This is a genomic window from Streptomyces panacea (assembly GCF_040560175.1).
Taxonomy (GTDB): Bacteria; Actinomycetota; Actinomycetes; order Streptomycetales; family Streptomycetaceae; genus Streptomyces; species Streptomyces panacea.
In genome coordinates, this window is the sequence record NZ_JARJHW010000010.1 from 1 (window position 1) to 57671 (window position 57671).

Annotated in this window: 48 protein-coding genes, 1 tRNA gene, 1 other RNA gene and 2 pseudogenes (1 of these 52 running past the window's edge); 18 read left to right on the forward strand and 34 right to left on the reverse strand. The window is 70.6% G+C overall.

The genetic code is table 11. From position 1 onward, the window contains the following. The 4 genes from P3L51_RS04435 to P3L51_RS04450 all read left to right on the forward strand — a co-directional run. The coding region (locus P3L51_RS04435) for a hypothetical protein (RefSeq protein ID WP_354603708.1) at positions 1 to 545 on the forward strand (545 nt) is incomplete at its 5' end. Between the two features lie 327 nt (positions 546 to 872). Then, positions 873 to 1667: an ABC transporter substrate-binding protein gene (locus P3L51_RS04440; RefSeq protein ID WP_354603709.1), complete on the forward strand. Its 795-nt coding sequence runs from the start codon at positions 873 to 875 to the stop codon at positions 1665 to 1667. A gap of 13 nt (positions 1668 to 1680) precedes the next feature. Continuing rightward, positions 1681 to 2466 carry an amino acid ABC transporter permease gene (locus P3L51_RS04445; protein ID WP_354603710.1) on the forward strand — a complete coding sequence of 262 codons (786 nt, stop codon included), beginning with the start codon at positions 1681 to 1683 and terminating at the stop codon, positions 2464 to 2466. A 92-nt stretch (positions 2467 to 2558) separates the two neighbouring features. Then, entirely contained in the window at positions 2559 to 3344 is a 786-nt protein-coding gene (locus P3L51_RS04450; RefSeq protein ID WP_354603758.1) for an amino acid ABC transporter ATP-binding protein, read from the forward strand. Between the two features lie 117 nt (positions 3345 to 3461). On the opposite strand, the gene hppD is transcribed toward P3L51_RS04450, so the two are convergent. Beyond that, a complete protein-coding gene (hppD, locus tag P3L51_RS04455) occupies positions 3462 to 4616 on the reverse strand; it encodes a 4-hydroxyphenylpyruvate dioxygenase (protein ID WP_354603711.1) in 1155 nt (384 codons plus the stop codon). A 134-nt stretch (positions 4617 to 4750) separates the two neighbouring features. Here hppD and P3L51_RS04460 point away from each other — a divergent pair, with 134 nt between their 5' ends. From P3L51_RS04460 to P3L51_RS04495, 8 genes and pseudogenes are all read left to right on the forward strand, one after another. Next, entirely contained in the window at positions 4751 to 5257 is a 507-nt protein-coding gene (locus tag P3L51_RS04460; protein ID WP_354603712.1) for an Lrp/AsnC family transcriptional regulator, read from the forward strand. 24 nt (positions 5258 to 5281) lie between these two features. Continuing rightward, positions 5282 to 5929, forward strand: coding sequence for an ABC transporter permease (locus P3L51_RS04465; protein WP_354603713.1), 648 nt, complete (start codon positions 5282 to 5284; stop codon positions 5927 to 5929). After that, a pseudogene (locus P3L51_RS04470) lies at positions 5883 to 7232 on the forward strand (betaine/proline/choline family ABC transporter ATP-binding protein); the annotation flags it as partial. The gene P3L51_RS04465 and the pseudogene P3L51_RS04470, both read left to right, overlap by 47 nt. A gap of 80 nt (positions 7233 to 7312) precedes the next feature. Then, positions 7313 to 8155 (forward strand): ABC transporter permease, encoded by an 843-nt coding sequence (locus P3L51_RS04475; protein ID WP_354603714.1) that lies wholly within the window; start codon positions 7313 to 7315, stop codon positions 8153 to 8155. Further along, positions 8155 to 9141 carry a glycine betaine ABC transporter substrate-binding protein gene (locus P3L51_RS04480; RefSeq protein WP_354603715.1) on the forward strand — a complete coding sequence of 329 codons (987 nt, stop codon included), beginning with the start codon at positions 8155 to 8157 and terminating at the stop codon, positions 9139 to 9141. The genes P3L51_RS04475 and P3L51_RS04480 overlap by 1 nt, the downstream gene beginning before the upstream one ends. Before the next feature lie 89 nt (positions 9142 to 9230). Beyond that, positions 9231 to 9854, forward strand: coding sequence for an ArsR/SmtB family transcription factor (locus tag P3L51_RS04485; RefSeq protein ID WP_354603716.1), 624 nt, complete (start codon positions 9231 to 9233; stop codon positions 9852 to 9854). Positions 9855 to 9920: 66 nt separating this feature from the next. Continuing rightward, positions 9921 to 10112 (forward strand): hypothetical protein, encoded by a 192-nt coding sequence (locus P3L51_RS04490; protein ID WP_354603717.1) that lies wholly within the window; start codon positions 9921 to 9923, stop codon positions 10110 to 10112. 19 nt (positions 10113 to 10131) lie between these two features. Further along, a complete protein-coding gene (locus tag P3L51_RS04495) occupies positions 10132 to 10512 on the forward strand; it encodes a hypothetical protein (protein WP_435594370.1) in 381 nt (126 codons plus the stop codon). Here P3L51_RS04495 and P3L51_RS04500 read toward each other — a convergent pair. The 6 genes from P3L51_RS04500 to P3L51_RS04525 all read right to left on the reverse strand — a co-directional run bounded on the left by P3L51_RS04500 (position 10442) and on the right by P3L51_RS04525 (position 16341). Further along, complete coding sequence (locus P3L51_RS04500) at positions 10442 to 11179, reverse strand: S16 family serine protease (RefSeq protein ID WP_354603760.1); 738 nt, start codon at positions 11177 to 11179, stop codon at positions 10442 to 10444. The genes P3L51_RS04495 and P3L51_RS04500 overlap by 71 nt on opposite strands. Positions 11180 to 11294: 115 nt before the next feature. After that, a complete protein-coding gene (locus P3L51_RS04505) occupies positions 11295 to 11936 on the reverse strand; it encodes an IclR family transcriptional regulator (RefSeq protein ID WP_023541417.1) in 642 nt (213 codons plus the stop codon). Between the two features lie 380 nt (positions 11937 to 12316). Then, positions 12317 to 14101, reverse strand: coding sequence for a DEAD/DEAH box helicase (locus tag P3L51_RS04510; RefSeq protein ID WP_354603718.1), 1785 nt, complete (start codon positions 14099 to 14101; stop codon positions 12317 to 12319). A 140-nt stretch (positions 14102 to 14241) separates the two neighbouring features. Continuing rightward, on the reverse strand, positions 14242 to 14631 hold the full coding sequence (locus P3L51_RS04515) for a type II toxin-antitoxin system death-on-curing family toxin (protein ID WP_354603719.1): 390 nt from the start codon (positions 14629 to 14631) through the stop codon (positions 14242 to 14244). Then, entirely contained in the window at positions 14628 to 14828 is a 201-nt protein-coding gene (locus P3L51_RS04520) for a ribbon-helix-helix protein, CopG family (protein WP_354603720.1), read from the reverse strand. The genes P3L51_RS04515 and P3L51_RS04520 overlap by 4 nt, the downstream gene beginning before the upstream one ends. A 40-nt stretch (positions 14829 to 14868) precedes the next feature. Beyond that, on the reverse strand, positions 14869 to 16341 hold the full coding sequence (locus P3L51_RS04525; protein ID WP_354603721.1) for an MFS transporter: 1473 nt from the start codon (positions 16339 to 16341) through the stop codon (positions 14869 to 14871). Between the two features lie 169 nt (positions 16342 to 16510). Between P3L51_RS04525 and P3L51_RS04530 the strand changes: the two genes are divergently transcribed. Next, positions 16511 to 16582: transfer RNA gene (locus P3L51_RS04530), tRNA-Cys, on the forward strand. A gap of 104 nt (positions 16583 to 16686) precedes the next feature. Here P3L51_RS04530 and P3L51_RS04535 read toward each other — a convergent pair. The 6 genes from P3L51_RS04535 to P3L51_RS04560 all read right to left on the reverse strand — a co-directional run bounded on the left by P3L51_RS04535 (position 16687) and on the right by P3L51_RS04560 (position 24602). After that, positions 16687 to 18996 carry a xanthine dehydrogenase family protein molybdopterin-binding subunit gene (locus P3L51_RS04535; RefSeq protein WP_354603722.1) on the reverse strand — a complete coding sequence of 770 codons (2310 nt, stop codon included), beginning with the start codon at positions 18994 to 18996 and terminating at the stop codon, positions 16687 to 16689. Continuing rightward, entirely contained in the window at positions 18993 to 20402 is a 1410-nt protein-coding gene (locus P3L51_RS04540; protein WP_435594371.1) for a (2Fe-2S)-binding protein, read from the reverse strand. Before P3L51_RS04540 ends, P3L51_RS04535 begins: the two co-directional genes overlap by 4 nt. Next, entirely contained in the window at positions 20399 to 21295 is an 897-nt protein-coding gene (locus P3L51_RS04545; RefSeq protein WP_354603723.1) for an FAD binding domain-containing protein, read from the reverse strand. The genes P3L51_RS04540 and P3L51_RS04545 overlap by 4 nt, the downstream gene beginning before the upstream one ends. Positions 21296 to 21540: 245 nt before the next feature. Next, complete coding sequence (locus tag P3L51_RS04550; protein WP_354603724.1) at positions 21541 to 23187, reverse strand: beta-N-acetylhexosaminidase; 1647 nt, start codon at positions 23185 to 23187, stop codon at positions 21541 to 21543. Between the two features lie 266 nt (positions 23188 to 23453). Continuing rightward, positions 23454 to 23756, reverse strand: a complete 303-nt coding sequence (locus P3L51_RS04555) for a DUF3039 domain-containing protein (protein WP_031231446.1) — start codon at positions 23754 to 23756, stop codon at positions 23454 to 23456. 285 nt (positions 23757 to 24041) lie between these two features. Continuing rightward, on the reverse strand, positions 24042 to 24602 hold the full coding sequence (locus P3L51_RS04560; RefSeq protein ID WP_354603725.1) for a YqgE/AlgH family protein: 561 nt from the start codon (positions 24600 to 24602) through the stop codon (positions 24042 to 24044). A gap of 285 nt (positions 24603 to 24887) precedes the next feature. Here P3L51_RS04560 and murA point away from each other — a divergent pair, with 285 nt between their 5' ends. Further along, complete coding sequence (gene murA, locus P3L51_RS04565; protein WP_354603726.1) at positions 24888 to 26228, forward strand: UDP-N-acetylglucosamine 1-carboxyvinyltransferase; 1341 nt, start codon at positions 24888 to 24890, stop codon at positions 26226 to 26228. Between the two features lie 93 nt (positions 26229 to 26321). Here murA and P3L51_RS04570 read toward each other — a convergent pair whose 3' ends face one another. The 9 genes from P3L51_RS04570 to P3L51_RS04610 form a co-directional block, all read right to left on the reverse strand. Further along, on the reverse strand, positions 26322 to 26603 hold the full coding sequence (locus P3L51_RS04570; protein WP_003954777.1) for an HU family DNA-binding protein: 282 nt from the start codon (positions 26601 to 26603) through the stop codon (positions 26322 to 26324). A gap of 270 nt (positions 26604 to 26873) precedes the next feature. Beyond that, positions 26874 to 28307, reverse strand: a complete 1434-nt coding sequence (locus tag P3L51_RS04575; protein WP_354603727.1) for an NAD-dependent malic enzyme — start codon at positions 28305 to 28307, stop codon at positions 26874 to 26876. 363 nt (positions 28308 to 28670) lie between these two features. Continuing rightward, entirely contained in the window at positions 28671 to 31262 is a 2592-nt protein-coding gene (locus P3L51_RS04580) for a HelD family protein (RefSeq protein WP_354603728.1), read from the reverse strand. A gap of 61 nt (positions 31263 to 31323) precedes the next feature. Beyond that, positions 31324 to 32214, reverse strand: coding sequence for a zf-HC2 domain-containing protein (locus tag P3L51_RS04585; protein ID WP_354603729.1), 891 nt, complete (start codon positions 32212 to 32214; stop codon positions 31324 to 31326). After that, the gene (locus P3L51_RS04590) at positions 32211 to 32843 is read right to left on the reverse strand and encodes a sigma-70 family RNA polymerase sigma factor (RefSeq protein ID WP_354603730.1); all 633 of its coding nucleotides are present in this window, start codon (positions 32841 to 32843) and stop codon (positions 32211 to 32213) included. Before P3L51_RS04590 ends, P3L51_RS04585 begins: the two co-directional genes overlap by 4 nt. A gap of 136 nt (positions 32844 to 32979) precedes the next feature. Continuing rightward, positions 32980 to 33582, reverse strand: a complete 603-nt coding sequence (locus tag P3L51_RS04595) for a CGNR zinc finger domain-containing protein (protein WP_354603731.1) — start codon at positions 33580 to 33582, stop codon at positions 32980 to 32982. Positions 33583 to 33761: 179 nt separating this feature from the next. Then, entirely contained in the window at positions 33762 to 34289 is a 528-nt protein-coding gene (locus P3L51_RS04600) for a GNAT family N-acetyltransferase (RefSeq protein WP_354603732.1), read from the reverse strand. Positions 34290 to 34454: 165 nt separating this feature from the next. Beyond that, complete coding sequence (locus tag P3L51_RS04605) at positions 34455 to 35597, reverse strand: uroporphyrinogen-III synthase (protein WP_354603733.1); 1143 nt, start codon at positions 35595 to 35597, stop codon at positions 34455 to 34457. A gap of 88 nt (positions 35598 to 35685) precedes the next feature. Continuing rightward, positions 35686 to 37092, reverse strand: coding sequence for a nitrate/nitrite transporter (locus P3L51_RS04610; RefSeq protein WP_354603734.1), 1407 nt, complete (start codon positions 37090 to 37092; stop codon positions 35686 to 35688). A gap of 176 nt (positions 37093 to 37268) precedes the next feature. Between P3L51_RS04610 and P3L51_RS04615 the strand changes: the two genes are divergently transcribed. Next, positions 37269 to 37490 carry a type II toxin-antitoxin system VapB family antitoxin gene (locus P3L51_RS04615; RefSeq protein WP_354603735.1) on the forward strand — a complete coding sequence of 74 codons (222 nt, stop codon included), beginning with the start codon at positions 37269 to 37271 and terminating at the stop codon, positions 37488 to 37490. Positions 37491 to 37568: 78 nt separating this feature from the next. Here the strand turns inward: P3L51_RS04615 and P3L51_RS04620 are convergent, their stop codons facing one another. From P3L51_RS04620 to ftsE, 8 genes are all read right to left on the reverse strand, one after another. Next, positions 37569 to 38855, reverse strand: a complete 1287-nt coding sequence (locus P3L51_RS04620; protein WP_354603736.1) for an acyltransferase family protein — start codon at positions 38853 to 38855, stop codon at positions 37569 to 37571. Next, the gene (locus tag P3L51_RS04625) at positions 38852 to 40972 is read right to left on the reverse strand and encodes a bifunctional polysaccharide deacetylase/glycosyltransferase family 2 protein (protein ID WP_354603762.1); all 2121 of its coding nucleotides are present in this window, start codon (positions 40970 to 40972) and stop codon (positions 38852 to 38854) included. Before P3L51_RS04625 ends, P3L51_RS04620 begins: the two co-directional genes overlap by 4 nt. Before the next feature lie 90 nt (positions 40973 to 41062). Further along, positions 41063 to 41740 (reverse strand): hypothetical protein, encoded by a 678-nt coding sequence (locus P3L51_RS04630; protein WP_354603737.1) that lies wholly within the window; start codon positions 41738 to 41740, stop codon positions 41063 to 41065. Between the two features lie 565 nt (positions 41741 to 42305). After that, positions 42306 to 42693, reverse strand: a transfer-messenger RNA (tmRNA) gene (ssrA, locus tag P3L51_RS04635). 104 nt (positions 42694 to 42797) lie between these two features. Continuing rightward, positions 42798 to 43283 carry an SsrA-binding protein SmpB gene (gene smpB / locus P3L51_RS04640; protein WP_354603738.1) on the reverse strand — a complete coding sequence of 162 codons (486 nt, stop codon included), beginning with the start codon at positions 43281 to 43283 and terminating at the stop codon, positions 42798 to 42800. Between the two features lie 18 nt (positions 43284 to 43301). Continuing rightward, complete coding sequence (locus tag P3L51_RS04645; protein ID WP_354603739.1) at positions 43302 to 44495, reverse strand: S41 family peptidase; 1194 nt, start codon at positions 44493 to 44495, stop codon at positions 43302 to 43304. A gap of 67 nt (positions 44496 to 44562) precedes the next feature. Next, positions 44563 to 45480: a permease-like cell division protein FtsX gene (gene ftsX / locus P3L51_RS04650; protein ID WP_354603740.1), complete on the reverse strand. Its 918-nt coding sequence runs from the start codon at positions 45478 to 45480 to the stop codon at positions 44563 to 44565. A gap of 35 nt (positions 45481 to 45515) precedes the next feature. Further along, the gene (gene ftsE, locus P3L51_RS04655; RefSeq protein ID WP_354603741.1) at positions 45516 to 46205 is read right to left on the reverse strand and encodes a cell division ATP-binding protein FtsE; all 690 of its coding nucleotides are present in this window, start codon (positions 46203 to 46205) and stop codon (positions 45516 to 45518) included. Positions 46206 to 46474: 269 nt separating this feature from the next. On the opposite strand from ftsE, the gene P3L51_RS04660 reads away from it, so the two are divergent. Further along, entirely contained in the window at positions 46475 to 46672 is a 198-nt protein-coding gene (locus P3L51_RS04660) for a hypothetical protein (RefSeq protein WP_354603742.1), read from the forward strand. 72 nt (positions 46673 to 46744) lie between these two features. Here P3L51_RS04660 and P3L51_RS04665 read toward each other — a convergent pair whose 3' ends face one another. The 4 genes and pseudogenes from P3L51_RS04665 to P3L51_RS04680 all read right to left on the reverse strand — a co-directional run bounded on the left by P3L51_RS04665 (position 46745) and on the right by P3L51_RS04680 (position 52187). Continuing rightward, on the reverse strand, positions 46745 to 47590 hold the full coding sequence (locus P3L51_RS04665; RefSeq protein WP_354603743.1) for a hypothetical protein: 846 nt from the start codon (positions 47588 to 47590) through the stop codon (positions 46745 to 46747). A gap of 324 nt (positions 47591 to 47914) precedes the next feature. Beyond that, positions 47915 to 49021: a peptide chain release factor 2 gene (gene prfB, locus P3L51_RS04670; protein ID WP_354603744.1), complete on the reverse strand. Its 1107-nt coding sequence runs from the start codon at positions 49019 to 49021 to the stop codon at positions 47915 to 47917. Between the two features lie 52 nt (positions 49022 to 49073). Beyond that, positions 49074 to 50324 (reverse strand): serine/threonine-protein kinase, encoded by a 1251-nt coding sequence (locus P3L51_RS04675; RefSeq protein ID WP_354603745.1) that lies wholly within the window; start codon positions 50322 to 50324, stop codon positions 49074 to 49076. 187 nt (positions 50325 to 50511) lie between these two features. Then, positions 50512 to 52187, reverse strand: a pseudogene (locus tag P3L51_RS04680) (protein kinase domain-containing protein). A gap of 415 nt (positions 52188 to 52602) precedes the next feature. Here P3L51_RS04680 and P3L51_RS04685 point away from each other — a divergent pair. After that, positions 52603 to 55962, forward strand: a complete 3360-nt coding sequence (locus P3L51_RS04685) for an FHA domain-containing protein (RefSeq protein ID WP_354603763.1) — start codon at positions 52603 to 52605, stop codon at positions 55960 to 55962. Positions 55963 to 56295: 333 nt separating this feature from the next. Next, on the forward strand, positions 56296 to 57671 hold the 5' portion of the coding sequence (locus tag P3L51_RS04690; protein ID WP_435594372.1) for an ABC transporter substrate-binding protein. 25 nt of this gene lie beyond the right edge of the window; only the first 1376 of its 1401 coding nucleotides appear in the window; its start codon is at positions 56296 to 56298; its stop codon lies beyond the right edge, outside the window.

Sequence of the window (57671 nt, forward strand, 5' to 3'; positions counted from 1 at the left end):
TGATCACCACCAGCCAGGAGAACGGCGCGGGCGGCGGCGTGCAGGTCGGCGCCGGCGCCAACGTCCCCGGTACGCCGGTGACCATCGACGTCGGCGGTGGCGGCGGCAACATCAAGTCCCAGATCCACACCGAGTCCGCCGAGGTCGTGCTCGACAACGACGGCGACAGCAAACTGGTCGAGGACTGGCTGCGCGGCCGAGGCGACTTCCCCGCGAGCGACGCCCTGCCCAGCCCCTCGGACGCGGCGGAGGCTCTGGGCAGCGACGCGGGACCGCTGGAACGCCTCATGCACGACAAGGGCAAGCTCTCCCGCCTGGACTACAACGCCAACACCGACTGGTGGAACGCCTCACTCGGCATCGGCTTCGGCATCTCCGCCGGGCAGCTGACGCTCGGCTTCAAACTCTTCGGCATCGACGTCACGCACGAAGAGAAGAACCAGACCATCACCGGCGACCCCACCTACGCCGCCGGGCCCAAGAACGGTGGCGCGCGGCCCTGGGTCAACTGGAAGAACTGCACCCAGACGAAGCCGATCGCCTAGGGTCTGTCCGGGCGCCGGGGTACGGGGATCTCGGGGAATCGAGGTATCGGGGCATCGGCCGGGCCGCGGGCACCCGACGGGGCGAAGCCTGTCCTCCGGTCGGGTGAACGGAGCGCCTCCGAAAACCGGATCCGGGGCAGCGTCGACCTCATCGGCCACGCCCCGGAGGCCGTACGGAAGGGGCCCCGGACGCGGCGCCGGCACGCTGCCCGTGACGACCTGGTTAACCCCGCCCCTGGCGAGGAGACATCCGGCACCTCCGATGGCAAGATCGGCGCAACTCACACACCATGTGGGCTGTTGTCCGTCCCCCGCCCTGGAGGCGTCTTGTCCCCGCGCACCGTGTTGCCCGTCATAGCCACCGCAGCCGCACTCGTCGTCATGACGGGTTGCACGAGCACCAAGTCCTCCGGGTCCGACGGCTCAACGGTGGATCTGGTGAACTCCGGCAAGCTCACGACCTGCACCCATCTGCCGTACGAGCCCTTCCAGTCCCGCCAGGACAACAAGATCGTCGGCTTCGACGTGGACCTGGTGGACCTGGTCGCCAAGGAGCTCAAGGTCACCCAGGAGATCGTCGACACGCCTTTCGAGGGTATCCAGACGGGTGAGGACCTCAACGCCCGTAAGTGTGACGTGGCCGCCGCCGGCATGACGATCACCGATGTGCGTGAGGAGAACCTGGACTTCTCCGCCCCGTACTTCGAGGCCACGCAGGCGCTGGTCACCAAGAAGGGCGCCTCCTTCGACTCCCTGGCCGCGCTCAAGGGCAAGAAGCTGGGCGTCCAGCAGGGCACGACGGGTGAGGAGTACGCGAAGAAGAACGGCAAGGACGTCGAGACCGTCCAGTTCGAGGATGTCGCGCTGCTGCTCACGGCCGTGAAGACCGGCCAGGTCGACGCCGCCGTCAACGACAACGGTGTCCTCTTCGAGTACGTGCGGAAGAACCCGGACACCGAGGTCACGGCCGAGTTCGAGACGGGCGAGCAGTACGGCGTCGGGGTGCGTACCGGCAACGACGCCCTGCGCGAGGAGATCGACAAGGTGATCAAGGCGGCCCAGTCGGACGGCCGTTACGACGCCATATACAAGAAGTGGTTCCCCGCCGCTCCGAAGAGTTAAGGAACCACCACCGATGTCCATGTCCCGCCGACAACGGACCCGCGTCATCCGGGGCGTTCAGTACGCCGTCCTGGTCGTGGTGCTGGTCGTCATAGCCCTGGCCGCCGACTGGGGCGAGATCCAGAGGGCGTTCTTCGATGTCGAGGTCGCCAAGGCGCAGTTCCCCGACATCATCACGACGGCGCTGGTCAACACCGTCATCTACACCCTGCTCGGCTTCGGGTTCGGGCTGGCTCTGGGGCTGCTGCTCGCGCTGATGCGGCTGTCGCAGGTGCCGCCGTACCGCTGGCTGGCCGTCGTCTACATCGAGTTCTTCCGCGGCATTCCGGCGCTGCTCGTCTTCATCGCGCTCGGGTTCGGTGTGCCGCTCGCCTTCCAGGTGGCGCTCAACCAGTACGTGACCGTGATGCTGGCACTGGGCCTGGTCGGCGCCGCCTACATGGCGGAGACGATACGGGCGGGCATCCTGGCCGTGCCCAAGGGGCAGACGGAGGCGGCGCGTTCGCTCGGTATGTCGCAGGGCCGGGCGATGGTCTCGATCGTCATCCCGCAGGCCCTGCGGATCGTACTGCCGCCGCTGACCAACGAGTTGATCCTGCTGACGAAGGACTCGTCGCTGGTCTACCTGCTGGGTCTGTCCCTGTCGCAGTACGAGCTGGCCAAGTTCGGCCGGGACGCCCTGAACCAGAACCGCAGCCTGACGCCGATCCTGATCGCCGGTCTCTGCTATCTGGTCATCACCCTGCCGCTCGGCCATCTGGTCCGGCGGCTCGAAGCGCGTACGGCAAGGGCGAGGTGAGCGCGGTGGAGGAACCGGAGAAGTCCCCGACGACGGGCTCGGACGCGGACGCGGTCCCCGAGACGGAAGCGGCCCCGGAGACGGAAGCGCCCGTGGAAGCGCCCGCGATCGAAGTACGCGGTCTGCACAAGTCGTTCGGGACGCTGGAGGTCCTCGCCGGCATCGACTTCACGGTCGCGCGCGGCGAGGTGGTCTGCGTCATCGGCCCGTCGGGTTCGGGCAAGTCGACGCTGCTGCGCTGCGTGAACCGGCTGGAGGAGCCGACGTCGGGCACGGTCCTGGTGGCCGGCGCCGAGGTCACCGACCCGGACGTGGACATCGACCAGGTGCGCCGTGGCATCGGGATGGTCTTCCAGTCGTTCAACCTCTTCCCCCACTTGACGGTGCTTCAGAATCTGACGCTTCCTCAGCGTCGGGTGCTGGGACGTGACAAGACGGAGGCGGCACGGGTCGCCCGGGAGCGGCTGGCCCGCGTCGGTCTGACCGACAAGGAGTCGTCCTATCCCGCCCAGCTGTCCGGCGGACAGCAGCAACGGGTCGCCATCGCACGGGCGTTGGCGATGGACCCGCAGCTCATGCTCTTCGACGAGCCGACGTCCGCGCTCGACCCGGAGCTGGTGGGCGACGTCCTCGCGGTGATGCGTTCGCTCGCCGACGAGGGGATGACGATGCTCGTCGTCACGCACGAGATGAGCTTCGCCAGGGAGGTGGCGGACCGGGTCGTCTTCATGGACGGCGGGGTCATCGTCGAACAGGGCAGCCCGGAGCATGTGATCGGCGCGCCGAGCCACACCCGTACGCGCTCGTTCCTGTCCCGCCTGCTGGACCCGGCGGCAGCGCACATCAGCCCGTCCGGCGACCGAGGACAGGGTACGTAGCCCGTCCGGTGACCGAGGACACGGCACCTGACCCGTCCGGCGGTTGAGGACGGACACGCGGCCCCACGGTGAACTCCCGTGGGGCCGCGCCTCGTTCCGCCGTAGGGCGACCACGACTCAGAGGTTGCCGCGCTTCTCCTGCTCCCGCTCGATCGCCTGGAACAGGGCCTTGAAGTTGCCCTTGCCGAAGCCCATCGAGCCGTGCCGCTCGATCATCTCGAAGAACACGGTCGGCCGGTCCTGGACCGGCTTGGTGAAGATCTGGAGCAGATAGCCGTCCTCGTCGCGGTCCACCAGGATCTTCAGCTCGCGCAGGGTCTCGACGGGCACCCGGGTCTCGCCCGCCCACTCGCCGAGCGTGTCGTAGTACGAGTCGGGGGTGTCGAGGAACTGGACACCGGCGGCCCGCATCGTGCGTACGGAGCTGACGATGTCGTTCGTCGCGAGCGCGATGTGCTGGACGCCCGCGCCGCCGTAGAACTCCAGGTACTCGTCGATCTGCGACTTCTTCTTCGCGATCGCCGGCTCGTTGATCGGGAACTTCACCTTGAGGGTGCCGTCCGCCACGACCTTCGACATGAGGGCGGAGTACTCGGTGGCGATGTCGTCGCCCACGAACTCCTTCATGTTCGTGAAGCCCATGACCTTGTTGTAGAACGCCACCCACTCGTTCATCTTGCCGAGTTCGACGTTGCCCACGCAGTGGTCGATCGCCTGGAAGGTGCGCTTCTGCGGGGCGGCGACCATCGGGGCGGCGGCGCCGTAACCCGGCAGGTACGGGCCGTCGTAGCCGGTCCGCTCGACCAGGGTGTGGCGGGTCTTGCCGTACGTGGCGATGGCGGCGAGTACGACCGTGCCGTTCTCGTCCTTGAGCTCGTACGGCTCCTGGAGGCCGGTGGCGCCGTTCGCGGTGGCGTAGGCGTACGCGGCGCGGGCGTCCGGCACCTCGATGGCGAGATCGATCACACCGTCGCCGTGCTCGGCGACGTGGTCGACGAGGAAGCGGCCCCGCTCCGAGGACGCCTTGATGACCGAGGTGAGGACGAAGCGGGCCGCGCCGTTGGTGAGCACGTAGCTCGCGGTCTCGCGGGTGCCGTTCTCCGGGCCCGCGTAGGCGACCAGCTTCATACCGAACGCCGTCGAGTAGTAGTGGGCCGCCTGCTTCGCGTTGCCGACGGCGAAGACGACGGCGTCCATTCCCTTGACCGGGAAGGGGTCGGCGTCGCGCGCGGTGGACGGGGCGGAATCGAGGTTCACCGAGGTATCTGCCATGACGGCAGCGTCTCCCCGTTCCGCAAGGTGCGCAACAGTTCGCGCTTTCGCTGGGCAGTCTGTACAGCGGGGGATGAGGATGACCGGACCATCTGCACAGGATGACCACCACGAACCGCCTCAGGAGGCGCCCCATGGGAATCGACGGGCTCGACGGCAGGCTCATCGTCCTGCTGGCACGGGAGCCGCGCATCGGCGTGCTGGAGGCGTCACGCCGGCTGGGGGTGGCGCGCGGCACCGTACAGGCGCGGCTGGACCGTCTCCAGGCGAACGGAGTCATCCGGGGCTTCGGTCCGAACGTCGATCCAGCCGCTCTCGGCTACCCCGTATCGGCGTTCGCAACCCTGGAGATCAAGCAGGGACAAGGATCCGATGTTCGAGCACATTTGAGCAACGTTCCAGAGGTTCTTGAGCTGCATACCACGACTGGAACGGGGGATATGCTCTGCCGACTCGTCGCCCGTTCGAACGCCGATCTTCAACGGGTGATCGACCGGGTTGTCGGTTTCGAAGGCATCCAGCGGGCCTCCACGGCGATCGTCATGGAGAACCCCGTTCCACTGCGGATCATCCCGCTGGTGGAACAGGCCGCGCAGGACACCGACGGCGATCGACCGGACCGACCCGATCGACCTGACTGACCGGACCCATCTGAGAGGAGCGCCGTGGACTTCTGGGACTACCTGGCCAATCGCCACCAGCAGCTGCTCACCGACTCGTTCCAGCACGCCAGCGCCGTCTTCCAGTGCATGGTGATCGCCACCGTCCTGGGTGTCGTCATCGGTGTACTGACCTACCGCAGCCCCTGGGGCGGCAACCTGGCGATCCTGTCCACCGCCTCCATCCTGACCATCCCCTCGCTGGCCGCCATCGGCCTGCTCATCCCATTGGTCGGCCTCGGTGTCGCGCCCACGGTGATCGTCCTGACGCTGTACGGGCTGCTGCCCATCGTCCGTAACGCCGTGGTCGGACTGCGCGGTGTGGACCCCGATCTGGTGGACGCCGCCAAGGGCATCGGCATGTCACGTACGGCCCGGCTGCTCAAGGTCGAGCTGCCGCTCGCCTGGCCGCCGATCCTCACCGGGATCCGGGTCTCCACCCAGATGCTGATGGGCATCGCCGCCATCGCCGCGTACGCGTCGGGCCCCGGCCTCGGCAACGAGATCTTCCGTGGCATCGCCTCGCTGGGCAGCGCCAACGCCATCAACCAGGTGCTCGCCGGCACGATCGGCATCGTCATCCTCGCCCTGCTCTTCGACGCCGCGTATGTCCTGCTCGGCCGACTCACCATCCCGAGGGGGACCCGTGTCTGAGACCGCCGAACCGAAGACGGCCGAGGCCGCCGGCCAGAGCGCCGGCCAGGCCGCCAGTGAGCCCGCGATCATCGTGACGAACGGATCCAACGGATCCAACGGATCCGCCAGTGGCGCCACCATCCAGCTCGACGGCCTCACCAAGCGGTACCCGGGCAGTGCGAACCCGGCCGTGGACAACGTCTCCATGGAGATCAAGGCGGGCGAGACCGTCATCCTCGTCGGCCCGTCCGGCTGCGGTAAGTCGACCACCCTCAAGATGATCAACCGGCTGATCGAGCCCTCGTCCGGGCGGATCAGGATCAACGACGAGGACGTCACCGACATGGACCCGGTGAAGCTGCGCCGGCAGATCGGCTACGCGATCCAGTCCTCCGGTCTCTTCCCGCACATGACGGTCGCCGAGAACATCGCGCTCGTACCGAAGATGGTCGGCTGGTCCAAGTCGAAGGTGAAGGACCGCGTCGAGGAGATGCTCGACCTGGTCGGGCTCGACCCGCGCGAGTTCCACGGCCGCTATCCGCGTCAGCTCTCCGGCGGCCAGCAGCAGCGCGTGGGCGTGGCGCGGGCGCTCGCCGCCGACCCGCCGGTGCTGCTGATGGACGAGCCGTTCGGCGCCGTCGACCCGATCACGCGTGACCACCTCCAGGACGAACTGATCCGTCTCCAGCACGAGTTGCACAAGACGATCGTGTTCGTGACGCACGACTTCGACGAGGCGATCAAGCTCGGCGACCGGATCGCGATCCTGCGGGAGCGCTCGCACATCGCGCAGTTCGACACCCCCGAGGCGATCCTCACCAACCCCGCCGACGACTTCGTGTCGGGCTTCGTGGGCGCGGGCGCGGCGCTGAAGCGGCTGAACCTCACGCGGGTACGGGAGGTGGAGATCGCCGAGTTCCCGACCGTGACGGTCGAGGACCCGCTCCAGTCGATCTTCAACAAGCTGAGCAGCGGCCCGCACAACGAGCTGCTGATGCTGGACCGGAAGAACCGCCCGTACAAGTGGCTGCGCCGCGGCGACCTCTCGCGCGCCAAGGGCTCGCTCGCCAACGCCGGCCAGCTGGTGCACGACACGGTGACCAGGGACGCCACGCTGCACGACGCGCTGGAGGCGGTCCTGACCGACAGCGGCGGCCGGGTCGCGGTGACCGGCAGGCGCGGCGAGTACATCGGTGTCGTCGACATGGCGACGCTGATGACGTCCGTCCAGGAGATGCTGGAGGCGGACCGGCTCACCGCCTTCGAGCACCAGCACGAGCTGGCGGAGCAGCGGCGGGAGCGGGCCGGGCAGAAGCCGGAAGACACACCCGAGCAGCAGCCCGAGCAGGAGCCTGAGCAGGGGCAGAGGCCGGAGCAGGACCCGGAGAGCGGTGCGGACGCATGACAGCTCCCGCGCAGAAGATGCGCCCACCGGGCGAGTACGACGTCAAGGGACACGCCTTCCGGGACGAGGAGTCGCAGTCGCCCACGCCGTCCCCCGCCTCGCGGCGCCGGATCACCTGGGCCAAGCTGGTGACGGTGCCCGCCGTGATCACGGCCGTCCTGCTGCTGACCTTCGCGTGGATCACGAATGTCTCGATGGACTCGATCGCGAAGAACTCCCTCGCCGGCGGCAATGTGCAGCTGCGCCTGTGGCAGCACATCGAACTGACCGCGATCTCCACCTTCTGGGTCCTGATCATCGCGATCCCGCTGGGTATCGCGCTGACCCGGCGCGGCCTGTCCAGGGCGGCGCCGGCAGTGACCGCCGTGGCCAACATCGGCCAGGCGACCCCGGCCATCGGACTGCTGGCGCTGCTGGTGATCTGGCTGGGCATCGGCCCGTCGACGGCGATCGTCGGCATGGTCATCTACGCGGTGCTGCCGGTGCTCGCCAACACCGTGGCGGGTCTCAAGGCCATCGACCCGCAGCTGGTGGAGGCGTCGCGCGGCATAGGGATGTCGGCGCTCGGGACCCTGAGCAGGGTCGAGCTCCCGCTGGCCGTGCCGCTGATCCTGGCGGGCGTACGGACGGCGCTGGTACTCAACGTGGGTACGGCGACACTGGCCACCTTCGGCGGCGGCGGCGGGCTCGGTGACCTGATCACCTCGGGCATCCAGACGCAGCGCATGCCGGTCCTGATCCTCGGCTCGGTGCTCACGGTGACGCTGGCCCTGCTGATCGACTGGCTGGCCTCGCTGGTCGAAGTGGTCCTCACCCCGCGCGGACTGGAGGAGCGCTGATGCGCCGTATCAATCGAAGGTTCCTGACGGGCGGGGTGGCGCTGCTGCTGAGCGCCGCCACTCTCAGCGGGTGCGGCCTCAAGAGCGGCTCCCCGATGGTGGACGACGTGGTCCCCGGCTCGGTGGGCCAGGGCGAACCCCTCAAGGGCGCCTCCCTGACGGTCACGTCGAAGAACTTCAGCGAGAACATCATCCTCGGCCAGATGATCGGCCTGATCTTCAAGGCGGCGGGCGCCGAGGTCCTGGACCGGACGAACCTGCCGGGCTCGATCAGCGCGCGCGAGGCGATCGTCAAGGGCGACGCGGACGCGATGTACGAGTACACGGGCACGGCCTGGATCACGTACCTCGGCAACGCGAAGCCGATCGTCGACTCACAGAAGCAGTGGACGGCCGTACGGGACGCGGACCGCTCGCACGACGTCAGCTGGCTCCTGCCGTCCACGCTCAACAACACGTACTCGCTGGGCATCAGCAAGAAGAACAACGCGAAGTACAAGCTCAAGACGATGTCGGACGTCGCCGCGCTGTCGAAGAAGGAGCCGGGCGCGGTCACGATCTGCGTGGAGAACGAGTTCGCGTCGCGGGACGACGGGCTGCCGGGGATGGTGAAGGCGTACGGGATGAACATCCCCGCCTCCAGCGTGAAGAAGATGGACGCCGGCATCATCTACACCCAGGTGTCGAAGTCCGACTCCTGCCTGGTGGGTGAGGTGTTCACGACGGACGGCCGGATCAAGTCCCTGGACCTGGACACGGTCTCCGACGACAAGCGCTTCTTCCCGAACTACAACGCGGCGCCGGTGATCCACAGCTCGACGTACAAGAAGTACCCGGAGATCGCCGGTCTGCTCGACCCGCTGAGCAAGCGTCTGAACACCGGGATCGCGCAGGAGCTGAACGCGAAGGTGGACGTGGACGGCCAGGATCCGCACGAGGTGGCGAAGGACTGGCTGATCGAGGAGGGCTTCATCAAGGAGGGCTGAGTCCCTGCTCCGACCATTGGCCGGACTTACAAAGAAGTAGTTGCAAAGAAGTCCTTGCAACTACTTCTTTGCATGTCTACGCTCACCCCATGCCCGAGAACCCCGACGTCCCCGCGCCCGACGTCCCCGCGCCGGACGTCCGCACCCTGGACCCGCGCTCGCTGCGCGGCCTCGCCCATCCCCTGCGGATGCGGCTGCTGAGCGCCCTGCGGCACCACGGTCCGGCCACCGCGTCCCAACTCGCCGAGCGCCTGGGCGAGTCGAGCGGCGCCACCAGCTACCACCTGCGGCAGCTCGCCGGCCACGGGTTCGTCGCGGACGACCCCGAGCGCGGCAAGGGCCGAGAGCGCTGGTGGAAGGCCGCGGTCCAGGGGATCATGCTCGACGACACGCTGCTCCACGACGCCAATCCCGAGGTGCGCGGGGCACTGAACACCTATATGCACGAGGTGGCCTCCATCCACGGCCAGGAGGTGAGCACCTGGCTGGGCACCGCGCGGGACTGGCCGGAGGTCTGGACGAGAGAGGCCGACCTCAGCGACTTCACACTACGGCTCACCCCCGAACTGCTGGCCGAACTCGACGGCCGGGTGCACGACTTGATCGCCAGTTACCAGAATCGCGCGGTGTCCGAGGACGACGAGTCCGTGGCGCAGGTACGGATCCATCTGCACGCCTTCCCGCAGAAGAAGCTCAACACCCCGGACGCCTGACCTCACCCCCGCACGGACCACCGCTCCCACGCCTCGACACCCAGCGCCGTGAAGGGTCGATTTGTCATGCCATTTTCCGATGTGCACCTCCTCCTCCACTCCATACGCGCGGCCGAACTGCGCGCCGAAGCAGCCGCGCACGCCGCCGCGCCTTCGGTCCGCCCCCTCGCGCTGCGGGCCCGACTGGGCTGGCTCCTGGTCGAGTTGGGCCTGCGGCTCGTCAACAGGACCGCACCGCGCCGCGTCCGCCCGGTATGAGTGCCTCACCGACACGACGGTGGCGCTCGCGGTCTTCATGGGCGCGGCGGGTGTGGCGGGCGGGACGATCAACCCGATCCTGACGACGGTGATGTACGAACGCGTCTCGAACCGACTCCGCAGCCGAGTGGCGGGCGCGATGACCGCGGGCTGCGAACTGGCCATGCCCTTGGGCGGCCTGACGGCGGGTCTGCTGGCCGAGGGCGCCGGCCTCTCCCCCGCGCTGCTGCTGATGGGCGGCCTCTACCTGCTGGCGTCACTGAGCCCGGCCCTGCTCCCGGTCTGGCGCGGCCTGGACACCGCCGCGGGCCCCGCGGACGGTGACGACGTCAGCAGCCCGGGACCTTGCCCCCCTGCTCCAGCGCCTTCAGCGACGACACCGCGTCCTTCAGGGTCTTGACCGGGATCAGCCGCATGCCGGCGGGGAGTTCGGACTGGGCGTCGGCGCATTCCGCCGCCGGGACCAGGAAGACCGTCGCGCCGTCGCGGGCCGCCGCCTGGGTCTTGAGGGAGACGCCGCCGACCGCGCCCACGGTGCCGTTCGCCTCGATCGTGCCGGTGCCCGCGATGTCACGGCCGCCGGTGAGGTCGCCGCCCGAGCCGTCGCCGTCGAGCATGTCGACGACGCCGAGGGCGAAGAGGAGGCCCGCGCTGGGGCCGCCGACGTCGGCGAGGTGGAGGGTGACGTCGACGGAGTCCGGCTTCCGGCCGAGCTGGCCGAGGGCCGCGTCGACGGCGGAGTTCTGCGACTTCACCATCGTGTCGGTGTTGTGCTTCTGGATCTCCTTGTCGGACTGGCCCGCCGGGTACACGGAGTCGCGCGGCAGTACGGCGCGGTCGGTCCGGATCCAGCCGTCGAGGACATCGGCGAAGTCGACGTCGGCGGACGGTCCCGTCGCCAGGATCGTCGTCATCCGCAGCCGCCCCTCCGTCTCGCGGGTCGGCGCGCCCTTGATCGAGATGACGGGTGTGCCCCGGTAGTCGCCGAGGACGTTCGCGGTCAGGCCGGGCTGGGCCACCGTGTACGGCAACGGGGCGACCCCGACGACGACGAGCAGCGCGACCATCGGGACCGCCGAGAGGGCGAGGGTGCGGGGGCGCGAGAGACCGGAGAGACGAGAAAGCACGGCGCCAATCTATCGGCCGCTCCGCGGGCCGGGTCCACAGCCCGCCCTCCGGCCCTCAGCGCAGGGCGTCGGCCACCTCGCGCGCGGCGTCGACCACGCGCGGACCCACCCGCTCCGGCACCGAGTCGGCGAGCATCACGACGCCCACGCTGCCCTCGATCCCGGTCACCCCGACGAGCGCGGCGGCGGCGCCGCTGGCGCCCGCCTCCAGTTCGCCGTGGGTCAGCGTGCACCGTGCCTCGGTGTACGAGCCCTGCCGGGCGGCCAGGATGGCCTTGCCCGCGGCGCCCCGGTCCAGCGGGTGCCGGAAGCCGGCGCGGTACGCGACGTGGTAGTCCGTCCAGGTCGGCTCCACGACGGCCACGGCCAGCGCCTCGGCGCCGTCCACGAGCGTGAGGTGCGCGGTGGCGCCGATGTCCTCGGCGAGCGAGCGCAGGGCGGGCAGCGCGGCTTCCCGTACGAGCGGATGCACCTGGCGGCCCAGGCGCAGCACCCCGAGGCCCACTCGGGCGCGTCCGCCCAGATCGCGGCGGACCAGCGCGTGCTGTTCCAGGGTGGCGAGAAGCCGGTAGACGACGGTGCGGTTGACGCCGAGTTTGTTGGACAACTCGGTGACGGTCAGTCCGTGGTCGGTGTCGGCGAGCAGTTTGAGGACGCGTAGTCCCCTGTCGAGCGTCTGGGAGGTCTCCGCGGTCACGACGCCCTCTCCTTCGGAGTTTCGGAGTGAGTGACGACGGCCCTCTCACAGAAGCTGCGGCACCGGTCCCGTCGGCGACGCACGGAGAGGCCGCCGGCAGGCAGGCCATGGCGCACCGGCTGCGCTCCGCGGCGGCGCTGCCACGGCGCGTATGTATTGCCGGGACATTAGCGATCCGTACCGCTCAGCGGAAGACCTCGTCCAGAATCCGGTCATGGGTGGTCAGTTGCTCCCTGTTCGCGTCACAACAAGCGTCGAAAAGGTACTCACGCTGACTAATCGCACGATTTCCCATGAATGGACGCGCGTAGAAACGCCTCGGAGACGCCACTGCGGCGTCTCCGAGGCGGAAAAGAGAGGCGAGAAAAAGACGTTCGCGCTCAGCGCATCCGGGTCGCCCACTCCTGGACCTGTCGGATCCGCTCGCGAAGTTGGCCCCCGGTGGCCTCCGCGCTGGGGGGCCCGCCGCAGACGCGGCGCAGCTCCGTGTGGATCACCCCGTGCGGCTTGCCGCTCTGGTGGACGTACGCGCCGACCATCGTGTTGAGCTGCTTGCGCAGCTCCAGCAGCTCCTTGTGGGAGACCACGGGCCGCCGGTCGGCCGGCAGCTCCAGCAGGTCCGCCTCGGAGTCGGGCTTCTTGCGGCTGTGCGCGATCTGCCGGGCCTGCCGCTTCTGGAGCAGCATCTGCACCTGGTCGGGCTCAAGGAGGCCGGGGATGCCGAGGTAGTCCTGCTCCTCCTCGCTGCCGGGGTGCGCCTGCATGCCGAACTCGGCGCCGTCGTACAGCACCCGGTCGAAGACCGCGTCGGACTCCAGCGCCTCGAAGGGCAGCGCGTCCTGCTCGCCGGTGTCCTCGTCGAGTTCGCGCTCGGCCTCCGCCATCTCCTTCTCGGACTCGGCGTACGGGTCCTCCTCGCCCTCCTTCTTGGGCTTGTCGAGGACGTGGTCGCGCTCGACCTCCATCTCGTTGGCGAAGCCGAGGAGGTTGGGGATGGTCGGCAGGAAGACGGACGCGGTCTCGCCGCGCCGCCTGGACCGGACGAACCGGCCGACGGCCTGCGCGAAGAACAGGGGCGTCGAGATGGTGGTGGCGTACACGCCGACGGCGAGGCGCGGCACATCGACGCCCTCCGACACCATGCGGACGGCGACCATCCAGCGCTCCTCGCTCGCGCTGAAGTCGTCGATGCGCTTGGAGGCGGCGCTCTCGTCGGAGAGCACGACGGTCGCCTTCGTCCCGGTGATCTCACGGACGAGCTTGGCGTACGCGCGGGCCTGGTCCTGGTCGGTGGCGATGACCAGCCCCCCGGCGTCCGGGATGGACTTGCGCACCTCGGACAGGCGCCGGTCGGCGGCGCGCAGCACGTTGGGCATCCAGTCGCCGCGCGGGTCGAGCGCGGTGCGCCAGGCCTGCGAGATGGCGTCCTTGGTCATGGGCTCGCCGAGCTTGGCGGCGACCTCGTCACCGGCCTTGGTGCGCCAGCGCATGTTGCCGCTGTAGCTGAGGAAGATGACGGGGCGCACGACGCCGTCGCCGAGCGCGTTGCCGTAGCCGTAGGTGTAGTCGGCGGAGGAGCGTCGGATGCCGTCGTTGCCCTCCTCGTACGCGACGAAGGGGATCGGGTTGGTGTCGGACCTGAAGGGTGTGCCGGTCAGCGCGAGGCGCCTGGTGGCCGGTTCGAAGGCCTCGAGACAGGCCTCGCCCCAGGACTTGGAGTCACCGGCGTGGTGGATCTCGTCGAGGATCACCAGGGTCTTGCGCTGCTCGCAGCGGTTGCGGTGGAGCATGGGGCGTACGCCGACACCCGCGTACGTCACGGCGACCCCGTGGTACTCCTTGCTCAGCGCTCCCGCGCTGTAGTCCGGGTCGAGCTTGATCCCTATCCGCGCGGCGGCGTCCGCCCACTGCTTCTTCAGATGCTCGGTCGGCGCGACGACGGTGATCTGCTGCACGACGTGGTGGTGCAGCAGCCAGGACGCCAGGGTCAGCGCGAAGGTGGTCTTCCCGGCGCCGGGTGTCGCGACGGCGAGGAAGTCGCGCGGCTGCTGCTGGAGATAGCGCTCCAGCGCCTTCTCCTGCCAGGCGCGCAGCTTGTTGGCGGTACCCCAGGGGGCGCGGCCGGGGAAGGCGGGTGAGAGGTGGTGGGAGGCGGTAGTAGTCACGGTCTCCGGTTCACGGACGCTCGGGGGCACGGGCTGGACGTCTCGGGCGGGGGCTTCAGATACGACAACCGGGCCACCCTACCGGCGCCCCGACCCGATCCTCGTACGAACAAGCCGGGGCCGTCCAGGTGCGACCCGGGTCACATCGGGGGTGCCAGCAGTTCCCGCAAGGCTTCCGAAATGACCTTCACCTCGTCCGTCGCACCCGTCGCCACATCGATGACCAGGCGCTCGGCCGCGTCGATGTCCGGGCGTAGTTCGACGCCGTTCATCGCGAGGAACGTCACACAGGACAGCCAGGCCGTCCGCTTGTTGCCGTCGAACAGTGGATGGTTGATCGTGAGCGACTGGAGGAGAGCGGCCACCTTGTCGAGGAGGTCCGGATACGCCTCCTCGCCGAACATGGCCGCAGAGGGGCGGTGCGTCGCCGATTCCAGCAACCCGACGTCACGGACCACCACCTGCATCTCGCCGCAGGCATGCCCCGCGATGACAAGGGCATCCTCGGCGGACAGATAGACACACGTCACTTGAGCCGCTCCATCAGCTCGCTCCACTTCGCCGCCTGCTCCATGGCGGTCTTCTTGACCATTGCCTGATGCGCGGTCCTGGCCAGATAGTCGTCCACGGCCCGGAGCAGTATGGCGTGCATGCTGGTCCCCTCCTGCTCCGCCCGCTGCTTCAGGGCCTCGGTCTGGTCGTCACTGAGACGCAGGTTCGTAGCCATACCAAAACGGTACCAACGAATGGGGCCAAAGTAGTACCACTCACCGCGCCCGCACCCGCGTCGCCACCCATACCCCCGCCAGGGCCACCGCCGACATGGGGAGGAACACCGCCGCGAAGGCCGCCGGGTGGGAGGTGTTCGCCGTGGAGAGGTCGTGGGCGCCCACCGCGCCGCCGCCCAGGGCGGCGAACGCCGCGCCGCCCGCCGCCAGCAGCAGGACGTTCGACAGGCCGTCGGAGATCTGGAGCGCGGCGGAGTTCGTGCCCGCTTCCTCGGGAGGCGAGAGCTTCAGCAGCAGCACGCTCGTGGACGCGATCACCGCGCCCATGCCGAGGCAGCCGACCGCCCAGGCGACGCCCAGGGTCCAGACCGGGACCGAGTCGATCAGCACGCTCGGCGCGGCGGCGACGGCGGCGGCGACCAGCACCATGCCTCCCATCAGCAGCCGTTCGCGGTGCGGCTCCATCCGGGGGCGGGACTGGATGTACGAGCCGAGAGCCCAGGTCGCGCCGCCGACGGCCAGCGAGAGGCCCGCCATCGTCGGGGAGAGGCCGCGCTGGGTGACGAGCATCAGCGGGACGAAGCTCTCCGCCGCGATGAAGGAGCCCGCGGCGACGCCGCGCAGCAGGACGACCGACGGCAGGCCGTGGGCGGCGCGGTAGGTGCCGCGCGGCAGCAGGCCGAGGACGGCGGGCACGATCAGCGCGGCGCCGGCCACGCCGGGGAGCAGGGACCACCAGCTCAGGTCCTGGCCCGCGTACTGGAGCAGACCCGCGCCGAACGAGATCGCCAGCGCCAGCCGGATCCGGCGCCGGTCGAAGGCCGGTACGGGCCCCGAGGGGTCGGCGGGCCCGCCCGCCATCTGTCGTATCGCGGGCAGCGCGGTCGCCAGCGGCAGCACCACCAGCACCGGGATGCCGATGAAGACCCAGCGCCAGCCGAGGTGTTCGGTGACCGTGCCGGAGGCGAGCGGGCCGACGACCGAGGGGATCACCCAGCTCGCGGCGAACGCGGCCATGATCGCGGGCCGCAGCCGCTCCGAGTAGGCGCGGCCGACCACGACGTACAGCGCGACGATCACCAGCCCGCCCCCGAGCCCCTGGACGGCCCGGCCCGCGATGAACAGCCACATGGCGCCGGCCGTGCCGGAGAGCAGCAGGCCGATCGCGAAGGCGGTGATGCCGGTGACGAGCGGCCGGAGCGGACCGCTGCGGTCGGCCCACTGCCCGGAGAGCACCATCGCGAAGAGGCTGGTGGTGAAGTACGCGGAGAAGGCGAACGCGTACAGCGAGACGCCCCGCAACTCGCGCGCGGCGACCGGCATCGCCGTACCGACCGCCGTGGCCTCGAAGGCGATCAGCAGGACGACGCAGATGATGCCGACGCTGAGCGCCCGGTGGGTCCTGCCGAGGATGCCGTCCTGACCGTCCCGGCCGGGGTCGGCGGGATCGACGGCAGCGTGTGAAGCGACTTCGACGGCGACGTCGGCGTCGCTCGGTTCCAGGACGGTCATGGACTCAGAGTAAGGGGCGTAGACCTGGTTGGACCCTGTCGCAGGTCGGTAGGGACCTCGTCCCTTGGTCGTACGACCATGAACGGCGTATGGCAGTCGCGTTGCGGGGTGACCGGCGCCCTTGAGGGCCGTACGCCGACCCCCTTACGGTCGGGTCATCGGTACGCACGGCCGTGTGCCCGAGTGGTTGAGGGGCTCGACTGCAAATCGAGTTACGTGGGTTCGATTCCCGCCACGGCCTCGTGAAGAAGTCCCTTGAGAAGTCTTCTGAGACGTCTCCGACGAAGCCCTCCCCGAAGTTCGGGGAGGGCTTCCTTCACTTCTCCGGCTCGTCGTACGCCGCGCTCACGCGCCCGCCGTCACCACGGCCGACTGGGGCCTGATCGGCAGCCGGTTGACCGGGCGGCCCGTCGCCGCGCGGACCGCCGCCGCGACCGCCGCCGGGGAGGTCACCACCGGCGCCGCGCTGGCCGGCTTCGCGCCGAACGGGGCCACCACGTCGCGCTCCTCGACCAGTTTCACGATCCGGATGTCCGCCGCGTCCAGGGACGTCGGCAGCGCGTAGCCGGTGAGGTCGGGGCGGCGGACCAGACCGCGCGTCGTACGGAGGTTCTCCGTCAGGGCCGTACCGATGCCCTGGGTGACGCCCGCCTCGATACGGGTCGCGAGCTGCGCCGGGTTGAGGACCCGCCCGACGTCCTGCGCGACGGCCATCTCCACCACGCGGATCGAGCCGAGTTCGATGTCGACGTCCACGACCGCGCGGATGGCGCAGAAGGCGAGCCCGACGAACGCGTCTCCCTGACCGGACTCGTCCAGCGGTTCGGTGGGATGCGGGCGGCACTGGGCCGTGGCCCACAGTTCCTTGCCGTCCATCGCCTCGGTGACGGTGGTCGACAGCACACCGTCGTAGGAGGTGATCTTTCCGTCGGTGATCTGGAGCAGCTCCGTCGACATGCCGAACTTGTGCGCCAGCGGCTGGAGGAGCTGGGTACGGACCATCTTCGCCGCCCGTTCGACCGCGCCGCCGGAGACCCAGGTGTGGCGGCCGTGCGTGGCGGGGCCCGCCGGGGGCTGGTCGGTGTCGACCGACGCCACGTGGACCTCTTCGATGCCGAGCGTCTCCTGGACGATCTGGCGGGCGAGGGTGGAGAAGCCCTGCCCGGTCTCGACGGCCGCGCAGATGACCGTGGCGACGCCGTCGTGGACCTTGACCGTGGCCGTGGAGACCTCGTCGGCGCCCTCGGCGCCGAGCATGTGGACCATGCCGAGCGCGTAGCCGACACCGCGGCGTACGGCGCCGGGCTCGCCCGCGCCCTCCGGGCCGCCCGGCAGCAGCCAGGACGACTCGGGGATGTCCTTGGGGAGCGCGGGGAGCGGGAAGTCGCGTACGGCGCGCAGCAGTTCGGCGACGGGCGCCGGGCAGGTCACGGTCTGGCCGGTGGGCAGGATGTCGCCGGTCGCCAGCGCGTTGCGCAGGCGCAGTTCGGCAGGGTCGATGCCGAGCTTGGCCGCCAGCTTGTCCATCTGGCCCTCGTACGCGGCGCAGACCTGCATCGCGCCCTCGCCCCTGACGTGGCCCGACGGCGGGTTGTTGGTGCGTACGGCCCAGCCTTCGATGAAGGCGTGCGGGACGATGTACGGGCCGCAGGCGAACGCCACGGCCGCCGCGAGGGATTCGGACGAGGCGTCCGCGTACGCGCCCGCGTCGAGCAGGATCTGCGCCTCGACCTTGACGAGCCGGCCCTCGCTGTCGGCGTGGTGGCGGTAGCGCAGCAGTGTCGGGTGCCGGTGGGCGTGTCCGAGGAAGGACTCCTCGCGGGTCGCGGCCAGCTTCACCGGGCAGCCGGTGTGCAGCGCGAGCAGGCCGAGCGGGATCTGGAAGCCGGGGTCCTCGCGGTCGCCGGTGGCGCCGGGGACGCCGGTGACGACGACCTTGACCTGGTCGGGTTCGAGGCCGAAGCAGGCGGCGGCCAGGTCGCGGTCGGTGTGCGGGTCGGTGGAGCCGGTGTAGATCTCCACGCCGCCGTCGGGGCGCGGTACGGCGAGTCCGGCCTCGGCGCCGATGGGCGCCGGGTCCTGGCGGCCGATGCGGTACAGGCCCTCGACGACCACGTCGCCCATGAGGTCGGGGTCGCCGTAGCGCAGCGGGATGTGGCGGATCAGATTGCCGTCGGGGTGCAGCGGTTCGGCCTCGAACGCCTTCTCCGGGTCGGTGACGGGATCGAGGATCTCGTACTCGACGGCGATGGCGGCGGCCGCCATCCGGGCCGTGTCGGGGTGGTCGGCCGCGACGGCGGCGATGGCCTCGCCGTGGTGGCGTACGACGTCGGAGGCGAAGACGGGGCGGTCGGCGACGAGCCGTCCGTAGGAGGGGTCGCCCGGGACGTCGAGGTGGGTCACCACGGCCCGTACGCCGGGCATTTCGGCGGCGGCGGCCGTGTCGATCGACAGGATGCGGGCGTGCGGGTGCGGTGAGCGCAGGAGCGCCGCCCACAGCAGTCCTTCGGCCCAGAGGTCGGCGGCGTACGGGAAGGTGCCCTCGGTCTTGGCGCGGGCGTCGGCCGGTGGGAGGGATGCGCCGAGACCCAGCGCGGGCGGCTCCTGCCGGGGGCCGTCGAGTGCCTGGGTCTCGGTGGCCGCGTCGTTGCTCACGCCATGCCTCCGTCGTGCGGGTCGAGAGGTGCGGGGTGGGCGCCGCCGGCGCCCGGTGGTGCCTGGTGCGGGATGCGGGCCTCGTCGGCGGCCTCGGCGCTCGCCGCGCGCTCGGCGACGACCTCGCCGACGGCGTCGAGCACGCCCCGGTATCCGGAGCAGCGGCAGAGGTTGCCGCACAGCGCCTGGCGGGTCTCCAGCTCGCTGGGGTCGTGGTTGCCTTCGAGGAGGTCGTGGACGGTCATGGCCATGCCGGGGATGCAGAACCCGCACTGCACGGCGCCGCAGTTGGCCAGGGCGCGCTGGACGTCGGACGGTTCGCCGTCGGCGGCCAGGCCCTCGACCGTACGGACCTCGGAACCGGCCGCCGTGGCCGCCGGGACGAGGCAGGAGGCGACGAGACGGCCGTCGACCTGGACGTTGCAGGCTCCGCACTCGCCCTGCGAGCAGCCGTCCTTGGCGCCGGCGAGGCCGAGGCGCTCGCGGAGCACGTAGAGCAGGGACTCGCCGATCCAGGCGTCGGTGACGGGGCGGTCGCCGCCGTTGACGCGCAGGACGTAGGAGCTGCCGGGGTGTTCGGCACTGTCGTTGCTGGTGGTGAGCGGGGCGGGTTCGGGCTCCGGTTCCGGCTCCGGTTCGGCCGCGGGTTCCGGTTCCGGTTCCGGCGCGGGCGGCTCTTGCGTCTCCGCTTCCGTCACGGGCTCGGCGTCCGCCTCGGGCGCGACCTGCGAGGTCGGCTCCGGCGCCGGCTCCGGTACGGGCTCCGCCACGGACTCGTGTGCCGGTTCCGTTTCCGGTTCCGGCGCCCACGGGGCGCGCGCACCACCCGGAAGTGTGGCGGGCGGCGCACCGCCCGACCACTGCGAGGTGGTGGGCATGGAGGTCGTGAACTCGCCCGATTCGTCGGGAAGCTCGTCCCCGATGACCGGGATCACCCACTGACCGGTGGACTGCGGGGGGGCCGGGGGGCCCGCCTCCGTACGAGCGTCGGCGACACCGGCGGCGTCGGGGACGTCAGCGGCGAAGGACCACTGACCGGTCGCCCGCGGATCGTGCGGCACGTCGGGGCCGGCGGCGCCCTGCGGGGCGTAGCCGTACGGATCGGGCTGCGCCTGCGGCGCGTGCGGCGCCCACTGCCCGCCGCCCGCCGGACCCACGCCGCCGTCCGGCTGCCGCTGGTCGATCGTCGGCGGTACGTACCCGTGTCCACGTGCCGCGAGCGGGGCGTCCGCCGTGTCCTCGGGCGGCAGTTGGACAAACGCGGTCGCCTCGGCGTCGTACTCGCCGCCCTGCGGGATCGGCTGCCAGGCACCACGCCCTTGCGGGTGCCCCTGCGAGCGGTCCCGCGGATGGTCCGGTCGACGCCCCTCCGGATTCCCGGAGTTCTCGTTCTCGTCGGTGGTCACGGCAGCGCCCTCCCCAGTGCTCGTCGAGCCAGCGTGGCGACGGTACGCCTCAGGTGCAGTACGGCGGGCGGCAGGGCGGGCGGCTCGCTCCCGTCCGCCGCCGGAACCGGGTCGGGGATACAGGCCGCGGCGACGTACTCCCCGAAGGCCGCCAGCGCCTCGGGCGCCAGCCCTCGGTCGGCGTCCCAGTCGATCAGCGAGGCGATCCAGCGCTCGGCCTCCAGCGGGCGCAGCGGCATCGGCGCGATGGCGCCGACCGCGCAGCGCACGCCCCGGCGCGCCGGGTCGAGCACGACGGCCACGGACGCGGTGGCCCGGCCGGGGCCGGTGCGTCCGGTCGCCTTGAGGTAGACCTGCGGGGCGTGCAGCAGTGGAACCCGTACGAAGCCGATGAGTTCGGCGGGCGCGAGCATCTCGCGGCCCGCCAGCAGATGCGAGACGGGGATCTCACGGCGCGCGCCGCCGGGGCCCGCGACGACGAGGTCCGCCTCCAGGGCCGCCAGGACGGGCAGTGAGTCGCCGGTGGGGGCCGCGCTGGCGATGTTGCCGCCGAGCGTGCCCGCGTTACGGATCTGGGGCGGTCCGGCGGCGCGTGAGGACGCGGCCAGCGCGGGGATGAGGGCGGCGAAGTCGGGCCGTCCCATGCGCGCGTGGGTGAGTCCGGCGCCCAGCAGGGCGTGTCCGTCCTGGTAGTGCCAGCCGCGCAGTTCGCTGATGCGGCCGAGGCCGACCAGTCCGGCCGGCCTGAGCAGGCCCTTGTTGACGGCGGCCATCAGATCGGTTCCACCCGCGACGGGCACGGCGGCGGGCATGGCGCTCAGCGCCGCCACGGCCTCGTCGAGCGAGGCCGGCAGCGTCACGGACTGCGCCGTCTGCGGTGCGTGCGTGGTCAACCCAGCTGCCCCTTCCCGGTGTCCCGGCTGTCCGCCTGTGTTGGCCGTACCGTACGTGCTCACAGGCCGGACGAGGCAACTCTGGCACATCTTCCGGGCCTACCGGTCCGAGGGTCCATGAAGCACACATCCGCCCCTGAACGAGGGGAAGGTCCGCTTTCACGCCTCTTCACCGACACATACAAAAATGCCATCATTAGGCACCCCTTGTACGGCTTATTCGTGCGGACAGCCCCGGTCGGGGGTCACACGTTCGGGGGTGCTCCCTCGATCGGACGTCCGAGAACGGCCGAGTCCCCGTTCGGTCCCGGGCGCTTCTGCCAGGGCAACGGACCACCGGGCGGCCGGTATTCGACCCCCAGGGCGTCAAGGCGCTTGTAGTGCGCGGTCATTCGGCGTTCGAAATCCGCGAAGTCGCGGTCCGGGGAATCGGGCAGCGTGGACCAGGCGACCTCGGCGAAGGCGGAGAGGCGCGGGAAGACCTGGTAGTCGACGCGGGACCGGTCCTGCATGACCTCGGTCCACACATTGGCCTGGGTGCCCAGGACATGGGCGGCGTCGGCGCCGGTCAGCTCCGGCGGTACGGGCTCGAAGCGGTAGACGTCCTCCAGCGTGCGGACGTATCCGATCGGCATCGGCTCGTCGGCGCCCGCCGCTTGACGGTGGTCCAGATACACCTGCTGCTCGGGGCACATGACGACGTCGTGGCCGGCCTTGGCGGCGGCGATCCCGCCGGCGTAGCCGCGCCAGGAGGAGACGGCGGCGCCGGGCGCGAGCCCGCCCTCCAGGATCTCGTCCCAGCCGATGAGCCGCCGGCCGCGCGCGGAGAGCCAGCCGTCGAAGTGCCGGATGAACCAGGACTGGAGCTCGTCCTCGTCGGCCAGGCCGAGTTCACCGATCCGCCGCTGGGCGGCGGGCGAGCGCTTCCACTGGTCCTTGGGGCACTCGTCGCCGCCGATGTGGATGAACGGCGAGGTGGCGGCCGGGAAGAGGTCGAGCAGCTCCTCGAAGACACCCTCGAAGAAACGCAGGGTGTTGTCGGTGGGCGCGAGCACGTTCGGGTTGACGCCCCAGGTGTCCCAGACCTCCAGCGCCGAGGTGTCGACGACGTCGGTGTTGCCCAGCTCCGGGTACGCGGCGATGGCGGCCTGCGAGTGGCCCGGGATGTCGATCTCGGGGACGACGGAGATGTGCCGCTCGGCGGCGTACGCGACGATCTCGCGGATGTCGTCCTGGGTGTAGTAGCCACCGTGCGGCTTCTCGTCCCAGAGGTCCGAGAACCGGTGGCCGTACTTGGTCCGGGACCGCCACGCGCCGACCTCGGTCAGCTTCGGGTGGCGCTTGATCTGGACGCGCCAGCCCTGGTCGTCGGTGAGGTGGAAGTGGAAGACGTTCAGCTTGTGCGCGGCCATCAGGTCCAGGAAGCGCAGCACGCCGTCCTTGGGCATGAAGTGCCGTGACACGTCGAGCATGACGCCACGCCAGCCGAAGCGGGGGTGGTCCTCGATGACCTGACGGGGGATCTCCTGCCGTACGCCGGGGGAGACGGGCACGCGGCGGAAGGCCTTGGGGCCGAGGAGCTGACGGAGCGTCTGGGCGCCCCAGAAGACGCCGGCCGCGCTGCCGCCGTGGATCTCGGCGCCCCACTCCGCGGTGATGTCCAGCCGGTACGCCTCGGGGGCCATGGACTCGTCGATGCGCAGCGAGACCGCGTTGCTGCCGCCGGCCGGGCCGGGGGCGAGCGGCAGCCCGAGGGCCGCCCCGACGGTGGCGCGAAGCCAGCGCTCGGTGCCCTCGGTTCCGGGCGCCGCCCAGAGCGTGGTGGCCGAGTCGGGGACGAAGCCGCCGCTCTGCGGGCCTTCGACACTGACGGGCGCCGGGATCAGGTCCATCACGTGAATCCTCAGTCCTCATTCGGCTGGCATATGCCGGAGTCAATGGGTCGTTGAGCGTCCCGCTGGACACTAGGCCCGGCCCGGACGAACGGACAAGTGGTCTCGACCAATCGGTGATCAGGCACACGTGTACGCCTCATCAGCCGCGCGACCCATGCCTACCCGCTCACGCCCGGCGCACGCGAACGGCTCCGGTGCGCGCACCCGCGCGCCCCGGAGCCGTCGCGGCCCGTCCGGCGTTTTTCCCAGCCCTGGGACCTGTTCTAGCTCTTGCCCTTGCCGCTCTTGTCCTTGCCGCCCTTGTCCTTGTCCCCGCCGGGGCCCATGGACTCGTAGATCTCCTTGCACATCGGACAGACCGGGTATTTCTTGGGGTCACGCCCCGGTACCCAGACCTTCCCGCACAGTGCCACCACCGGAGTGCCGTCGAGGGCACTCGCCATGATCTTGTCCTTCTGGACGTAATGGGCGAAGCGCTCGTGGTCGCCGTCGCCGTGCGACACCTTCGGTGTCGGCTCCACGAGGGTGCCCGTACCTGCCCCGCGCTCGGGCTCAAGAGTGCTCATAACCGCCAAGGGTACCCACGCTCGGGCCATCCCGAGGGCCCCGGGACCCGGCACCGCGCGGCCGGCCGCTCACGCGCCGCGCCGACGCGGCGGGAGGAGGATGCCGGGGGCCACCGCCGTACCGCGCGGCATCATCGTGACACCGGCGGAAATCAGACACCGCGGTGTCGGGTGAGCGGGGTTTCGCGGCGCCGGACACACCGCGCAGGCGACCCCGGCACGGTACGGCGGCGAGCGAGGCGGGCGGCGGCGGCGAGGCAGCGGGGCCGGCGAGGCGGCGGCGTCTCAGTTGAGCGAGGGGTCGTCCGGATAGGTGGCCACCATGGCGAGTTCGCTGCGCTGCCGGCGCAGCACCGCGCGCCACAGGCTCTCCGGGCGCGGCGACGACACGTCTCCGGGCTCCGACTCGACCACGTACCAGGCGCCTTCGGTCAGTTCGTTCTCCAGCTGGCCGGGGCCCCAGCCCGCGTACCCGGCGAAGATCCGCAGCGAGCCGAGCGCCCGCGCGAGCAGCTCGGGCGGCGTCTCCAGATCGACCAGGCCGATCGCGCCGTGCACCCGGCGCCAGCCGAGCGGCCCCTCGTCACCGGGGATGACGGCGAGGCCGAGCGCCGAGTCCAGGGAGACGGGACCGCCCTGGAAGACGACGCCGGGGTCCCCGGCCAGACCGCCCCAGGACTCCAGGATGTCCCCGACGTCCACCGGGGTGGGCCTGTTGAGGACCACGCCGAGCGACCCCTCCTCGTCGTGGTCGAGCAGGAGCACCACCGCGCGGTCGAAGTTCGGATCCGCCAGGGCCGGAGTCGCGACGAGCAGCCGCCCTGTGAGCGAGGACACCTCGGTCATGCGAGACATGATCTCGCACATTCGCCTTCCGCGGGGCCCGCGCGGCAGAGTGTGCGTGATCGCAGCTCAGGCGCACGGCGGCACGGGGAGCGCAAGGACGCGCCGGGATGCGGTACGAAGTGGACACAAAGAGAAGGGTGACTCAACGCAAGGGGTGGCGAACAGAAAGTGTTCTGTCACCTTCCCTACGGCTCCAAGGTGCCCGATGCCTTACGGGAGAGGGGCGTAAGCCCCTTACCCTTTTGCTTTGGCCCCCTGTCCGACGACTCCCGGAACGCGAGATTCATGACCGGCACAGACGATGTAATGCTTGTCCACGGCGGAACCCCGCTGGAGGGCGAGATCCGCGTCCGCGGCGCGAAGAACCTGGTGCCGAAGGCCATGGTCGCCGCCCTGCTCGGCAGCGGGCCCAGCAGACTGCGCAACGTGCCCGACATCCGTGACGTACGGGTCGTCAGAGGGCTGCTCCAGCTGCACGGTGTGACCGTGCGCCCCGGTGAGGAACCCGGCGAGCTGATCCTCGACCCGTCGCACGTCGAGAGCGCCAACGTCGCCGACATCGACGCCCACGCGGGCTCGTCGCGCATCCCGATCCTCTTCTGCGGCCCGCTGCTGCACCGTCTCGGCCACGCCTTCATCCCGGGCCTCGGCGGCTGCGACATCGGCGGCCGGCCCATCGACTTCCACTTCGAGGTGCTGCGCCAGTTCGGCGCGACGATCGAGAAGCGCGCCGACGGGCAGTACCTGGAGGCCCCGCAGCGCCTGCGCGGCACGAAGATCCGGCTGCCGTACCCCTCGGTCGGCTCGACGGAGCAGGTGCTGCTGACGGCCGTTCTGGCCGAGGGCGTCACCGAGTTGTCGAACGCCGCGGTGGAGCCGGAGATCGAGGACCTGATCTGCGTGCTCCAGAAGATGGGCGCGATCATCTCGATGGACACCGACCGGACGATCCGGATCACCGGTGTCGACAAGCTCGGCGGCTACAACCACCGCGCCCTGCCGGACCGTCTGGAGGCCGCCTCCTGGGCTTCGGCCGCGCTGGCGACCGAGGGCAACATCTACGTACGCGGCGCGCAGCAGCGGTCCATGATGACGTTCCTGAACACCTTCCGCCGGGTGGGCGGGGCGTTCGAGATCGACGACGAGGGCATCCGCTTCTGGCACCCGGGCGGCCCGCTCAACGCGATCGCCCTGGAGACCGACGTACACCCCGGTTTCCAGACCGACTGGCAGCAACCGCTGGTGGTGGCCCTGACGCAGGCCGCGGGCCTGTCCATCGTCCACGAGACGGTGTACGAGTCGCGGCTCGGCTTCACGTCCGCGCTCAACCAGATGGGCGCGCACATCCAGTTGTACCGGGAGTGCCTGGGCGGCTCGGACTGCCGCTTCGGCCAGCGCAACTTCCTGCACTCGGCGGTCGTGTCGGGCCCCACGAAGCTCCAGGGCGCCGATCTGGTCATTCCCGACCTGCGCGGCGGTTTCTCGTACCTGATCGCGGCTCTGGCGGCGCAGGGCACCTCGCGGGTGCACGGCATCGACCTGATCAACCGCGGCTACGAGAACTTCATGGAGAAGCTGGTCGAGCTGGGCGCGAAGGTCGAACTGCCCGGCCGCTCCCTCGTCTGACGCTCCGTCCGTATCCGACGGACAGGCACGGCGGCCAAGCAGGAAGGGCGGCCACCCCGACCGGGGTGACCGCCCTTCCGCTTGGCCTGAGGGTTACTTGCCCTTGGCGGCTTCCTTGAGCTTGGAGCCCGCGGAGACCTTCACGCTGTAGCCGGCCGGGATCTGGATCGGGTCGCCGGTCTGCGGGTTACGAGCGGTGCGAGCGGCACGGTGGGTGCGCTCGAAGGTCAGGAAGCCGGGGATGGTGACCTTCTCGTCGCCCTTGGCGACGATCTCGCCAACGGTCTCGGCGAGGGCGGCCAGCACGGCGTCGGCATCCTTGCGAGTCACCTCGGCGCGGTCGGCCAGGGCGGCCACCAGCTCACTGCGGTTCATGTTGTTACTCCCGTGTTCTTCTTGCGTGTGAGGCGTGAGATCGAAGCCGATGCTGCCAGGACCCTCTGACAGTCCCTGTGACCGGGTCTGTCCTTCAGGTCTTCGCGCCCCAGTGGGGTATCCCCTGGACATAGTCCTTGAGAAAGCATCCTGCCCCCACCAGCGGCGGGAAAGCCAATCCGGGCCCTGAAACCCCCTTGGAGCAGCGGGCTCATGGTCCGCCACCCTAGAGGTGGGTTCACGGTGCCGCGAATCGCGACGCGCCGGGCGTCAGACGGACGTGGCGCCTGTCACAGCGCCGTCGGCGGCCTTGGCGGCGGTGCGTACGGCCCCCGCGACGGCTCCGGCGACCTTGTCGTTGAAGACCGAGGGGACGATGTAGTTCGGGTTGAGTTCGTCCCCGGTGACGACGTCCGCGAGGGCCGCGGCGGCGGCCAGCATCATGTCCGTGTTGACGGCGCGCGACTGCGCGTCGAGGAGACCTCGGAAGACGCCCGGGAAGACCAGGACGTTGTTGATCTGGTTGGGGAAGTCGGAGCGTCCCGTGGCCACAACTGCCGCTGTCTCGCGGGCGATTGTCGGGTCGACCTCGGGGTCGGGGTTGGCCAGCGCGAAGACGATCGCGCCGTCGGCCATGGCCGCGACATCCGAGCCGTCCAGCACGTTCGGGGCCGACACGCCGATGAACACGTCGGCGTCGACGACGGCCTCCTTGAGGGTGCCGGTGACGCCCTCCGGGTTGGTGTTGTCGGCGATCCAGCGCAGGGGCGATTCGGCCGCCGCGGACACCAGGTCGGCGCGGCCCGCGTGCACCACACCGTGGATGTCGGCGACGACGGTGTGCTTGACACCGGCCGCGATAAGAAGTTTCAGAATCGCTGTACCGGCCGCACCCGCGCCCGACATGACGACCCGTACGTCACCGATCGCCTTGCCGACGACCCGCAGGGCGTTGGTCAGCGCGGCGAGCACCACGATGGCCGTGCCGTGCTGGTCGTCGTGGAAGACCGGGATGTCCAGGGCCTCGCGCAGCCGCGCCTCGATCTCGAAGCAGCGGGGGGCGGAGATGTCCTCCAGGTTGATCCCGGCGAAGCCCGGCGCGATCGCCTTGACGATGGCGACGATCTCGTCGGTGTCCTGGGTGTCCAGGCAGAGCGGCCAGGCGTCGATGCCCGCGAAGCGCTTGAAGAGGGCCGCCTTGCCCTCCATGACGGGCAGCGCGGCCATCGGGCCGATGTTGCCGAGGCCCAGCACCGCGGAGCCGTCGGTGACGACCGCGACGGAGTTGCGCTTGATGGTGAGTCTGCGGGCGTCCTCGGGGTTCTCGGCGATCGCCATGCAGACGCGTGCCACACCCGGCGTGTAGATCATGGAGAGATCGTCACGGTTGCGGATGGGGTGCTTGGACTGCATCTCGATCTTGCCGCCGAGGTGCATCAGGAACGTACGGTCGGAGACCTTGCCGAGGGTGACGCCCTCGATGCCCCGCAGTTCCTCGACGATCTCGTCCGCGTGGCTGGTGGAGCTGGCGGCGATCGTGACGTCGATCCGCAGCTTCTCGTGGCCGGACGCGGTGACGTCCAGACCGGTCACCGAGCCGCCGGAGGATTCCACGGCCGTGGTCAGCTGGGAGACCGCGGTGCCGCTCGCGGGCACTTCCAGCCTGACCGTCATCGAATACGAGACGCTTGGCGCCGTTGCCATGACCGTGTTCCTCTGCTCTCACTGGCTTCACTTGCCGCACCACCTCGCGCCTGGCGCCCGGCGGGACCGTCCGATGTTCGCACCTACCTGCTGGTAGGCGGTAACGGGGGTGGAGGGCCGGACGAACAGCAGCGGGTCCGCGTCAGTGTGTGACGCGAACCCGCTGGTGTGAAGACGTATTCCGGTGAATGTCCGTGAACACTATGAAGGAAAAGGTGGCACCGACCCGCCATGCTCGCCTCGCGGCAAGTGGTCGCTCGAAGCGACGAAGGTTGGGCCCGGGGGCTTGGATCGAGCCGGTGCCGACACCAGGCTAACAAACCCTCCCGGAAAGTGATTCCCGTGCGCGAGCCGACTTGACGCTCAGTCCCTGAGGAGGTCCGGAACTCCCCACTCGTCGGGGTCGTCACGGTCCGCCGAAACGACCGTCAGCTGCTGCGTCGCGCGGGTGAGAGCCACGTACAGCACCCGCAGTCCGGCCGGGGACTCGTCGGCGATCTCCGCCGGCGAGACGACCACCGTGGCGTCGTACTCCAGCCCCTTCGCCTCCAGGCTGCCGAGCGCCACCACCCGGTCGCCGAGCCCCGCCAGCCAGCGCGCGGCCTGTTCGCGGCGGCCCATCGCGACGACCACGCCGATGGTGCCGTCGACGCGGTCCAGCAGGCGTGCCGCCTCCTCCCGTACGGCTCCGGCCAGGTCGCCGTCCCGTGCGGCGCTGAAGCGCGGCTCGACGCCCGTGGAGCGGACGGCGGCCGGGGACTCCATGCCCGGCATCGCGAGCGCGAGGACCTTGGCGGCGAGGGCCGCGATCTCGGCCGGGTTGCGGTAGTTGACGGTGAGGGTGAAGTGGCGGCGAGGGCGGTTGCCCAGGGCCTCGTCGCGGGCCTCCGCCGCCTCGTCCGGGTCCGACCAGGACGACTGGGCGGCGTCGCCGACCACCGTCCAGGTGGCGTGCCTGCCGCGGCGGCCGACCATGCGCCACTGCATCGGGGTGAGGTCCTGCGCCTCGTCCACGATGACGTGGGCGTACTCCGTGCGTTCGGCCGCCAGCCGCTCGGCGCGCTCGCGCTGCGTCTCCTCGCGCTGCGGCATCAGTTCTTCGAGCCCGGTCAGCTGGTCCAGCGGGTCCAGCTCGCGGCGCCCCCGCCGTCTGGGCGGTGAGCCGAGCAGCTGCTCCAGCTCGTCGAGGATCGCCACGTCGTGCACGGACAGCGGGCCCGTGCCGTCGGGGCCGGCGCGCCGCAGCGAGCGGGCCACCCTCCTGATCTCGTTCGGGTTGAGGATGCGGCGCGCCCAGCGGCCCAGGCGCCGCTCGTCGGCCATCGCGGCGAGCACGCCGCGCGCGGTGAGTTCGGGCCACCAGGCGTCCAGGAACTCGATGAAGCTGTCCTCGGTCGTCACGTCGTCGTCGAAGCCGGCGCGCAGCTCGGCGGCCAGTTCGGCGTCGCCCTTGGCCACGTGGTCCCCGGCCCGTGACGCGGCGCCGGACTTCGCCCACAGCCCGTCGAGCAGCATCTTGCGGGCGCGCGGACGCAGCAGGTTGACGGGCGCGGTGCCGCCGAGGACGGACTGTCTGATGCGGTGCAGCTCGTCGGATTCGAGCTCCAGCCGGCGGCCGAGCGCGACCACCCGCAGCCGGGTGGGTGTGGCGGCGCGCCCCGGTGCCGGGGACGTACCGCCGCGCGCGGCGCCGGTGGCGGCGTTGCCGCTGTCGCCCCGCGCCGTGCCCCGGTCGTCGTCGCCGAAGGCGAGCTGACCGGTGGCGGGCTGTCCGGCCGGTGTACGGCCGCCGCGCCCGCCGCGGCCTCCGGCGGGCGCCCGGTCCCCTTCCAGGGCCCCGCGCGCCGCCTTGCGCAGCACTTTCAGCATGCGTGCCGAGCCCTTGACGCGGGACACGGCGGGCTCGTCGTACGCGAGGGCCTCCGCGCCGTCCACGAGGGACCCGACCGCGCGGATGGCGACCTGCCCCTCCTCGCCCAGCGACGGCAGCACGCCTTCGGTGTACGCGACGAGCAGCGGCGTCGGCGAGACGACGAGGATGCCGCCCGCGTACCGCCGTCTGTCCTGGTACAGGAGATAGGCGGCGCGGTGCAGCGCGACGGCGGTCTTGCCGGTGCCGGGGCCGCCGGACACCTCGGTGACGGACGCGGCGGGCGCCCGGATCACCTGGTCCTGCTCGGCCTGGATGGAGGACACGATGTCGCGCATGGTGTGGCTGCGGGCCTGGCCGAGGGCCGCCATCAGCGCGCCGTCGCCGATGACGGGGAGCGTCTCGCCGTTCAGCGTGGCGGTCAGCTCCGGGCGCATCAGGTCGTCCTCGACGCCGAGGACCTTGCGGCCCTTGGAGCGGATGACCCGGCGCCGTACGACCCGGCCGGGGTCGACGGGTGTCGAGCGGTAGAACGGCGCGGCGGCCGGCGCGCGCCAGTCGATGACCAGCGGCGAGTAGTCGGAGTCGAGGACTCCGATCCGGCCGATGTGCAGCGTCTCGGCGATGTCGGCGGTGTCGTCGTCGCGTACGGCGTCGTCGGCGGGCTCGACGGAGGTGTACGCGCCGTCGGGACCCTTCTTGCCGTCCTTGCCGGGCAGCAGGTCGACCCGCCCGAAGAGGAAGTCCTCGAACTCGTTGTTGAGGCGGTTGAGATGGATCCCGGCCCGGAACACCTGCGCGTCGCGTTCGGCGAGCGCGCCGGGTGTGCCGACCTGGCCGCGTTTGGCGGCGTCGTTCATCAGGAACTCCGCCTCGTCGATCTTCTCTTCGAGGCGGCGGTAGACCTGGTCGAGATGTTCTTGCTCGATACCGATCTCGCGGTCACGGACGGAGTCGGCCCCCGCGGCGCGCGCGGGGTCCTTCCCCGTCCCGTGTACGGGGTCGCTTATGGCGTCGTTTCCCTTGTCCCGTACGGGATCGACAACCGATCCAGCGGATTCAACAGCGGCATCCTGCGCGGCCACCGAGGCCCCCTTCTGACGTGCACTGGGCAGCCGTCAACCGTACGCGAAGGGGGCGGGTATGTCAGGCCTCGACCTCCACCAGACGTTTGCCGTCGAATGTCCGGACCTCGAAGTGGTCGATGTCCTTGCGGTCCATGGCCGCGCCGCCGTGCACGTACAGCGGGTTCTTCGCGACCTCGTGCGTGCTGTCCGGGAGGCCGTAACCCCACTTCGGCACGGCCCACGAGGTGACGACCTCCTCCTCGCCGGTCTTGGACACGGCGACGAGGCTGCACTTGAGCGGGCCCTTGACGTTCTTCAGCTCCAGGGCCGCGTGGGTCCCCCAGCCCTTGCGCTCCATGCCGACGGTCGCGCTGACCTTGGTGACCGGGTCCGTCGCCTCGACCTTCTCCGGCATGTGCTGCATGAAGGCGTCCTCGGCGGGACTGGTGGGGTGCGGGTCCGCGGCCTGGTTGCTCGTGCCACCGTCACCGGAGGTGGCGACGACCGCGACGGCGGGTCCGCCGATGACCAGCACGGCGGCCGCGGCGACCAGATACATCGAGCGGCGCCGGCGCTTGGCGCGCTTGACCGCGACCTCGTCGACGAGCCGGTCGAGGAGCCGCGGGCTGGGCTGCACGGCGACGGCGGGCGACGGCGGCGGCTTCGGCGCGGCGGCGCGCCCGAACGGGGAAGCCGTCGGGGGCGCGGGGGCCGCTGACGGCTGTGCGAAGGGGTCGGACCGGCCGAACGGCGACGCCTGCCCGAACGGGTCCGGGTTGTCCGCCAGCATGGCCAGCATCGGCTCCATCCCCGCGAACTCCTCCAGATGGAGCGCGCAGATGTGACAGCCGGCGAGGTGCGCCTCGAAGGCGGTGGCGTCGGCTTCGTCCAGAATGCCGAGCACGTACGCCGCCGCCGCGTCGTGCGCGGTCGTGCCGTCGCCCTGCCCGGACTGCTCGTACGTCGTCATGCCGAGACCCCCCTCTCCTCCAGAGCGAGCTTCATGGAACGCAGTGCGTAGAACACACGCGACCGCACGGTGCCACTGGGTATCCCGAGCGTCTCGGCGGCCTCGTTGACCGTGCGTCCCTTGAAGTACGTCTCCACCAGGACTTCCCGGTGGGCGGGGGTCAAATCATCGAGGGCATCCGAGAGCGTCATCAGCCACAACGCCTTGTCGATCTCGTCCTCCGCGGGCATGACCTCCAGCGGCGACGGATCGACCTCCTGCGGCCGGGCCTGCCGGCTGCGGTGAGCGTCGATGACGATGCGTCGGGCGACCGTCACCAGCCAGGGTCGGACAGAGCCGGTCGCCCGATTGAGCTGACCGGCGTTCTTCCAGGCACGGATGAGCGTCTCCTGCACGACGTCCTCGGCCCGTTGGCGGTCACCCGCGACGAGCCGCAGGACATAGGCGAGCAGAGGTCCGGCGTGTTCCCGGTAGAGGGCTCGCATCAACTCCTCGTCCGGGACGGAGATGTTGGTGCGCTGTGCCTCGCTCCGGTGCCTGGCCCGGTGAGGTCGGTCATCGGCCACGGCCGCATCCTTGCGCACCTGAACCTCCCGGGTCGAGACCTTGAGATGGCTGCTTGTTCCCATCACTGGTGACTTACGAACCGGTTGGGAGATGCACTCAACGGTGCGGCGAATTCTTTCAAGATCTTTTACGGGAGGGCGCCGGGGTGCCGGGAACGTCCCCGCGCGGGCCCCGCCTCAGGTCAGGGCGGCCCCGGGGTCAGGCGCGGGCGACCGCGGCCCGGCGCCGGTGCCTGGCGACCCGCTCCCTGTTGCCGCACACCTCGCTGGAGCACCAGCGCCGGCGCCGCCCGCGCGAAGTGTCCAAATACACACGCCGGCAGCTGTCGCCCTCGCACTGCCGCAGCCGCGCCCGCGCGACCGGGTCGGTCAGCAGGTCCACGGTGTCCCTGGCCACGACCGCGAGCAGCGCGCCGCACTCCGGCTCGTCGCTCAGCGTCCGGACGAGGCCGCCGCCCGGCTCGCGTACGGCCCTGATGCCCGGCGGGGCGCCGGCGGCGATGGCGTTGACGCGCTCCAGCGCGGTTGCCGCGTACCGTCCGTCGATCTCGGCGCGCACCAACTGGCCGACGCAGTCGCGCAGTTCGGCGAAGCGCTGGACCCAGCCGGTGTCGACGCCGCCGAGAGGGGTACCCAGGGGTACCAGGCCGGAGCCGGTGAGCCACCGGCCGAGGAGTCCGGCGTCGTCACCCCGCGGCTCGTCGTCGAACCCCTTGGGGGCCGGTTCCCCGGTGGCCACCAGATCCAGGCAGACGCGCCCGGAGTCGAATCGCCACTCGTACGAGCCCACGCCCGTAGTCATGTGCCTGCCACCGCCTCGGTCACGTCCTGCCGCATTCTCCCCAGAGTGCATGCCCCGGAACGCGTCCGGAACCCCTCCGGCGACCCCTCACTTGAACCGCGGCCGGTGAATTCTCCTGCCGGCGGGGAACCCGGGCCCCCGGAATGCCCTCTTACGCTTTTACGGTGCGGTGTCCGGCTTCACGGTGCCGTGTTCGGCGGCCCGTCGTGCAGGATCCGCTGGAAGAGGTGGTGGTCGCGCCACGCGCCGTCGATGTGCAGATAGTTCGGCGCCGTCCCGATCAGCTCGAAGCCGCATTTGCGCAGGACCCGTTCCGATGCGGTGTTGGACGGCACCGTGCTCGCCTCGATCCGGTGCAGCCCCAGATCCTCCAGAGCCGCCCGGCAGATCTCCTCGACGGCGCGGGTGGCCAGCCCGCGCCCGGTGTACGCGGCGTCGATCCAGTAGCCGAGACCGGCGCTGCGGAACGGCCCGAGGACGAGCGTGGAGAGGGTGGCCTGGCCCACGACGTCACGCCCGTCGACGAAGTGCCAGCGCAGGGCGGAGGGGTCGGCGAGCAGGTGGGTCTGCGCCTCCGGGGTGTAGTAGTCGGCGGTGCGGTGCGGCGAGCAGGGACCCATGTGGTCCCTGTTACGCAGGAGCGCCTCGGCGAGAGGGCCGGCGTCTGCCGCTCGCGCGGGCCGGAACGGAAGGGAGTCGTTGACCATCCGATTAAACTAGACGGCTTGGTTCCGGTTCGGTACCGCAGCGGTGACCCCGATCGACGGACGGTCACCCGGCGCTGGTCACACGTCCGCCCGGGGGCACACACGCCGTACGCCCGCCCGTCCCCGTACGTTCACCCGCCGCACGCGTTCACCCGCCCCGTACGTTCACGCGCCCCCGTACTTCGAACCGGCCGCCGGGTCCAGCGCCAGCCGGTAGCCGCGCTTGACGACGGTCTGGATCAGTTCCGAGGCCCCCAGTGCCGCACGGAGCCGGGTCATGGCCGTCTCGACGGCGTGCTCGTCGCTCCCCGCGCCCGGCAGGGCCCGCAGCAGATCGGCCCGCGAGACCACCCAGCCGGGCCGCTTGGCGAGCGCGTTCACCAGGGCCATCCCGGCGGGCGGTACGGGTCTCAACTCGCCCTCCAGCAGCACCGCGTGGCCACGGATCTCGAAGCGCCGGCCCGCGACCGTCAACGTCCGTGTACGGCCGGGCAGTTCGAGGCAGAGAACCTGAACGAGCGGGCCCAGGCGGAAGCGTTCGGGCTGGACGGTGTCGATGCCGTGCTCCTGGAGCGGCAGGGCGGTGACGGGCCCGACGCAGACGGCGAGCACGTCGTGGTGAAGGGCCTCGACCAGGCTGTCCAGCAGACCGCGCTCCCGGGCCCGGGAGAGCAGCGAGGCGGCGGCGGGCGCGCTGGTGAAGGTGACGGCGTCCAGGGTGCGCGCCACGGTCGCCTCGATGAGCCGGTCGACGGGCGCGATGTCCTCCGGCGGCATCCAGCGGTAGACGGGTACGACGACGACATCGGCGCCCCCGGCCCGCAGCGCCTCCACGAAACCGGGCAGCGGCTCGCCGTGCAGCTGGAGCGCGACCCGGCGCCCCTCGACACCCTCGGTCAGCAGCCGGTCCAGCACCTCGGCCATGGACTCGGACTCCGGCGACCACTCCTCGGTCAGCCCGGCGGCGCGGATCGCGCCCTTCACCTTCGGCCCGCGCGCCAGCAGTTCGGTGCCGCGCAGACAGTCGAGCAGGTTCTGGCCGTGGCCCCAGCCGTCGGCCGCCTCCACCCAGCCGCGGAAGCCGATCGCCGTCGTCGCGATCACCACATGGGGCGGGTTGCCGATCAACTCCTTGGTGGCGGCGAGGAGTTCGGTGTCGTCGGAGACCGGCACGATGCGCAGGGCGGGGGCGTGCACGACGGCGGCGCCGCGCCGGGTGAGCAACGCCCCCAGCTCGTCGGCGCGCCGGGCGGCGGTCACCCCGACCGTGAATCCGGCGAGGGGGCCGTGCTGCTGCTGATCGGACATCGTCTTCCGTCCCGCTCTCTTCGTCCGTACGGCTCCGAGGCGGAGCCGGGCGCACCGCAGATCCCGGCTCGCACCTCGACGTACCGCCTCACACCTCGGCGTAGTCGAGCCTGCGCCGTACGTCGGCCCCGGCTCCCGTGTCCGCCTCCGTCGCCGGTCCGGCCGCCTGCTTCCGAAGGTATACCGCCCAGGTGAGCGCCGAGCACACGGCGTAGAAGCCGAGGAAGGCGACGAACGCGGCGGTGCCCGTCCCCGCCGCCCCCTGGAAGGACTGCCGGAAGGCGAGGTTGACCCCGAGCCCGCCGAGCGCCCCGACGGCCCCGATCAGCCCCATGGACGCGCCGGAGAGCCGGCGCCCGTACCGCGCCGCCGCCTCCCCCGTCATGCCCCTGGCCAGCGCCTTCGTCTGGAAGATGCCGGGGATCATCTTGTACGTGGAGCCGTTGCCGAGTCCGCTGAGCAGGAACAGCGCGGTGAAGCCGACGAGGAAGACGGGCAGCGACCCGGTGACCGAGGCGAAGATCACCACGCCGGTCGCCGCCGCCATCCCGGCGAAGTTCCACAGGGTGATGCGGGCGCCGCCGTGCCGGTCGGCGAGCCTGCCGCCGAGCGGCCGTACCAGCGAGCCGAGCAGCGGCCCCGCGAAGGTCAGCGAGGCGGCCTCCAGGGGCGTACGCCCGAACTGTGTCTGGAGCACCAGCCCGAAGGCGAAGCTGTATCCGATGAAGGAGCCGAACGTCCCGATGTAGAGCACGGCCATGATCCAGGTGTGCCGGTCGCGTACGGCTTCCTTCGCCGCGCCGGTGTCGTTGCGCACCGGCGCCAGGTTGTCCATGAACAGCGCGGCGCAGACGGCGGCGGCGACGATCAGCGGGAGGTACACCGCGAGCACGATCCGGGGGTACGCGGCGCCGGCGGTCCCGATCACCAGGAGCCCGACGAGCTGCACGACGGGCACGCCGACGTTGCCGCCGCCCGCGTTGAGGCCGAGCGCCCAGCCCTTCTCGCGCAGCGGGAAGAAGGAGTTGATGTTGGTCATGGACGACGCGAAGTTCCCGCCGCCGAGCCCGGTGAGCGCGGCGACGGCCAGGAACGTGGTGTACGAGGTCCCCGGCTCCATCACCACGTAGGCGGCGCCGGTCGGCAGGAGCAGCAACAGGGCGCTGACGACGGTCCAGTTGCGTCCGCCGAAGCGGGCGACGGCGAAGGTGTACGGGATCCGTACGAGGGCGCCGACGAAGGTGGCCGTGCCGATGAGGAAGAACTTCCCGGCCGGGTCGACGCCGTACTCGGGCCCCATGAACAGGACCATCACCGACCAGAGGGTCCAGATGGAGAACCCGATGTGCTCGGAGAGCACGGAGAAGAGCAGATTCCGCCGCGCGGTCCGGCGCCCGGTCCGCTCCCAGAAGCCGGGGTCCTCGGGATCCCAGTGCTCGATCCATCGCCCCCTTCCGGCGCCACGTGCCGCATCGGTGATCGTCGGGCCAGTCATCGCGCCTCCACAGACGGTGCGGTTCGGTGACTCCCGACGGTAGGGACACCGCGTTTCGCCGGGGTACTCCGAGATGACCGGCGCGCAACCTTGCTCTCACCGGAGCGTGGGCGCGGCTGTGAGCCGTTGGCCAGTCTGTTGATGGTGGCTGTTGTTCATAAACAAAAGGAGTCCCGGTGAGCCTGACGACGATCGACCTCGATGACGAGGCCCTGGCCGACGCCATGCGCGTGTCCGGCATCAGGACGAAGAAGGAGGCGGTGAACACCGCGCTGCGCGAGTACACCGCCCGCCACCGCCGCATCGCGGCGCTGGAGGATTACGCCTCACTCGCCGAGGGCTGGGACCACGAGTCCTGGGAGCGGCGGCGGGCCGCCGAGAAGCGGGGCGGGCGGTGATCCGCCATCTGATCGATTCCTCCGCCGTCTGGCGGATCCTTCGTGACAAGGAGCTACGCGCTCCCTGGAGTGAGGCGATCAGCGACGGTCTGGCGAGCCTGCGTGCGCGGGCGGCGCTGAGCCCCTGGGCGGCGTAGGCCCCTCGGAGCCGTCGGACTCCTTGGTGGTGGAACCGGTGGTGGAACCGGCCCCGTTCGGCCAGAGCCTCGGCCGGCGCTTCGCCGCGACGTCCTCGACCCATCCGAAGGCCAGGATCGCGACCGCTATCAGCGGCCAGATCAGCACCAGCGGCAGCGCTGCGTACGCCTGGTCCACCAGGTCGCTGTGGTCGGACAGTACGGGGACCTCGTAGAGCAGGTCGATGATCGGGAAGGTCGCCATGATCAGCAGGTTGTGCCAGAGGTAGATCGTCACGGCGCGGTTGTTGGCCAGCGTGATCGTGGAGTCGAACTGCGCCAGTTTCCCGGGGAGTTCGCGCCACGACGGCGCGTACTGGAGCAGGATCGCGCAGAAGCCGAGCGACCAGGTCGCCTGGGCCAGCGGGATCTCGTCCAGATTCCAGCCCTCCTCCGTGAGATGCCCGGATGCCCACCACAGCCCGAAGGCCATCGTGAACGTGGCCAGCGACACCGTGATGTAGCGCGGCACCTTCTTGAACAGACCGTCGTTGTGGGCGAAGCCGAGGATCCAGCACCCGCCGTAGACCGCGAAGTCCTTGACCGCCTCGCCCGTCGCACCGGGGATCTCCACCAGACCGGTGCCGACGACCGCCGTCAGCGCGAGCGGCGCCAGCAGCGTCGCCCACGGCACCCGCCGGAAGGCCCACAGCAGCAGCGGGGAGGCCAGCACGAACCAGAGGTACGCGCGGATGTACCAGAGCGGCCCGGCCGCCTGGTCCGCCCACGACGGGTCGAGCCAGCCGCCCTGCGAACCGCTCTCCCACGGATACGGCGGCGCCCCGACCGGGAACAGATAGTTGGCCAGCTTGAGGAACCACCACAGGCCCTCCTCCCTGACCGGCTTCCAGCCCATCGCGAACATCACCGGGACGACGACCACCGCGAACGCCCACATCGGCGGCAGCAGCCGCCGCATGCGGCCCCGGATGACGCCCAGCGACGGCCGGTTGAGCGACCGCGCCATCAGCGAGCCCGCCAGCGCGAACATCACACCCATGGACGGGAAGAGGATCGTCAGCCAGGCCCAGCCGAAGATGTGGTAGATCACCACCCGCCCCAGCGCGATCGTGCGCAGGAGGTCGAGATAGCGGTCGCGGCCGGGCGGGCGTACGGCACCCGCGGCGGGCGCCGGCGCCTTGTGCCTGGCTCGCGGGACGCCCGCGGTGTCGAGAGGGAGACCGCTCATGCCACCGGCCTCCGGATCTCGTCGCCGCGCCGGGCCGTCGTGGCCCCCGGCGCCTCCACCGCGCCCGTGCGGCGCAGCTTCTGCCAGCGCAGCCGGCCGCCGGTGAGGGCCGTGATCCAGGACTGGAGCAGTACGACGTACATGAGTTGTCGGTAGAGAACCTGCTGGAGTGGGAGCGAGATCAGATGGATCATGCGTTCGCCGTCGAGCCGGAAGGCGTACGCGGCGCAGACCGCCTGTACGGCCAGCACACCCAGCCACGCGATGACCGTGTTCCGCGTCGGGCCGAAGACCAGGCCGTACAGCAGGAACACGTCGATGAGCGGCGCCAGCAGCGGGAACAGCACCATGAACAGCGAGACCAGCGGCAGTCCGACCCGGCCGAAGCGCCCCGAGGGGCCGCGTTCGATCACCGCGCGGCGGTGCTTCCAGATCGCCTGCATCGTGCCGTAACTCCAGCGGTAGCGCTGGGACCACAGCTGCTGTACGGACTCCGGTGCCTCGGTCCAGGCGCGGGCCCGCTCCGCGTACACGATCCGCCAGCCGTCGCGGTGCATGGCCATGGTGATGTCGGTGTCCTCGGCGAGGGTGTCCTCGCTCATTCCGCCGACCCGCTCCAGGGCGGTGCGGCGGAAGGCGCCGACCGCGCCGGGGATGGTGGGCATGCAGCGCAGCACGTCGTACATGCGGCGGTCCAGGTTGAAGCCCATCACGTACTCGATGTGCTGCCAGGCGCCGATGAGGGTGTCGCGGTTGCCGACCTTGGCGTTGCCCGCGACGGCCCCGACGTTCGGGTCGCCGAACGGCTGGACCAGCTCACGCACGGTGGACGGTTCGAAGACGGTGTCGCCGTCCATCATCACGACGAGGTCGTGACTGGCGTGCGCGATGCCGTTGTTGAGGGCGGCGGGCTTGCCGCCGTTGACCTGTCGTACGACATGGACGTTGGGCAGCCACATCGCCTCGACGATGTCCGCCGTGCCGTCCGTCGAGCCGTCGTCGATGACGATGACCTCGATGGGATGGTCGCTCTCCATCAGGGAGCGGACCGTGTTGGCTATGCACTCGCGTTCGTTGTACGCGGGCACCAGCACCGTCACCGGTTCGGTGACCGGCTCGCCCCAACTGAAGCCGCGCCGCCGCACCTTGCGCGCGTGCGCGAAGGACAGCACCAGCATCAGCCCGAACCGCCCGATGACCAGCACGCCGATCACGGCGAGCCCGCCCACCAGCACGGAGGTGGTGCCCTCCGAGACGGCGACGGCGCCGACGAAGGCCTTGCCCTGGAGCAGTTCGACACCGGAGACGGGTGTGTGGGCGCTCGGGGCGCCCAGCGCCTCGGTGAGGTTGGCGAACTCGTACCCCCGGTCCTGCATGCTCGGCAGGAAGCGGGCCAGCGCGGTGACGGTCTGCGAGCGGTCGCCGCCGGAGTCGTGCATCAGGACGATGGAGCCGTGGGTGCCCTCGGGCGTGGCCCGCTCGATGATCTCGGAGACGCCGGGGCGCTTCCAGTCCTCGCTGTCGGTGTTGTTGAGGACGGTGATGTAGCCGAGGCTGCCGATGTACTCGGTGACCGGCCAGGACTTGTCGTCCATCGCGTCGGCGAAGGAGGAGTACGGCGGCCGGAACAGCGACGTGCGGATACCCGCCGCGCCCGCCAGCACCAGCTGGTTCTGGGTCAGTTCCCAGTCGATACGGGACCTGGTCTGGTACGCGAGGTCCGGGTGGTTGAAGGTGTGCAGGCCGATCTCGTGGCCCTCGTCGACCATCCGCCGCACCAGTTCGGGATGGCGCGAGGCCATCGTGCCGGTGACGAAGAAGACGGCGTGCGCGTCGTACTCCTTCAGCTTGTCGAGGACCTTGGGCGTCCACTCCGGGTCGGGCCCGTCGTCGAAGGTCAGCACGAGCTTGTGGTCGGGGACCTTCAGCGCCTTGGGCGTCGTCGTCCCGCGCGCGTCTATGACCGGGCCGCCCTTGAGAATCCGGTCCGGCACCTGGTCGGTGGCGGCCGGGGGGCGTACCCGATGGTCCGCGAGGATCTCGCTGTGCACATAGCCGCGCAGCATCAGCATCGCGAGCAGGGCGACGAGAAGCAGCGAGGGGAGCAGATAGCGCATGGGCAGTCTGCGTCTGGCGACACGTACCTGCTTCTGCTTCCGCTGACCGTGCTTGTGGGACGGAGCCCGTCTGCCGGAAGAGGTCATTTCTTACTCGGCGCCTTCCGCGGCTGCCTGCTGGCCGCCGTCCACGGGTGTATCGACGGGCGGTGTCTCCGACGCGGTGGGGTCGGGCCCCGGGCCGGGGTCGACGGGTCCCGGGCTCGACTCACCGGGATTGGGCTCGGGGTTGGGCTGCGCCGTCCCCGGCTCGGGGTCTCCGGGGTCCGGCTTCGGATCGGGGTTGCCGGGTTTCGGGTCCGGGTCGGGCTCGCCGGAGGGCGAGCCGGACGGTTCCGGTTCGTCCGAGGCCCCGGTGCTCGCGTCGGGCGCGGACGGCGAGCCGGGGACGGAGCCCGACGGGCCGGGGTCGACGCCTGGCGCGCCCGGCGTGGCCACCGCGGTGGGCCGGTCCGACGGGGGCGGCTGTATCTCGACCTTCTGCGAGTCGCGCTTGTCACTGACGCCGGGTATCTGGAGCCAGGGTGCGCTGGAACTGCCGCCGATCAGGGCCGCGCCCAGGGCGACGGCGTAACAGGCGCTCGCGATGGCCAACACCCAGCCGAGACGCCGGAGTTTCTTGCTCCGGCGGCCACTGGCATCGACGAAGACGGGACCGTCGGAGCTGTCCGCGGCGCGTGCCGCGGGTATGCCTGGGACCTCCGTGGTCCGGCCGGGCAGCTCGGAGAGCTGCCGTCCCAGACCGTCGAGCTCGACGGTGACGTCCATCGGCTCATGCGTGTGCCCCTTTTGGGCATCTTCTCGCCAATTGTTCACTGTTGTACGCACATCCCCCACGGAATCACTGGGTGCGTGCATGAAACTGGCCGGAATACGGCCGTCGGCCGGGCCCCCACCCGAACCGAGCGCCCCCACCTCTTGCACCCGGAACCAGAATGTAGCGCACGGCGACCACGCCCGCGCCCACGCTTCACCAGTTGATAGGCATGTGTACGACTTCGTTGCCGAACGGCCGATCTTGATGGAAACATTCCGGCCATCCGTCTCGTTCGTACGGCGCGGTCGCGATGCCCTGAACTGCCCTTGCGCCAACGCGTCTCGCTCCGGCACCGGAGAGCCGCCGGCCGCGCGGCCGACAACGATCCGTGCTCCCGCCGGAACGCTGTGTCCGACATCACCACGTCCGGCCGCGAGTCCGGCCGCCGGTCCGGCGCACGGTCGGCGGCGCGATCAGGCGCGATCGGGCGCGATCGGGGGCGTGTTCGGGCCTCACGGTCGGGCGCACGACGAAGGCCCCGCTGCCGGAGCAGCGGGGCCTTCACCTCACATGGGGTGGTGGAGATGGCGGGAATCGAACCCGCGTCCAACGGTGCGGAACCAGGGCTTCTCCGAGTGCAGTTCGCTACGTTTTTACTCGGCCCCGGAGGTCACACGAACAAGCCTCCGACAGGCCCAGTCACTGTTTGATTTCCCACCGTGTCCCGTGACCGAACGCGATGGTTTAGTTCCCTGAGTGATGCCAGGATCCGGGTCGGGAACACTCCCGGGCTGACACTCCACGGAGTCTTCGCTAGCTGCTAATTAAGCAGCGAGAGCGAAGGTGGAGGAATCGCGCTTTGAATTGGCGATTATAGTTTGCGACATATGGTTAACGAGATCATTGCCGCTTCCTCGACTCGCTTCCCCTGCCTCGACATCCGCTGTCGAAACCGATCATCCCCATGTTGATTTTTCAAACGCTGCCCCTGCTCTGCGGGACAACACCCATACTACGTGACCAGCACGGGACGCGGCCACCTTATTCCCCCCGCCGCCCGCGGGGCGGTCAGGCCCGCTGACGCCGGCGCACGGCCGAGACCGCGCGGTCCGTCTCCCGCCGGTCCTGCTTCTCGCGGAGCGTCTGGCGCTTGTCGTACTCCTTCTTGCCCTTCGCCAGCGCGATCTCGATCTTGGCCCGGCCGCCCTTGAAGTAGAGGGCGAGCGGCACGATCGTGTGGCCGGACTCGTTCGACTTCTGCTCCAGCTTGTTGATCTCCAGGCGGTGCATCAGCAGCTTCCGCTTACGCCGCGCGGAGTGGTTCGTCCAGGTGCCCTGGGTGTACTCGGGCACATGCACGTTGTGCAGCCATGCCTCGTGGTCGTCGATCTGCACGAAGCCGTCCGCCAGGGAGGCGCGTCCCTGGCGCAGCGACTTGACCTCGGTACCTGTCAGCACGAGACCGCACTCGTAGGTGTCGAGAATGAGGTAGTCGTGCCGCGCCTTCTTGTTCTGCGCGACCAGCTTGCGCCCTGTGTCCTTTTCCTTTGCCATAGTGCGTTCATTTTCGCACTACGACCCGCCCCCGAGGCCACTCAATACTGTGCGGGCCCGCTCCTGGGCTCGTGCGTCCACCACCAGGTCGGGTGTGATGCCCTTGTCGTCGACCTTGTGACCTGCCGGTGTGCGGTAGTGCCCGACCGTCAGCTCGGCGACGGAACCGTCCGGCAGCCGGCTCGGCATCTGTACGGAACCCTTGCCGAAAGTGGGGGAACCGACCGTGATCGCCCGGCCGCGGTCCTGGAGTGCGCCGGTGACCAGCTCGGCGGCGCTCATGGTGCCGCCGTCGACGAGCGCCACCACGGGCCGCTCGGTGTCGCCGCCCGGGTCCGCGTACAGGGCGCGCTGCTCACCTCGTATGTCATACGTGGCGACCAGGCCGCCGTCGAGGAAGGCGGAGGCCGCCTGGACGGCCTCGGTGACCAGCCCGCCCGCGTTCCCCCGGAGGTCGAGCAGGACGCCGGTGCCCCTGGGCGCCTCCAGGACGGCGTCCCTGATCTCCTTGCCGGTGCCCTTGGTGAAGGCGGCGACCTTGATCACGAGTGCGCCGTCGGCGCCGGTTTCGAGAGTGACCGCGTCCGTACTGAGGCTGGCCCGGCGCAGCGTCTCGGTCCACTCGTGTCCGCCGCGCGCCAGGCCGAGGACGACGGTGGTGCCCGCTGAGGCGTCCCGGGGCCCGCCGGCGCTCCGGTCCGTACCGTCGCCGCGCAGCAGCGCGACGACCTCGGTCACGGGGCGCGGGCCGACCGGCTCGCCGTCGATCGTACGGAGTGTGTCGCCGGCCCTGATCCCGGCCCGCGCGGCGGGGCCGCCCGGCTGGACCTTGCTCGCCGCGATCCGGCCGTCGGCCAGGCGCTTGGCCGAGAGACCCACCCCGGTGTACTTGCCGTCGAGTGCCTGCTCGAACTCCTCGTACTCGCCCTTGTCGTAGACGGCGCCCCAGCGGTCACCGCTGCGGCTGACGACGTCCTCGGCGGCCTCGGTGGCGGACTTGCCGTCGGCCATGGCCTCGGCGGCGGCCCGCGCGACCTCGTCCCTGTCGGCCGTGGAGGCGACGGAGCGGCTGCTTATGCGGGCGGCTTCCTCGTCGGCGCGAGGCAGCGAGTCGGTGGCCGCGGCGGTGGCGAGCACGCTCGCGAAGAGCAAGGTCAGGGCCGCCCCGCGGTAGAACCCGTGGGGCCTGAGGCGATTTTCGTGGCCCGGCATGGCGCAGAGTCTAGGACAACCCCCGGCGCCGCAGAGCGGCTTGGCGAGACGACGCCAGGGGTGATTGTCACACCTTGAGGTACTTGCGCAACACGATGGAAGCGGCAACCGCCGGCATGAGCAGACCGATCACCAACACCAGCGGGAGGATCGCCAGTACGGCGTCCCACCCGATGAAGTTGATGAGCTGCATCTTCTCCTCGAGCGCGATTCCGCCGTCGATCAGGAAGTAACGCCCGGCGAGGAGCAGGACGCAGGCGACGACGCCGCCGATCAGCCCCGCGAACGCGGCCTCCATGATGAACGGCATCTGGATGTAGAAGCTCGACGCCCCCACCAGCCGCATGATGCCGGTCTCCCTGCGTCTGCTGAAGGCGGACACCCGGACGGTGTTCACGATCAGCATCAGGGCAATGACGAGCATCAGCGCCATCACTCCGAGCGCGGCGACATTCATGCCCTGCATCAGGTTGAAGAGGTTCTCCAGGATGTTGCGCTGGTCCGCGACGGACTGCACACCGTCCCGGCCCTCGAAGGCGGTCGCCACCACCTTGTACTTCTCCGGGTCCTTGAGCTTGACCCGGAGCGACTCCTGCATCTGGTCCGGGGTGATCATCCCGGCGATGGGCGTCTCGCCGTACTGCTCGCGGTAGTGCTTGTACGCCTCGTCCGCCGACTCGTGGTAGACGTCGTCGACGATGTCCATCTTCCTGAGATCGGACTCGATCGACTTCCGCTGATCGGCGGTGGCGGGGCCCTTCTCGCACTTCTCGGTGGTCTCGGCGTCACCCTTGTTGCACAGGAAGATCGAGACGTTGACCTTGTCGTACCAGAAGTCCTTCATCACGCTGACCTGCTCGCGCATGAGCAGTGCGCCGCCGAACAGCGCGAGCGAGAGGGCTACGGAAATGATGACGGCGAACGTCATCGTCAGATTTCGGCGGAGACCGACGCCGATCTCCGACAGGACGAACTGGGCGCGCATGGCGTCCTTTCAGCTTTCGATACTCTTCGCGTTGCTCAGTGCTGGTAGCCGTAGACGCCTCGCGCCTGGTCTCGCACGAGACGGCCCTTTTCGAGCTCGATCACACGCTTGCGCATCTGGTCGACGATGTTCTGGTCGTGCGTCGCCATCACGACAGTCGTGCCGGTGCGGTTGATGCGGTCCAGCAGCTTCATGATGCCGACGGAGGTCTGCGGGTCGAGGTTGCCCGTCGGTTCGTCCGCGATCAGCAGCATGGGGCGGTTGACGAAGGCCCGTGCGATGGCGACGCGTTGCTGCTCACCACCGGAGAGTTCACCGGGCATCCGGTCCTCCTTGCCGCCCAGTCCGACGAGATCGAGGACCTGGGGGACGGACTTGTTGGTCTCGCCGCGGGACTTGCCGATGACCTCCTGCGCGAAGGCGACGTTCTGCATGACGGTCTTGTTCGGCAGGAGGCGGAAGTCCTGGAAGACCGTGCCGAGTTGACGGCGCATGCTCGGTACTTTCCAGTTCGACAGCCGCGCGAGGTCCTTGCCGAGGACATGCACCATGCCGTGGCTGGCGCGCTCCTCACGCAGGACGAGACGCAGGAAGGTCGACTTGCCGGAGCCGGACGAGCCCACCAGGAAGACGAATTCCCCCTTCTCGATGTCGAGGGACACATCGCGCAGGGCGGGTCGGTTCTGCTTCGGATAGGTCTTGGAGACGTTGTCGAATCGGATCACGGGTGCACCATGGTCGGCCGGGAGTAGGTGAGCGAGACCTTACGCGAACCGGCCGGGGCCGCGCAGTCGGCCGCCGGGGTTGGTCCGGGCTTGGGTGATTTATCACGGATGCCGGCCGCTCGCCACCGGGGACGGACCCGGCGTAATCCGACGGGGCGCGCCGAATCGAGCGGAAGCTGGCACAGTGGTACGGGGAACGGTGGCGTTTCCCGGAGCGTTGAGCGCAGAGACAGTGCCCGCGGCTCCGCGGCGCGGGAGGAGGAGAGCGCATGACCTTTGATCGGCTGGTGTGCGCCAACTGCGCGGGACCCGTCAGTGAGGGCCGGTGCCACGTCTGCCGTGCGAACAGGCAGCGGCTGGAGCAGGAGGGCCCCTTCGGCGGCCTGAGCCCGGTGGCGTTGCTGACCCTGCTGGCGGTGCTGATAGCGGCGGTCGCGCTGGTGGCGGTGGGGCATCAGACGGCCTGAGCCGTCCTTGAGCACAGGGAAGGGCCCGGACACTGATTCAGTGTCCGGGCCCTTCCGTGCGTAAGGGATGACTCAGACGGCCGTGGCGCGGCTGCCGACCAGACGCGGGAGCATCCGGAAGCCGATACCGCCGGCGATCATGGTCGCGGCACCGATGATCAGGAACGTGGTCTCGGCGGCGCCGGTCTCAGCCAGCTCCTCCTTGGCCTCGCCCTGCTCGACCGGCTGCGAGCCCGCGTTGTCGGTGTCCGCGCCGGTGCCGGGGTCGGTGCCACCGGTCTGACCCTCGTCGGTGCCACCGCTCTGGCCCTCGGCGGCGCCACCATCGGCTCCACCGGTGGCGCCACCATCGGCACCGCCATCGGCTCCACCGGTGGCGCCACCATCGGCTCCACCGTCAGCACCGCCGTCAGCGCCACCATCGGCTCCACCGGTGGCGCCACCATCGGCTCCACCATCGGCTCCACCGTCAGCACCGCCATCGGCACCGCCGTCAGCACCGCCGTCAGCGCCACCATCGGCTCCACCGTCAGCGCCACCATCGGCACCGCCGTCAGCACCGCCGTCAGCGCCACCATCGGCACCGCCATCGGCTCCACCGTCAGCGCCACCATCGGCACCGCCGTCAGCGCCACCATCGGCACCGCCATCGGCTCCACCGTCAGCACCGCCATCGGCACCCGAGGTGGTGCCGACGATGGTGTTGCCGCCGTCGGAACCCGACGTTGCGCCGACGATGGTGTTACCGCCGTCGGCACCCGAGGTGTCGCCGTCGACGGCCACGGAGGCGTTGAGGCCACCGACATTGACATCGATGCCGACGGCCGAAGCGGCGCCCGCGGCGGTCAGGGAGGCACCGGCGGCGATCACGGCGCCGGCGGCGATCCGCGCTACGCGAATCCGCGTCTTCTTGGTCATGTGCTTGCTACCCCCAGTAGCTAATCGTGAGTGGTGCAGCGTTCGGGGCCGGCCAGTTGGGAGTCCGTGTGTACAGGTCCCCCGATCACACGCGCCCCAGAAATACGCATGCCGCGCGTCACCATTCCGAGTTTTCGCATACGCGTCAAGGTCGTTGCGCGTGCGATGCCCGGATTAAAGCCAGTTGTCCGCCGCGCGAAGGGTAACTGTGACATAAACGGGAACTACCGCCTCCTGAACGGCAGTTCCTTTGTCGATAAAGCGAGTCCCTTGCCAGAGCGCCCTGTTGGGCTCTGACAAGGGACGGAAAAGCCAATCGGTGATCTAGCGTTCCTGCTGCTTGCGCCAGCGAATTCCGGCTTCCAGGAAGCCGTCGATCTCGCCGTCGAGCACGCCCTGGGGATTGCCCACCTCGAACTCCGTACGGAGGTCCTTGACCATCTGGTACGGGTGCAGGACATACGAACGCATCTGGTTGCCCCACGAGTTGCCGCCGTCGCCCTTGAGGGCGTCCATCTTGGCCTGCTCCTCCTGGCGGCGGCGTTCGAGCAGCTTCGCCTGAAGCACGTTCATGGCGCTCGCCTTGTTCTGGATCTGCGAGCGTTCGTTCTGGCACGAGACGACGATGCCGGTGGGGATGTGCGTGATCCGGACCGCGGAGTCCGTGGTGTTGACGCCCTGGCCGCCGGGGCCCGACGCGCGGTAGACGTCCACGCGCAGCTCGGTCTCGTCGATCTCGACGTGGTCGCTGGACTCGACGACGGGAAGCACCTCGACACCCGCGAACGAGGTCTGGCGGCGCCCCTGGTTGTCGAAAGGCGAGATACGGACCAGCCGGTGGGTGCCCTGCTCGACGGAGAGCGTGCCGTAGGCGTACGGCACCTTGACGACGAAGGTGGTCGACTTGATGCCGGCCTCCTCCGCGTACGACGTCTCGTAGACCTCGGTCGGGTAGTTGTGCCGCTCCGCCCAGCGGATGTACATGCGCTGGAGCTGCTCGGCGAAGTCCGCCGCGTCGACGCCGCCGGCCTCGGCCCGGATGTTGACGAGCGCCTGCCGCTCGTCGTACTCGCCGGACAGGAGGGTGCGGACCTCCATCTCGTCGAGCGCCTTCTTCACCGAGGCGAGTTCGGACTCGGCCTCGCCCCGGGCGTCGGCGTCGTCCTCGCTCTCGGCCAGCTCGAAGAGCACCTCGACGTCGTCGATCCGGCTCCTGAGCGCCTCGGCCTTGCGCAGCTCGGCCTGGAGGTGCGACAGCTTGCTGGTGATCTTCTGCGCCGCCTCCGGGTCGTCCCAGAGGGACGGTGCCGCTGCCTGGTCCTCCAGGACGGCGATCTCGGCCCTCATCTTGTCGAGGTCAAGGACGGCCTCGATCGACCCCATGGTCGAGGAAAGGGACTTCAGCTCTTCGGATACATCGACGACTGCCACGGACCCAGCCTAACGGCTGACCGGTGAAACCCCGCCGCCGCGGTTGCCGCCCCTACGGAACCGGCGCCGCCGACCGCGTCGTCTCCCCGGGGTCGGCCTCCGCGCCGTCGCTGCTGGTCGCCAGCCAGCCGCCGATGCCGAGGACGGCGATCAGCAGGACGGCCGTCACACCCAGCGTGATACGGCGTTTGCGTACCGCCTCCGCCTTGTGCCGGGCCGATCCCGGCCTGCGCTGACCGGCCGCGCGGGGGGCCCTGGCCGTGCCGCGCGCACCGCCCGCCAGTTCGTCGGGGGCCGGGACGCGCATGCTCGTGTGGGTGTCGCGGTTGGAGTCGGGGGCCGCTCCGGGGACCAGCGGGACGGCGCCCCGGCGGCGCGGCTGCTCGGCCTCCTGAGACTGCGGGGCGTCGGCGTCGCCGTACGACCGCTCCTCCTCGGTGACCTCGGCGTCGGGCTCGTCCACCTCCAGGGAGGGGATGCCGGCGAGCTGCGGAAGCTGCTCGCGGAGCCGGGCGGCCAGCTCGGAGGCGCGCAGCCGGGAGGCCGGGGCCTTGGCCAGGCACTGGACGAGGAGCTGCCACAGCTCGTCGGGAATGCCGGGCAGCGGCACGACGGTCTCGGTGACATGGCGGCGCAGGACGGCGCCGGGGTGGCCGCCGCCGAAGGGTGTGAAGCCGGCGAGGAGCTCGTAGAGGACCGTCGCGAGGGCGTAGATGTCGACGGCGGCGCGCGGCGGCAGTCCCTCGACGATCTCGGGTGCCAGGTAGTCGGGGGTGCCGATGATCCTGGTCGCCTTCGTACGGCGGGGGGTGTCGATCAGCTTGGCGACGCCGAAGTCGGTGAGCAGCGCGGGGTGCGAGCCGCCGGGGCCGATCGGGCCCTCCATGTCGAGCAGGATGTTCTCCGGCTTGACGTCGCGGTGGACCACTCCGGCGGCGTGCGCGGCGGCGAGGCCGTCGGCGACATCGGCGACGACGGCGACCGCGGCCTCGGGGGCGAGCCGGCGTTCGCGATCGAGACGGGTCCGCAGGTCGGTGCCGCGCACCAGCTCCATGACGAGTGCCAGGTCGTTGCCGTCCACGACGAGGTCGCGGACGGCGACCACCCGCGGGTGGTCGAGTCCGAGCAGCGCGGTGCGCTCCTGGACGAAGCGCCCGACCAGTTCCTGGTCGGAGGCGAGGTCCTCGCGCAACAGCTTGATGGCGACGGGCCCCTCGGGTCCCTCGCCGAGCCACACCGTGCCGGCGCTGCCCCGCCCCAAGATCTGATGGGCGGTGTACCGGCTGCCGATATTCCGTGCCAAGACTGCTCCCTCAGCGGCTGGCTTTGCCCATCAAAGTACGCGCGTATCGGGGTGTTCATTGCCCGATACCGCGGCGACGTTCACTTCTGCGGGGGAATTGATCCCGCGGGAATCGACATAGCGACAGAAGCGGACCGATCCGCACCGGCGCCGGTGGGAAGCCCCACCGGCGTCGGTGTCAGGTGGTTCAGTTGCTCCCGCCGCCGGATCCGGGGGTGGTCCCGGAGTCCGAACCGCCGAGTTCCGTGACCCAGTCCGACACGGTGTTGTACGTGTCCTTGATCGCCTGCCAGAAGCTCTTGCCCTGACCGATCCAGTCCTGGAGCGGTGTCAGCTCCCAGATGAGCCAGCTGGCCACGACGAGCAGGATGATCGTGAACAGGCAGCCCTTGAGGCAGCCGAGTCCGGGGATCCGCATCGGGTTGGCGCCGCGCTGCCGGGGCTGACGCGGTGCGGGTGGCTGGGGCTGCTGCGGCTGCTGGGGCGCCGGCTGCTGCGGAGGCGCGTACCGCTGCTGCTGTTGCTGCTGCGGGGGCGGTGCGTAGCGCTGCTGCTGGGGCTGGTGGGGCTGGTGGGCCCCGGCGGGTACGGCTGCGGCTGCGGGGCCCGCTGCTGCTGGCGCTGGGGCGGCGGGGGCTGCTGGCCCTGGGGCCGCTGGGGCCTGCGCCTGAGCGGGTCCTGGCTCGGGTCCAGGTACTGGACCTGGGTCTGCTCGTTGCGGTCGCGCGCGGCCCTGAGCTGGTTCTGCCAGGGGTGCGGGTCCTCGGGGCCGGGACCGGCGGGGCCGCCGGGACCGCCCGCGCCGACCGGCATGACCGACGTCGGGTCGGCCGAGCCCGGCGCGTTCGTCGGCAGGACGCCGGTGGCGGCGGCCGGGTCGTACGATCCCGCGTTGCTCGGCAGGACCTGGGTCGGGTCGGCGGCGCCGGGCTCACCGGGCACGGTGGTGGGCGACGGATCGGGCGCCAGCAGGGCTCCCACGCCCATCGCCGCGTTGACCTGGGCGGAGTTCGAGTGCACGCCGATGCCGGAGGCGACGGTGCGCAGGCCACGGGCGAGATTCACGGCGCTGGGCCGCTGGTCCGGCTCCTTACGGAGGCAGCGCTCGATGACCGTCCACAGCGGTTCGGGGACGTTGGACGGGCGGCGCGGCTCCTCGCTGAGGTGGCGGTGGAGCACTTCGAGGGCCGTTCCGCCCGCGAACGGGGGACGGCCGGTGACCAGCTCGTACAGCAGGATGCCGGCGCCGTAGATGTCGACGGCGGAGGTCTGCGGACGGCCTTCGGCGGACTCCGGAGCCACATAGGCGGGTGTACCGACGAACTCGTGCGTCCGCGTCAGTCCCGGGGAGTCGGCGAGCCGGGCGATGCCGAAGTCGGTCAGCATCGGGTGCAGCTGGTCGCCGTCGTCCTTCAGCAGGACGTTGGCGGGCTTCAGGTCACGGTGTACGACGCCGTCGGCGTGGCTGGCGGCCAGCGCGTCCGCGATCTGGGCCGTGAGCAGAGAGGCCGCGACGGGGCTGAAGGGGCCGTTCTGCCGCAGGTAGTGGTGCAGGTCGGGGCCCTCGACCAGATCCATGACGAGGGCGAGGAGGTCACCCTCGACGACCAGGTCACGGGTCCGCACGATGTTGGGGTGCGTCAGGCGGAGCAGGACGGAGCGCTCGCGAAGGAAGCGCATCACCACGTCCGCGTCGTTCGCCAGCTCCTCCTTGAGGACCTTGATCGCGACGGTCTCGCCGGGCTGCCCGGCCACCGCTGCCTCGGCACCGGCGGTCTCCCGCTGACGGGCGCGCCAGACGGTGCCCGTGGCGCCGCGCCCGATGGCCTCCTCCAGGAGGTACTTGCTGCCTACCGGCCGCACGTCATGCGCTCCCTGCTGCTGGTGGTCCTTGCATGGCCCCGGGGCCACCCGGGTGTCCGACCTACTTTAGAGGTCGCGCGTGGGTTCCCGTCGCGGTCATGTTCGAGAGGGAGACGCGCGCCTGCTACGGATGGTTGCCAAACACGGGTACCCGCGGGGTCCACGGATGATCCCAACCCGCTCCCAACCACGCACTTTTGCACCCACAGCCGACCATTCAAGATCACAAACCCGTGGTCCGTGGGCGTGTTGTCGGTGGCAGGTGCGAAGATGCCATCCAGCACTCGGTGTGTGGGGTCGTTCGCTCACCGTCCGTGCCGACCTGTACCGGCCGATGTGTCGGTGCCGGGTGGGGGGATTCACACAGGGCAGCACCCCTGCCGGGCACCCCGCGCAGAAGGGACCGCCGACGGCGATGCAGATCCGGCTGACCGTCCTCGCGCCGCGCAGCGGCCACCCCGCGGGGCGCGCGTGCGACGTGCTCGTCACCGCCCCGGCGGGGACGGCGCTCGCCACCGTCGCCTCCGCCCTGGCCACGGCCGTCGCCGGCTCCGACGTCTCGGGCGCCGTCGTGCTGTACGCGGGACGGGAGCGCCTGGACGCGCACCGCCGCACCCTGGGCGAACCTCCGCTGGTGGACGGCGCCGTGCTCTCCCTCCAGGTCCCCGGCGAGGACGACGTGCCGACCGAGGACGTCCCGGCCCAGCTCCATGTGGTCGCGGGTCCGGACGCGGGCGGGGTGCATCTGCTGCACGGCGGGCAGGTCAGGATCGGCCGCTCGGCCGACGCCGACGTACCGCTCGACGATCCGGACGTCTCGCGGCTGCACTGCTCGGTGACCGTGGCCGATGACGGTCATGTCTCGGTGGCGGACCTGCATTCCACGAACGGCACGACGCTCGAAGGCGTACGGGTCGGGTCCCGGCCGGTGCCGCTCCCGGCGGGCGCCCTGCTGCGGCTGGGCGAGTCGGCGCTGCGGCTCACCTCCGGCGGCCGGACGGAGACCCTGGCGACCGCGCCGGACGGCGAGGGGCATCTGCGGATCACGCGCGGAGGCGGTGCGGGAGGTACGGCGGGGGGCGGCAGGGCCGCCGGGAGCGAAGGCGCGGGTGCGAACGTGGCATCCGGCGCGGTGGCGGGATCGGGGACGTACAGCGGCCCGCGATCCGGCCAGGACTCGGGGGCGTACGCGCCGGGCACGCCCGGCGGCCGGACGGTCCACGCGTACGCGCAGGGCGGTCACGGCAGTCACGGCGGCCCCGCCGTCACGCCGCGCGTGCCCGAGCCGCGCACGCCCCGCTCGGACGCCGACACCCGGTACGGCGACGCCCTGTACGCGCCGGTGCCCGGCGTCGGCGGGCACCCCGCGCACGACCGGGCCGACAGTGACGAGGCGCACAGCGCGGCCGACGACGGCCCGCAGGGACACAGCCGTGCGCCGGGCTCCCGTCGGCAGGGCACGCCCACACGCGGTACGGAGCTGCCCGAAGGACCCGGCAGACGACGCGGCGGCATAGGCGCCTGGGCCCGCCGGCTGGCCGGCACCCGCGACGAGGAGTTCCCCGACGGCGACGAGGGCGTCCCGGCGGCCACCTCGCGCCCCCGCAGCCGCCCGCCGCGCGACGAGACCTGGCCCGACCCCGCCTCCGTACTGATGACGGCACTCGGCCCCGGCCCCCGGCTCTGGGAGCGCGGCCCCGGCCACCCCGAATCGCTCGTCCTGCGGCTGGGCACGACGGAGCGCCCGTCGCCCGACGGATCCGGTCCGCTGCCCTCGGTCCCCGTGACCGTGAGCCTGCGCGAGGCCGGTTCGCTCGGTCTCGCGGGCCCCAGGGAGCGGCTGACCGGCCTCGCCAGGTCGGCCGTGGCGCAGCTCGCCGCGCTGCACTCCCCCACCGATCTGGAGATCGTGCTGGTCAGCGCGGACCGGAACAGGAGCGTGGAGCAGCGCAAGCGCGAGTGGGGCTGGCTCGGCTGGCTGCCGCACGTGCGGCCGGCCCATGGCCAGGACTGCCGGCTGCTCCTCGCCTACGACCGGGACCAGGCCGCCGCCCGGCTGGGCGAGCTGACGCGCCGGCTGGACGACGGACCCCTCGGTACGGGGTGGGCGTCGGCCGACAGCAGGTCCGTCGCCGAGGCCGCCGGGCGGTACGAGGGCGCGGCCACCCTGGTGGTCGTGGACGGCGATCCCGGCTCGTCGGCGCTGCGCGAGACCACCGCGCGGCTGGCGGGCGCCGGTTCCGTGGCCGGTATCCATGTGATCTGTCTCGCCGAGACCGAGGCGGCCTCGCCCGTCTCGCCGGTCGCCGCGACGTACGAGACGGCGTGTGCCGCCTCGCTCGCCTTCCGTGAGTGCGGGGCGGTGGCCATGCTGAGCGGCGATGTGGCGACGGCGCTGCGGCTCCTCCGTACGGCGGTGGGACGGCCCGCCGGGCACGGCACGGTCGCGACGGTGGACGCGGTGTCCCCGGCGTGGGCCGACCGTTTCGGCCGGGCGCTGGCCCCCCTCCGTACGGAAGCGGGCAGCGCGGCCTCCTCGGGCCGGAGCAGGCAGGCCGCGGCGCTGCCGCGTTCGGCCAGGCTGCTGGACGAGTTGGGGCTGGCGCGGGCGACTCCCGCGTCGCTGATGGCCCGCTGGGCGTCGGCGGCGGGCAGCACGACGGTTCTCGGCACGGGGCCGCACGGCCCGGTGACGGTGGATCTGGTGGAGGAGGGCCCGCATCTGCTGATCGAGGGGCCGCCGGGCAGCGGCCGTTCGGAGCTGCTGCGCGCGGTCGCGGCCTCGCTGGCCGCGGGGAGCCGCCCGGACCTGCTGGGCCTGCTCCTGGTGGACGGCGCGGGCGGTGAGCGCGGCGAGGGGCTGCTGGCCTGTACGGAACTGCCGCATGTGACCGAGCACTTGGTGGCGTCGGACCCGATCCGGATGCGGGAGTTCGCGCAGGCGCTGGGCGCGGAGCTGAAGCGGCGCGCGGAGGTGCTGGGGCGGCTGGACTTCGCCGAGTGGCACAACAGACGTGAGGTCGCTGAGCGGATGGTGGGCCAGCGCGCGCCGAGCCCCGCCGAGCAGGGTGGTTCGCGCCGTGAGCGCGCGCAGGGCCCGGAGGCGTCGCGGCAGCCGCCCGCCGGCGGCGGCACGCAGGGCTCGGGCACCGGCAGCACGAGCACCGGCGCGGGCGGCACCTTGGGCAGCAGCACCCTCAGGCTGCGCCAGACCTCGTCCCGTACACGCGGCGAGCCCGGCCCCGGCCCCGTCCTCCCGCGGCTCATCGTCCTCGTCGACGACTTCGACGCCCTGGTCGCGCCCGCGCTGGGCAGTCCCGGCCGCCCGGCGGCCGGTTCGGTCGTACGGGCCCTGGAGGCGGTCGCGCGCGACGGCGAGCGGCTCGGTGTCCATCTGGTCGCCACGTCCGCGCGCCCCGAGCGGACGTCGGAGACGGAGCTGGCGGGCCGCACACGCCTTCGAGTGGTGCTGGACATGCCGTCGGCCGCGCCCGCCCCGGACGACCCGCTGCCGGGCCGCGGCAGGCTCGGGCACCCGGACGGCCGGGTGACGCCGTTCCAGGGCGGCCGGGTGACCGGCCGGATCCCGCGTACGGCGACGCTGCGGCCCACGGTCGTCCCGCTGGAGTGGGAGCGCATGGGCGATCCGCCGGCCCGTCGGCCGGTACGCGAGCTGGGCAACGGGCCGACGGATCTGGCCCTGCTCGCAAGTGCCCTGGAAAGGGCCGCCCGTTCGGTGTCCGCGATGCCGGTGGGACCCCTGGGTCGTGTCTGACGGTGACCACCGCCCGGGTGGTCGGCGGGTGGTCGTCCGGTGGTCGCCCCGTGGCCGAAAGCGGACATCCTGAGGTCGGAGGGTGTTCTGGTCCAGACCTCGGCAGGTCGCCATGCCTTCACATCTCTGAAATTACCCCTACGTCCGTAAACGACGTCACGAGCCCATCACGATCTTCGAATTGAAGCCCAAGACAGTATTGCGGCCTACGGTCACTGCGCGTAGGACTTACCGCACGGGACAAGGACGGCGTCGTCAGCTCGCTCGGGGCGCCGGTCCGCACGCGTAAACATGCGTCAAGATCCGCACGCTCAATGGAGAGACGGGGCAGTCATGCGTACAACTCTTAATGGCCGCAAGGCATTTGGAGCCGGAGCACGCTCAGCGGCACGAGGATCACACAGAGCGGCGGTGGCGGCCGTGGTCGTCGGCGCCGTGGTGCTCACCGGCTGTGGTGGCGACTCGGAGGACAAGTCGGACGGTGGGGGCGAGAGCAAGAAGCCCGCAACCTCGGTCGAACTGCCCAAATTGGACGGCGAGAAGATCCAGGTCGCCGCGGTGTGGACCGGACCCGAGCAGGCCAACTTCACGAAGGTCCTCGACGAGTTCGAGAAGCGGACCGGTGCGACGGTGACGTTCGTCCCCGCGCAGGACCCGATCGTCAACTTCCTCGGCACGAAGATCGCCGGCGGCAGCCCGCCCGACGTCGCGATGCTCCCGCAGGTCGGCGCGATCACGCAGGCCGTCGAGAAGAAGTGGGCCAAGCCCGTCGGCGCCGAGGCCAAGGCCCAGCTGACGAAGAACTACGGCAAGGGCTGGCAGGACCTCGGCGCGGTCGACGGCGAGCAGTACGGCGTCTACTTCAAGGCCGCCAACAAGTCGCTGGTCTGGTACAACAACACGGCCTTCGAGAACGCGGGCGCGGCCGAGCCCAAGACCTGGAAGGACCTGCTGACGACCGCCGAGACGATCTCGGCGTCGGGCGTCGTCCCGGTCTCCGTCGGCGGCGCCGACGGCTGGACGCTCACCGACTGGTTCGAGAACGTCTACCTGTCGCAGGCCGGTCCGGAGAAGTACGACCAGCTGGCCAAGCACGAGATCAAGTGGACCGACCCGTCGGTGGCCACCGCGCTGACGACGCTCGCCGAGCTGTGGGGCAAGCCCGCCCTGGTCGCCGGCGGCGCGGACGGCGCGCTCCAGACCGAGTTCCCCGCCTCCGTCACCCAGACCTTCACCGGTGGTGACGTCCCGAAGGCCGCCATGGTGTTCGCCGCGGACTTCGCCGGCGTGAACGTCACCGAGGCCGGTGCCAAGGTCGGCACGGACGCGAAGATCTTCCCGTTCCCGGCGGTCGGAGCCGACTCCCCCGTGGTGACCGGCGGCGACGCGGCCGTGGCGCTCACGGACAGCAAGGGCGCGCAGGCGCTGCTGACCTTCCTGGCGTCCACGGACGCCGCGCAGATCTGGGCGGAGGCCGGCGGCTTCATCTCGCCGAACAAGTCCCTGGACGGCAAGGCGTACCCGAGCGACGTGCAGCGTGACATCGCCAAGGCGCTCATCGACGCCGGTGACGACTTCCGCTTCGACATGTCGGACCAGATGCCGCAGTCGTTCGGCGGTACGCCCGGCAAGGGCGAGTGGAAGGCCCTCCAGGACTTCCTGAAGAACCCGAAGGACGTCAAGGGCGCCCAGCAGCAGCTGGAGTCGGA

Bases quoted from the DNA above. Each gene is read 5' to 3' on its own strand.
- P3L51_RS04445 (WP_354603710.1), top strand. From the start codon at position 1,681: ATGTCCATGTCCCGCCGACAACGGACCCGCGTCATCCGGGGCGTTCAG.
- hppD (WP_354603711.1), bottom strand. From the start codon at position 4,616: ATGGCAGATACCTCGGTGAACCTCGATTCCGCCCCGTCCACCGCGCGC.
- P3L51_RS04460 (WP_354603712.1), top strand. From the start codon at position 4,751: ATGGGAATCGACGGGCTCGACGGCAGGCTCATCGTCCTGCTGGCACGG.
- P3L51_RS04475 (WP_354603714.1), top strand. From the start codon at position 7,313: ATGACAGCTCCCGCGCAGAAGATGCGCCCACCGGGCGAGTACGACGTC.
- P3L51_RS04480 (WP_354603715.1), top strand. From the start codon at position 8,155: ATGCGCCGTATCAATCGAAGGTTCCTGACGGGCGGGGTGGCGCTGCTG.
- P3L51_RS04485 (WP_354603716.1), top strand. From the start codon at position 9,231: ATGCCCGAGAACCCCGACGTCCCCGCGCCCGACGTCCCCGCGCCGGAC.
- P3L51_RS04490 (WP_354603717.1), top strand. From the start codon at position 9,921: ATGCCATTTTCCGATGTGCACCTCCTCCTCCACTCCATACGCGCGGCC.
- P3L51_RS04500 (WP_354603760.1), bottom strand. From the start codon at position 11,179: ATGGTCGCGCTGCTCGTCGTCGTCGGGGTCGCCCCGTTGCCGTACACG.
- P3L51_RS04520 (WP_354603720.1), bottom strand. From the start codon at position 14,828: ATGGCTACGAACCTGCGTCTCAGTGACGACCAGACCGAGGCCCTGAAG.
- P3L51_RS04525 (WP_354603721.1), bottom strand. From the start codon at position 16,341: ATGACCGTCCTGGAACCGAGCGACGCCGACGTCGCCGTCGAAGTCGCT.
- P3L51_RS04550 (WP_354603724.1), bottom strand. From the start codon at position 23,187: ATGGACCTGATCCCGGCGCCCGTCAGTGTCGAAGGCCCGCAGAGCGGC.
- P3L51_RS04555 (WP_031231446.1), bottom strand. From the start codon at position 23,756: ATGAGCACTCTTGAGCCCGAGCGCGGGGCAGGTACGGGCACCCTCGTG.
- P3L51_RS04560 (WP_354603725.1), bottom strand. From the start codon at position 24,602: ATGACCGAGGTGTCCTCGCTCACAGGGCGGCTGCTCGTCGCGACTCCG.
- murA (WP_354603726.1), top strand. From the start codon at position 24,888: ATGACCGGCACAGACGATGTAATGCTTGTCCACGGCGGAACCCCGCTG.
- P3L51_RS04570 (WP_003954777.1), bottom strand. From the start codon at position 26,603: ATGAACCGCAGTGAGCTGGTGGCCGCCCTGGCCGACCGCGCCGAGGTG.
- P3L51_RS04575 (WP_354603727.1), bottom strand. From the start codon at position 28,307: ATGGCAACGGCGCCAAGCGTCTCGTATTCGATGACGGTCAGGCTGGAA.
- P3L51_RS04585 (WP_354603729.1), bottom strand. From the start codon at position 32,214: ATGACGACGTACGAGCAGTCCGGGCAGGGCGACGGCACGACCGCGCAC.
- P3L51_RS04590 (WP_354603730.1), bottom strand. From the start codon at position 32,843: ATGGGAACAAGCAGCCATCTCAAGGTCTCGACCCGGGAGGTTCAGGTG.
- P3L51_RS04595 (WP_354603731.1), bottom strand. From the start codon at position 33,582: ATGACTACGGGCGTGGGCTCGTACGAGTGGCGATTCGACTCCGGGCGC.
- P3L51_RS04600 (WP_354603732.1), bottom strand. From the start codon at position 34,289: ATGGTCAACGACTCCCTTCCGTTCCGGCCCGCGCGAGCGGCAGACGCC.
- P3L51_RS04605 (WP_354603733.1), bottom strand. From the start codon at position 35,597: ATGTCCGATCAGCAGCAGCACGGCCCCCTCGCCGGATTCACGGTCGGG.
- P3L51_RS04610 (WP_354603734.1), bottom strand. From the start codon at position 37,092: ATGACTGGCCCGACGATCACCGATGCGGCACGTGGCGCCGGAAGGGGG.
- P3L51_RS04620 (WP_354603736.1), bottom strand. From the start codon at position 38,855: ATGAGCGGTCTCCCTCTCGACACCGCGGGCGTCCCGCGAGCCAGGCAC.
- P3L51_RS04625 (WP_354603762.1), bottom strand. From the start codon at position 40,972: ATGCGCTATCTGCTCCCCTCGCTGCTTCTCGTCGCCCTGCTCGCGATG.
- P3L51_RS04630 (WP_354603737.1), bottom strand. From the start codon at position 41,740: ATGGACGTCACCGTCGAGCTCGACGGTCTGGGACGGCAGCTCTCCGAG.
- smpB (WP_354603738.1), bottom strand. From the start codon at position 43,283: ATGGCAAAGGAAAAGGACACAGGGCGCAAGCTGGTCGCGCAGAACAAG.
- P3L51_RS04645 (WP_354603739.1), bottom strand. From the start codon at position 44,495: ATGCCGGGCCACGAAAATCGCCTCAGGCCCCACGGGTTCTACCGCGGG.
- ftsX (WP_354603740.1), bottom strand. From the start codon at position 45,480: ATGCGCGCCCAGTTCGTCCTGTCGGAGATCGGCGTCGGTCTCCGCCGA.
- P3L51_RS04660 (WP_354603742.1), top strand. From the start codon at position 46,475: ATGACCTTTGATCGGCTGGTGTGCGCCAACTGCGCGGGACCCGTCAGT.
- P3L51_RS04665 (WP_354603743.1), bottom strand. From the start codon at position 47,590: ATGACCAAGAAGACGCGGATTCGCGTAGCGCGGATCGCCGCCGGCGCC.
- P3L51_RS04685 (WP_354603763.1), top strand. From the start codon at position 52,603: ATGCAGATCCGGCTGACCGTCCTCGCGCCGCGCAGCGGCCACCCCGCG.